This is a genomic window from Streptomyces sp. NPDC033180 (genome assembly GCF_055577645.1).
Genome location: NZ_JBVIPU010000014.1, coordinates 111,667 through 169,337, shown reverse-complemented (window position 1 = coordinate 169,337; position 57,671 = coordinate 111,667). Strand labels below are relative to the sequence as shown.

At 70.3% G+C, this 57,671-nt stretch carries 41 protein-coding genes and 1 tRNA gene (2 of these 42 only partly in view); 21 read left to right on the top strand and 21 right to left on the bottom strand.

Annotated features, from left to right (window positions below):
* Together ACZ5WE_RS30715 and ACZ5WE_RS30710 are read left to right on the top strand one after the other, a co-directional pair.
* On the top strand, positions 1–1,367 hold the 3' portion of the coding sequence (locus ACZ5WE_RS30715) for an MFS transporter (protein ID WP_467689580.1). Its footprint begins 31 nt before the window's first position; the window shows 1,367 of its 1,398 coding nt (coding positions 32–1,398); the start codon falls outside the window, past its left edge; its stop codon occupies positions 1,365–1,367.
* 47 nt (positions 1,368–1,414) lie between these two features.
* Positions 1,415–3,919 carry a GAF domain-containing protein gene (locus tag ACZ5WE_RS30710; RefSeq protein WP_467689582.1) on the top strand — a complete coding sequence of 835 codons (2,505 nt, stop codon included), beginning with the start codon at positions 1,415–1,417 and terminating at the stop codon, positions 3,917–3,919.
* Here the strand turns inward: ACZ5WE_RS30710 and ACZ5WE_RS30705 are convergent.
* Positions 3,892–5,550, bottom strand: a complete 1,659-nt coding sequence (locus ACZ5WE_RS30705; protein ID WP_467689584.1) for a DHA2 family efflux MFS transporter permease subunit — start codon at positions 5,548–5,550, stop codon at positions 3,892–3,894. The genes ACZ5WE_RS30710 and ACZ5WE_RS30705 overlap by 28 nt on opposite strands.
* A 255-nt stretch (positions 5,551–5,805) precedes the next feature.
* Between ACZ5WE_RS30705 and ACZ5WE_RS30700 the strand changes: the two genes are divergently transcribed.
* From ACZ5WE_RS30700 to ACZ5WE_RS30690, 3 genes are all read left to right on the top strand, one after another.
* Positions 5,806–6,246 (top strand): MarR family winged helix-turn-helix transcriptional regulator, encoded by a 441-nt coding sequence (locus tag ACZ5WE_RS30700; protein ID WP_467689819.1) that lies wholly within the window; start codon positions 5,806–5,808, stop codon positions 6,244–6,246.
* Between the two features lie 199 nt (positions 6,247–6,445).
* Positions 6,446–6,518 (top strand) — tRNA-Arg (locus ACZ5WE_RS30695).
* 540 nt (positions 6,519–7,058) lie between these two features.
* Complete coding sequence (locus ACZ5WE_RS30690) at positions 7,059–7,625, top strand: Uma2 family endonuclease (protein WP_467689586.1); 567 nt, start codon at positions 7,059–7,061, stop codon at positions 7,623–7,625.
* 303 nt (positions 7,626–7,928) lie between these two features.
* Here ACZ5WE_RS30690 and ACZ5WE_RS30685 read toward each other — a convergent pair whose 3' ends face one another.
* From ACZ5WE_RS30685 to ACZ5WE_RS30675, 3 genes are all read right to left on the bottom strand, one after another.
* Entirely contained in the window at positions 7,929–9,098 is a 1,170-nt protein-coding gene (locus tag ACZ5WE_RS30685) for a hypothetical protein (RefSeq protein ID WP_467689588.1), read from the bottom strand.
* 85 nt (positions 9,099–9,183) lie between these two features.
* The gene (locus ACZ5WE_RS30680; RefSeq protein WP_467689590.1) at positions 9,184–9,507 is read right to left on the bottom strand and encodes a hypothetical protein; all 324 of its coding nucleotides are present in this window, start codon (positions 9,505–9,507) and stop codon (positions 9,184–9,186) included.
* A complete protein-coding gene (locus ACZ5WE_RS30675; RefSeq protein ID WP_467689592.1) occupies positions 9,504–10,715 on the bottom strand; it encodes a Shedu anti-phage system protein SduA domain-containing protein in 1,212 nt (403 codons plus the stop codon). The genes ACZ5WE_RS30680 and ACZ5WE_RS30675 overlap by 4 nt, the downstream gene beginning before the upstream one ends.
* Positions 10,716–11,154: 439 nt before the next feature.
* Between ACZ5WE_RS30675 and ACZ5WE_RS30670 the strand changes: the two genes are divergently transcribed.
* From ACZ5WE_RS30670 to ACZ5WE_RS30660, 3 genes are all read left to right on the top strand, one after another.
* The gene (locus ACZ5WE_RS30670; RefSeq protein WP_467689594.1) at positions 11,155–13,149 is read left to right on the top strand and encodes a transglycosylase domain-containing protein; all 1,995 of its coding nucleotides are present in this window, start codon (positions 11,155–11,157) and stop codon (positions 13,147–13,149) included.
* Positions 13,150–13,206: 57 nt separating this feature from the next.
* Entirely contained in the window at positions 13,207–13,818 is a 612-nt protein-coding gene (locus ACZ5WE_RS30665) for a hypothetical protein (RefSeq protein ID WP_467689596.1), read from the top strand.
* A 69-nt stretch (positions 13,819–13,887) separates the two neighbouring features.
* Positions 13,888–14,790, top strand: a complete 903-nt coding sequence (locus tag ACZ5WE_RS30660) for a MerR family transcriptional regulator (RefSeq protein ID WP_467689598.1) — start codon at positions 13,888–13,890, stop codon at positions 14,788–14,790.
* 16 nt (positions 14,791–14,806) lie between these two features.
* Here ACZ5WE_RS30660 and ACZ5WE_RS30655 read toward each other — a convergent pair whose 3' ends face one another.
* Both ACZ5WE_RS30655 and ACZ5WE_RS30650 read right to left on the bottom strand, forming a co-directional pair.
* Complete coding sequence (locus ACZ5WE_RS30655) at positions 14,807–16,669, bottom strand: MFS transporter (RefSeq protein WP_467689600.1); 1,863 nt, start codon at positions 16,667–16,669, stop codon at positions 14,807–14,809.
* Positions 16,670–16,962: 293 nt separating this feature from the next.
* A complete protein-coding gene (locus ACZ5WE_RS30650) occupies positions 16,963–20,022 on the bottom strand; it encodes a D-alanyl-D-alanine carboxypeptidase (RefSeq protein ID WP_467689602.1) in 3,060 nt (1,019 codons plus the stop codon).
* 144 nt (positions 20,023–20,166) lie between these two features.
* On the opposite strand from ACZ5WE_RS30650, the gene ACZ5WE_RS30645 reads away from it, so the two are divergent.
* The 3 genes from ACZ5WE_RS30645 (at position 20,167) to ACZ5WE_RS30635 (ending at position 22,657) form a co-directional block, all read left to right on the top strand.
* Positions 20,167–20,949: a GOLPH3/VPS74 family protein gene (locus ACZ5WE_RS30645; RefSeq protein ID WP_467689604.1), complete on the top strand. Its 783-nt coding sequence runs from the start codon at positions 20,167–20,169 to the stop codon at positions 20,947–20,949.
* A 425-nt stretch (positions 20,950–21,374) separates the two neighbouring features.
* Positions 21,375–22,232 (top strand): helix-turn-helix domain-containing protein, encoded by an 858-nt coding sequence (locus tag ACZ5WE_RS30640; RefSeq protein ID WP_249589348.1) that lies wholly within the window; start codon positions 21,375–21,377, stop codon positions 22,230–22,232.
* A 227-nt stretch (positions 22,233–22,459) separates the two neighbouring features.
* Entirely contained in the window at positions 22,460–22,657 is a 198-nt protein-coding gene (locus ACZ5WE_RS30635) for a DUF397 domain-containing protein (RefSeq protein WP_467689605.1), read from the top strand.
* Positions 22,658–22,745: 88 nt separating this feature from the next.
* Here the strand turns inward: ACZ5WE_RS30635 and ACZ5WE_RS30630 are convergent, their stop codons facing one another.
* Positions 22,746–23,615: a hypothetical protein gene (locus tag ACZ5WE_RS30630; RefSeq protein ID WP_467689606.1), complete on the bottom strand. Its 870-nt coding sequence runs from the start codon at positions 23,613–23,615 to the stop codon at positions 22,746–22,748.
* Between the two features lie 90 nt (positions 23,616–23,705).
* Between ACZ5WE_RS30630 and ACZ5WE_RS30625 the strand changes: the two genes are divergently transcribed.
* On the top strand, positions 23,706–24,494 hold the full coding sequence (locus ACZ5WE_RS30625) for an SDR family oxidoreductase (protein ID WP_467689608.1): 789 nt from the start codon (positions 23,706–23,708) through the stop codon (positions 24,492–24,494).
* Positions 24,495–24,806: 312 nt separating this feature from the next.
* Positions 24,807–26,378 (top strand): sodium:solute symporter family protein, encoded by a 1,572-nt coding sequence (locus tag ACZ5WE_RS30620; protein ID WP_467689609.1) that lies wholly within the window; start codon positions 24,807–24,809, stop codon positions 26,376–26,378.
* A gap of 95 nt (positions 26,379–26,473) precedes the next feature.
* On the opposite strand, the gene ACZ5WE_RS30615 is transcribed toward ACZ5WE_RS30620, so the two are convergent.
* Both ACZ5WE_RS30615 and ACZ5WE_RS30610 read right to left on the bottom strand, forming a co-directional pair.
* A complete protein-coding gene (locus ACZ5WE_RS30615; RefSeq protein WP_467689610.1) occupies positions 26,474–27,592 on the bottom strand; it encodes an ADP-ribosylglycohydrolase family protein in 1,119 nt (372 codons plus the stop codon).
* A gap of 236 nt (positions 27,593–27,828) precedes the next feature.
* Positions 27,829–31,149 carry a tetratricopeptide repeat protein gene (locus tag ACZ5WE_RS30610; protein ID WP_469157305.1) on the bottom strand — a complete coding sequence of 1,107 codons (3,321 nt, stop codon included), beginning with the start codon at positions 31,147–31,149 and terminating at the stop codon, positions 27,829–27,831.
* Positions 31,150–31,389: 240 nt separating this feature from the next.
* On the opposite strand from ACZ5WE_RS30610, the gene ACZ5WE_RS30605 reads away from it, so the two are divergent.
* Positions 31,390–32,793 carry an FG-GAP-like repeat-containing protein gene (locus ACZ5WE_RS30605; RefSeq protein ID WP_467689612.1) on the top strand — a complete coding sequence of 468 codons (1,404 nt, stop codon included), beginning with the start codon at positions 31,390–31,392 and terminating at the stop codon, positions 32,791–32,793.
* An 18-nt stretch (positions 32,794–32,811) separates the two neighbouring features.
* On the opposite strand, the gene ACZ5WE_RS30600 is transcribed toward ACZ5WE_RS30605, so the two are convergent.
* From ACZ5WE_RS30600 to ACZ5WE_RS30590, 3 genes are all read right to left on the bottom strand, one after another.
* A complete protein-coding gene (locus tag ACZ5WE_RS30600; RefSeq protein ID WP_467689614.1) occupies positions 32,812–35,445 on the bottom strand; it encodes a bifunctional FO biosynthesis protein CofGH in 2,634 nt (877 codons plus the stop codon).
* A gap of 125 nt (positions 35,446–35,570) precedes the next feature.
* Complete coding sequence (locus ACZ5WE_RS30595) at positions 35,571–36,425, bottom strand: LLM class F420-dependent oxidoreductase (RefSeq protein ID WP_467689615.1); 855 nt, start codon at positions 36,423–36,425, stop codon at positions 35,571–35,573.
* Positions 36,426–36,694: 269 nt separating this feature from the next.
* A complete protein-coding gene (locus tag ACZ5WE_RS30590) occupies positions 36,695–37,234 on the bottom strand; it encodes a hypothetical protein (RefSeq protein WP_467689617.1) in 540 nt (179 codons plus the stop codon).
* A 131-nt stretch (positions 37,235–37,365) separates the two neighbouring features.
* On the opposite strand from ACZ5WE_RS30590, the gene ACZ5WE_RS30585 reads away from it, so the two are divergent.
* From ACZ5WE_RS30585 to ACZ5WE_RS30575, 3 genes are all read left to right on the top strand, one after another.
* Positions 37,366–37,782 (top strand): ankyrin repeat domain-containing protein, encoded by a 417-nt coding sequence (locus ACZ5WE_RS30585; RefSeq protein WP_467689619.1) that lies wholly within the window; start codon positions 37,366–37,368, stop codon positions 37,780–37,782.
* Between the two features lie 212 nt (positions 37,783–37,994).
* A complete protein-coding gene (locus tag ACZ5WE_RS30580; RefSeq protein ID WP_467689621.1) occupies positions 37,995–39,536 on the top strand; it encodes a CehA/McbA family metallohydrolase in 1,542 nt (513 codons plus the stop codon).
* A gap of 92 nt (positions 39,537–39,628) precedes the next feature.
* On the top strand, positions 39,629–40,480 hold the full coding sequence (locus ACZ5WE_RS30575) for an ATP-grasp domain-containing protein (RefSeq protein ID WP_467689623.1): 852 nt from the start codon (positions 39,629–39,631) through the stop codon (positions 40,478–40,480).
* 36 nt (positions 40,481–40,516) lie between these two features.
* On the opposite strand, the gene ACZ5WE_RS30570 is transcribed toward ACZ5WE_RS30575, so the two are convergent.
* From ACZ5WE_RS30570 to ACZ5WE_RS30540, 7 genes are all read right to left on the bottom strand, one after another.
* Positions 40,517–42,076: an APC family permease gene (locus ACZ5WE_RS30570; RefSeq protein ID WP_467689625.1), complete on the bottom strand. Its 1,560-nt coding sequence runs from the start codon at positions 42,074–42,076 to the stop codon at positions 40,517–40,519.
* 237 nt (positions 42,077–42,313) lie between these two features.
* Positions 42,314–43,816: an aldehyde dehydrogenase family protein gene (locus ACZ5WE_RS30565; protein ID WP_467689626.1), complete on the bottom strand. Its 1,503-nt coding sequence runs from the start codon at positions 43,814–43,816 to the stop codon at positions 42,314–42,316.
* Positions 43,813–45,552, bottom strand: a complete 1,740-nt coding sequence (locus tag ACZ5WE_RS30560; RefSeq protein ID WP_467689628.1) for an N-acyl-D-amino-acid deacylase family protein — start codon at positions 45,550–45,552, stop codon at positions 43,813–43,815. Before ACZ5WE_RS30560 ends, ACZ5WE_RS30565 begins: the two co-directional genes overlap by 4 nt.
* Before the next feature lie 104 nt (positions 45,553–45,656).
* The gene (locus ACZ5WE_RS30555; protein WP_467689630.1) at positions 45,657–46,784 is read right to left on the bottom strand and encodes an LLM class flavin-dependent oxidoreductase; all 1,128 of its coding nucleotides are present in this window, start codon (positions 46,782–46,784) and stop codon (positions 45,657–45,659) included.
* 139 nt (positions 46,785–46,923) lie between these two features.
* Complete coding sequence (locus tag ACZ5WE_RS30550) at positions 46,924–47,709, bottom strand: SDR family NAD(P)-dependent oxidoreductase (RefSeq protein WP_467689632.1); 786 nt, start codon at positions 47,707–47,709, stop codon at positions 46,924–46,926.
* A gap of 31 nt (positions 47,710–47,740) precedes the next feature.
* Complete coding sequence (locus ACZ5WE_RS30545; protein ID WP_467689634.1) at positions 47,741–48,700, bottom strand: LLM class F420-dependent oxidoreductase; 960 nt, start codon at positions 48,698–48,700, stop codon at positions 47,741–47,743.
* Between the two features lie 183 nt (positions 48,701–48,883).
* Positions 48,884–50,110 (bottom strand): amidohydrolase family protein, encoded by a 1,227-nt coding sequence (locus ACZ5WE_RS30540; RefSeq protein ID WP_467689821.1) that lies wholly within the window; start codon positions 50,108–50,110, stop codon positions 48,884–48,886.
* 319 nt (positions 50,111–50,429) lie between these two features.
* Here ACZ5WE_RS30540 and afsR point away from each other — a divergent pair, with 319 nt between their 5' ends.
* Both afsR and ACZ5WE_RS30530 read left to right on the top strand, forming a co-directional pair.
* Entirely contained in the window at positions 50,430–53,378 is a 2,949-nt protein-coding gene (afsR, locus tag ACZ5WE_RS30535) for an SARP-family global regulator AfsR (RefSeq protein ID WP_467689636.1), read from the top strand.
* Positions 53,379–53,580: 202 nt separating this feature from the next.
* Entirely contained in the window at positions 53,581–53,763 is a 183-nt protein-coding gene (locus tag ACZ5WE_RS30530) for a sigma-like protein (RefSeq protein WP_467689638.1), read from the top strand.
* 384 nt (positions 53,764–54,147) lie between these two features.
* Here the strand turns inward: ACZ5WE_RS30530 and ACZ5WE_RS30525 are convergent, their stop codons facing one another.
* Complete coding sequence (locus tag ACZ5WE_RS30525; RefSeq protein WP_467689640.1) at positions 54,148–55,119, bottom strand: hypothetical protein; 972 nt, start codon at positions 55,117–55,119, stop codon at positions 54,148–54,150.
* 433 nt (positions 55,120–55,552) lie between these two features.
* Here ACZ5WE_RS30525 and ACZ5WE_RS30520 point away from each other — a divergent pair, with 433 nt between their 5' ends.
* Together ACZ5WE_RS30520 and ACZ5WE_RS30515 are read left to right on the top strand one after the other, a co-directional pair.
* Positions 55,553–56,173, top strand: coding sequence for a DJ-1/PfpI family protein (locus tag ACZ5WE_RS30520; RefSeq protein ID WP_467689641.1), 621 nt, complete (start codon positions 55,553–55,555; stop codon positions 56,171–56,173).
* A 126-nt stretch (positions 56,174–56,299) separates the two neighbouring features.
* Complete coding sequence (locus ACZ5WE_RS30515; RefSeq protein ID WP_467689643.1) at positions 56,300–56,938, top strand: hypothetical protein; 639 nt, start codon at positions 56,300–56,302, stop codon at positions 56,936–56,938.
* Between the two features lie 100 nt (positions 56,939–57,038).
* Here ACZ5WE_RS30515 and ACZ5WE_RS30510 read toward each other — a convergent pair whose 3' ends face one another.
* Positions 57,039–57,671, bottom strand: the 3' portion of a protein-coding gene (locus tag ACZ5WE_RS30510) for an alpha/beta fold hydrolase (protein ID WP_467689645.1). It continues 438 nt past the right edge of the window; 633 of the gene's 1,071 nt are visible here — the last part of the coding sequence; the start codon falls outside the window, past its right edge; its stop codon occupies positions 57,039–57,041.

The window sequence follows — 57,671 nt, the reverse complement described above, 5'->3', positions numbered from 1 at the left end:
AGACCCCGGGCAAGCCAGGTATCGCCCGCATCATCAGCGCCAGCCTCATCGGCACCACCATCGAGTGGTACGACTTCTTCCTCTATGGTTCCGCCGCCGCGCTCGTCTTCAACACTCTCTTCTTCCCCGACAGCGACCCCTTGGTCGGCACCCTCCTCTCCTTCCTCACCTACGCGGTCGGCTTCGCGGCCCGGCCCCTCGGCGGCGTCGTCTTCGGCCACTACGGCGACAAGATCGGCCGTAAGAAGCTGCTCGTGCTGAGCCTGATGATGATGGGCGGCGCCACCTTCGCGATGGGCCTGCTGCCCACCCACGCCACCCTCGGCGTCGGCGCCCCGATCCTGCTCACGCTGCTGCGCCTGGTCCAGGGCTTCGCGCTCGGCGGCGAGTGGGGCGGCGCCGTCCTGATCGTCTCCGAGCACGGTGACGACAAGAACCGCGGCTTCTGGGCCTCCTGGCCGCAGGCCGGCGCTCCCGGCGGCAATCTCCTGGCCACCGGCGTCCTCGCGCTCCTCGCCGCCGTCCAGTCCGACGAGGCGTTCCTCGCCTGGGGCTGGCGCATCCCGTTCCTGCTCTCCGGGGTGCTCGTGATCATCGGCCTGTGGATACGGGTCTCGGTCTCGGAGTCCCCGCTCTTCCTGGAGGCGCAGGCCCGCGCGGAGGCCGAGGCGGCATCGGGAGAAGCCCCCGAGCAGGACGCGCCCGTCGTCGAGGTCTTCCGGCACAACTGGCGCGGCGTCCTCACGGCCATCGGCACCCGGCTCGGCGAGAACGTCTCGTACTACATCCTCACGGCCTTCGTCCTCGTCTACGTCACCGTGCACCTGGAACTGCCCAAGAGCACCGCCCTGAACGCCGTCCTCATCGGCTCCGCCGTGCACTTCGTGACGATCCCGCTGTGGGGCGCGCTCTCCGACCGCATCGGCCGCAGGCCCGTCACCCTGATCGGGTCGATCGGCATGGCCGCGTGGGCGTTCGCGTTCTTCGCGCTCGTCGACAGCGAGTCCTTCGCCGTGATCACCCTCGCGGTCACGGTCGGTCTGCTTCTGCACGGCGCGATGTACGGGCCGCAGGCCGCCTTCATCTCCGAGATGTTCGACACGAAGGTCCGCTACTCCGGGGCCTCGATGGGATCGCAGCTCGCGTCCATCATCGGCGGCGCGCTCGCGCCGATCATCGCGGTCGAGCTGCTCAAGGACTTCGGCTCGGCGACGCCGGTGGCCCTCTACGTCTGCGTGACGGTGGTGATCACGACGCTCACGGTGCTCGTGGCGAAGGAGACCCGTGGCCGCTCGCTCGCCCAGGAGCGGCGCTCCGCTCCCGGGGATTCCTCGGCCGCCACCGCCTCGGCGACAATCTCCACCTGAAGCGCACCACCAGCACGCGCATCCCGCTCCCGGAGGCGACCCGTCGTATGTCCAGCTCCCCAGACGCCGCCCACCGGAAGCAGGCGTGCGCCGCCCTGCGTGAACTGCTCGACCTGCTCGCGCAGGACGCCCCCGCCGAGCAGTTCGCCCGGCCGGCCGCGGCGGCCCGCGCGGCCGGAGCGAGCGGCGCCGAACTCACGGCGATCGACGAGGCCACCCAGACCGCGCTGCGCGTGCGCAGCACCCTGAACCAGCACCAGCGCAGGGAGGCCGAGCTCACCGCGCTGTTCGACACGGCGGGCGACCTCGCGGCTCTTCGCGACCTGGACGCGGTACTGCGCGCCATCGTGCACCGGGCCAAGCTGCTGCTGCGTACGGACGTCGCGTACCTCTCCCTCAACGACCCGGCGGCGGGCGACACCTACATGCGCGTGACGGACGGTTCGGTCTCCGCCGCGTTCCAGAACCTGCGCCTGGGCATGGGTGAGGGGCTCGGCGGCCTCGTCGCCCAGACCGCCCGTCCGTACGCCACCGGGGACTACGAGGTCGACCCCCGCTTCCAGCACACGAACCCCATCGACAGCGCCGTACTTGAGGAAGGCCTGCACGCCATCCTCGGCGTACCGCTGCGGCAGGGCACGCACGTCATCGGTGTCCTGTACGCCGCCGACCGCACCGCCCGCGCCTTCACCCCGGACGAGGGAGCGCTGCTGTCCTCGCTCGCCGACCACGCGGCGATAGCCATCGACAGCGCACGCAGGATGGAGGAGACGAGGACCGCGCTCGTCGACCTGAACGAGGCGTCGCAGACGATCCGCGCACACAGCGAGGCGCTGCGCCGGGCGGAGGACGCGCACGACCGCCTGACCGATCTCGTGCTGCGCGGCGGCGACTTCACCGAGGTCGCCACCGCGATCGGCGCTCTCCTGCGCGGCGGCACCCTCATCCACGACGCGGACGGCACGGAACTCGCCCGCGTCGGGGGCGGAGGCACCGCTGCCCGCACCGGGGACGGAGGCGCCGCTGCCCGCACCGGGGGCGGAGGCACCGCTGCCCGTGCCGGGGGCGGAGGCACCGCTGCCCGTGCCGGGGGCGGAGGCACCGCTGCCCGCACCGGGGGCGGAGGCACCGCTGCCCGCGCCGGGGGCGGAGGCACCGCTGCCAGCGTCGGGGGCGGAGGCGCCGCCGAACCCGCCCGGGCCGACGGCGGACTCGGAACGCGTCCGGCCAAGGGCGCCGCCGACCGGCCCGCGGCCGCCGCCGAGTGGGCCGGGGCCCGTCCATCTGCCGCCGAGGGGGCCGGGGCCCGCCCACACGCCGCCGAGGGAGCCTGGGCCCGTCAACCCTCTGCCGAGGAGGCCGGGGCCCGCCCACACGCCGCCGAGGGAGCCGGGACCCGCCCACACGCCGCCGAGGGAGCCTGGGCCCGTCAACCCGCCGCCGAGGGAGCCTGGGCCCGCCCACCCGACGCCCAGGGAGCCGGGACCCGCCCACCCGACGCCGAGGAGGCCGGGACCCGTCAACCCGCCGCCGGCGGCGGTGCCGAGCGCCGCATGCCCGTGGCCGAGGGCGCCGCCGAATCCCGCACGCCCCCGGCCAGGGCCATCGCCGCGTCGCGTGCCAGCGGCCGGGCCGTCCCCCTCGACGGCACCTGGGTGTGCGCTGTCCTCGCAGGCCCGGAGCTCCTCGGCAGCATCGCCCTCACCGACCGTGCCGACCTGGGCGAGGCCGACCGCCGTCTCTTCGAACGCGCCGGGGTCGTCACGGCGCTGCTCCTGCTCCTGCGCCGCTCGGCCGCCGAGGCCGAGGACCGCGTACGCGGCGAACTCCTCGGCGACCTGCTCTCCCTCTCCGGCACCCCGGGCCGCCTCACGGCCCGGGCCCGCCGCCTGGACGTAGATCTGACGCTCCCCCACTCGGTGTTTGTCGCGCACAGCGACGCAGCGCCCCGTCGGCTCCTGCTCTCCTCCGCGGCCCGAGCGGCCCGCGCCCGCCACGGCCTGTCCGGCCTGCACCACGACCACGTGGTCCTCGTCATCCCGGCCGACGACACCGGCGCCCGGGCCCGCGCGCTCGCCGCCGAGCTCACCCAGGCCGCCGGGGCCCCGGTCACGGTCGGCGCGGCGGGCCCGGCCACCGGCCCCGAGGCCCTCGCCCAAGCGCACGCCGAAGCCCTGCGCTGTCTGTCAGCCCTGCGTGCGCTCGGCCACACCGGCCGGGGCGCGGACCTGCCCGACCTCGGCTTCCTTGGCGTACTCCTCGGCGACGACACGAATCTCCACGCCTACGTACGCCGCACACTGGGCCCGGTCCTGGACTACGACACCAAGCGAGGCACGGAACTCATCCACACTCTGCGGGCCTATTTCGCCTGCGGGATGAGCCAGTCCAAGGCGAAGGACGCCCTGCACGTCCATGTGAACACCGTGGTCCAACGCCTGGACCGGATAGGCCACTTGCTCGGCGTCGACTGGCAGTCCCCGGAACGCGCCCTGGAAATCCAGCTCGCCCTGCGCCTGCACGCCTACACCTGGACGACCGCGTCACCGTGATCCTCGACAGCTTCCTCCCCTGTCGGGGCGGGGGCCGGGACGAGGAAGGTGGCGACGAGCCCGAGAACGACGAAGCCCGCGGCGACGTACCCGCCGAGTGCGACCCCGTCGGTCATCGCCGCGCGCGCCGCCTCCGCGACGGACGCGGTCTCCGGTCGGTCCGCGAGGGGCCCGATGTAGGCGCCCGCACTGTCGGTGACGGCGCCGGTGAGCCGGTCCGCCTGCCCGCCCGGCACTCCGGCATCGCTCAGCCGGTCGCGCAGGTTCGTGCTGAGAGTGGTGAAGAAGACGGTGGTCAGGGCGGCGATCCCGAGCGCGGAACCGAGCTGGCGAAAGGCGCTCTGGATGCCGGATCCCTGCCCCGCGCTCTCGTACGGCACCTCGGCGAGGACCACGTTGGTGACCTGGGCGGTGGCGAACCCGACGCCGATGCCGTACACGAAGAGCATCAGCGCGACGGCCCACCAGGAGCTGTCCGGGGCGGCGATGAACCCGACCCCCGCGAGCCCGACGACCTCCAAGGCCAGACCGATGCGCACCTGCCCGAGCGGCGGGACCTTGGCGGCCAGCGGGAAGGCAGCACCGGTCGCGACGAAGCTGCCGACGGCGATGGGCACGAGGGCGAGCCCCGCCTCCAGGGCGCTGTAGCCGAGGGTGAACTGCAGCCACAGCGGGAGCACCGCGACGATGCCGAACTCGCCGAGGCCGATGATCAGGGTCGCGATGTTGCCGTTGCGGAAGGAGGCGATCGAGAACAGCCGTACGTCCATCAGGACGCGCGAGGCCTGTGCGGAGTCAGCGTCCCGGGTGAGCGCGATCTGCCGCCGGACGAACGCGAAGAGCGTGACGGCGGAGAGCACGAGCGCGACCAGGACGGGCGACGGCCCACTCCCCCAGCCGAATCCGAGAATCTCCAGCGGCTCGGTGCTGACGATCCATCCATACGTCCGCCCTTCGACGAGCCCGAAGGCGAGCAGCCCGAGCCCGACCGCGGAGAGCACCGCACCGGCCGCGTCCACCCGCCCCTTGGCGCGCGGCGACGGAGCCATGCAGAGCAGCACGCCGACGGCGACGAGGACGGCGAGGGGCACGTTGATGCCGAACGCCCAGCGCCACGAGGCGTGTTCAGCGAGCCAGCCGCCGAGCAGCGGGCCGAGCGCGGCCGCGGCGCCGATGGTCGAGCCCCAGATGGCGAAGGCCTGGCCGCGCGCCCGGCCGGTGAAGTTCGCGTTCAGCAGCGAGAGCGAGGTCGGCAGGATCATCGCGGCGCCCGCGCCTTGCAGGAAACGGGCCAGGATCAGCAGCCCGCTGCCGGGCGCGAGCCCGGCGAGAACGCTGGTCGCGCCGAAGACCGCGACGCCGGCGACGAAGATGCGGCGGGCCCCGAAGATGTCCGCGAGGCGCCCGGTCAGCAGGAGCAGCGCCGCGAAGACGATCGCGTACGACTCCTGGATCCACTGCGCCCGTCCGGAGTCGGCGTCCAGGTCCTCGATGACCGAGGGGACGATCACGTTCACGATCGTGGTGTCGACGACGATCAGGGCGACGCCGAGGGCGATGGCAATGAGACCGAGCCAGCGGCGGGCGGACGAGGGGGGCGAGGGATCACGCATCTCGATCAATACCTCCATGGTGAAGTAATTCCATGGTGAAGGTAATTTGGGGCCGGGTAAGTTGTCAAAGCACGAGTACGGGCAGGAGTACGGGGACGGGCACGGGCACAGACGCGAGTACGGGCACGGGCGGTCAGCCGGCAGCGGAGGAGAGGGCGGGCGGCAGTGGCGAAGGAGGAGCAGGCACCGGGACCGGGACTGGCACCGGCACCGGCATCGGCATCGGCATCGGCATCGGCATCGGGCGAGGTGGCGGCGCGACGCGAGCGCCTGATGGACGGACTCAGGGGCTACGGTGAGCGCTACAACGAGCTCAGCCGCCGCTTCGCCGTCTGGCTCGGCCTGCACTCCACGGACGCGGACGCCCTCCTGGAGATCGTCACCGCCGAGGACCGCGGCACCCCGCTCTCCCCGGCCCGACTCAGCGAGCGCATCCTGCTCTCCTCGGGCGCCACCACCGCACTCCTGAACCGCCTCGAAGGCGCGGGCCACATCGCCCGCACCCGGGAGCACACCGACCGCCGCGTCATCACACTGCGCAGCCGCCCGGGCATCCGGGAACGCGCCGACGAGTTCTTCACGCCGCTCGCGGTCCGGATGGACGCGGCGATGGCGCAGTATCCGCCCGAACTGCTGGAGCGGTTCGAGGCGTTGCTCGCGGATCTGCGGACGACGATCGACGCGGACCTCGCGGACCGGGACCGATCAGCCTGACGCTACGACTCCGCCCCCTTCCACCTGAACCGCACCCGGCAGACCCAAGGCCCCAGAGAACCGAACCCAGACCCCCGCCCCAGAGAACCGGCCCCAGACCCCACCCCAGGCCACCAGCCCCCACCCCCGGCCAGGCACCACCGCCCCCACCCCCATCCGCTACCCTGTCTGAAACCGCCATCCGTGGCGGCACCAGTACGCCTTCGTAGCTCAGGGGATAGAGCACCGCTCTCCTAAAGCGGGTGTCGCAGGTTCGAATCCTGCCGGGGGCACAGCGCATTACACGTCTGAACTGGGGTTTCTCCCTCCAGGGAGGCGTTCCATTCGGCCTCGGACTCCTCATCCGGGGCCGTTTGCGCGAGCGGACGGGGAGTTGATCTCCCGAGCGTCTCCCAACGGATCAGCACCGTTCGGCACGGATTCCGTGTGGGGGTCCACCTCCGCGCCCGGCAGGCTCGGGCTCCGTTTCGGGAGCGGTGTTCTCGGAGGGACCGATACGGCGTCGAGCCGACGGCATCGGGAAGTGCTGCTGGGGCGAGATCGCACCGCCGCCGGCCCGGGCCAGCAGATCGTGTTCCTTCTTGTTGGATGTGGAGCGGTGATCCCTATTCAGGTCAGCGGCACCGCTGGTCTATTCCGGTCTCCTGGTGACGAGTCCACCGCGCCGGTTCATGACTGTCGGGGGCTCACTGGTCGGATGCCGACCGGTAGGAAGGAGAGAAGTGAACGAGATCAGCATGCCGGACGGACGGCAGACAGTACGCTGAATTCAGCGAGATCGAGCCCGCAGCAGAGTGTCCGGGAGGTGCCTCATGACGGCCGAGATGGTGGCCCCGGCGTGGATGCATGAGCAGATCACGGCGGAGGAGTACGAGTCCTGGTCCGAGGAGCAGTGCGCTGGCATCGAGATCGTGGACGGGATGGTCGTCGTGAGTCCGAGCGCGTCCAAGCGGCACAACCGGCTGGCCCGGATTCTGGCGAACGCCCTGGATGCCGCCTCGGACCCGGAGTGGAACGCGGACACTGACTTCGACGTCCGGCTTCAGGACGTCCCGCTCACCAATCGCCGCCCGGACGTCGTCGTGTACCGCGCAGACACGATCGACATCACCCCCACCCGCCCTGAGCACGTGCTGCTGGTCGCGGAGGTGGTGTCGCCAGGCTCGGAGACCACCGACCGGATCGTGAAGGTCGACCAGTACGCCAAGTCAGGCATCGGCTTTTACTGGCGGATCGAGCAGGCCGCGACGGGCGTTCCTATCGTGTACACCTCCGTCCTCGATCCCGCGACGAAGACCTACCGGGACGGAGACGTGTTCACCGGCGTCCTCAAAGTAGCGGCCCCCTTCCCGGTGGAGATCGACCTCGGCCAGATCTGACCCCACGCGCTGCTCAGCAGCGCGTGAGCGATGCGTGAGCGATGCGTGAGCGATGCGTGAGCGGACGGCCCGACACAGGGCGTCTGAGCCGGACCAAGTGGCTCGCCGCGCGGTTCTGCCCAGGGGAAACAGCACCGCGCGGCAGCGCCAGGCACCACCCGGCAAGGATCCGATCCCACTCCTAAAGCGGGTGTCGCAGGTTCGAATCCTGCCGGGGGCACCAGGTGGAAACAGCGATAGGCCCAGGCCCGGGAAACCCCGGGGCCTGGGCCTTTCGGCTGCTCTCGCAGCCGGTCGAACCGTTCAAAGAGCGGTGTCCTCGCCTGTGGCGCTGTTCGGTTCGTCCGCCGCGTACGGGTGGACGTAGCCGTCCTTGGTGAAGGGGGTGAACCAGGTCGTGAGCCCTGTTGGGGTGATGGCGAGGGACGTGGCCGGCTCGGTCTCTTCGGTGTCGGCCATCGCGTCGTCGTAGAGCAACTCGTGGTCCATGTCGTCGTAGACCCGATCAGCGAAGCACTCCAGTGCCGAAGAGACGCCCTCGTCGAGGAGGCCGAACGTTTCGAGTGTGGCCTCGGCCTCGCGCAGCAGCAGTCTGAGGGTCAACTCCTCGGCCACGCAGCTCAGCTCCTTGAAGCTTCCCTCGGTCAGCCGTGTGGTCAGGGAAATCGCCGTCACCAGGAACCGGCGGGCGAAACGCGCGTCGTACTGGAGGGCGTGACGCGGGGGCAGCTCGTCCAGGAGCCACAGGGGGCGGTCGCATTCGGCGACATTGGTTCCCTCCCGGTCCAGCGCGTGCGCGTCCTGGAACAGTTCGTCCAGGAGGACGTCGGTTCCCCAGATCAGGGCCCCGGCTGCCAGCTCGGCGTCCTCGGCCGAGATGCCGGGGGCTTCGGGAGCGTCACCTGGGGCGTACTGCGCCGTCGTCTCCTCGTCGGGCACCCCGAACATTCCCGAGCCGATGGCGGCGAGACGCGGGGCCAGGGTGCGGATCTTGGAACGGATGGCCTCGGTCTCGGTCGTCGTCATGATCGCGTCGGTGGACGCCGTTCCTCCCCCGGCCAGCCCCATCAGCCGCGCACGGCGGGACTCGAGGTCGTCCGGCGGGGCGTCCGGGCCGTCGGCCGCGTCCAGGCTCTCCTTCGCCAGGTCCGGATGCAGCTCCACCTGGCAGCGCTCGACAGTCCAGTCCGCGAGCAGCTCGGTGCGCTCGAGCAACTCCTCCACCAGTTCGCGTACGGCGTCCTCGGCGAGCTCGAGCGCCGGGGCGGCCACGAAGACCTTGAGCAGCGCCCCGCCGGGATACACGCCCACGAAGGTGTCGAGGAGCTTCACCTCCGTCCCGTCGGGCCCCTCGATCTCCTCGACGGACTCGAAGCCGCCATCGAGCAGAGCGCCGGCGCCGACCCGCTGCAGCTCATCCATCTCCGGGGTGCCGCCGGCGATCCGGGTGTCCACACTCACTGCGTACGTCACGCGACACAGCCTCGCAGGTGGGGCTGCCGGTCGCGCCCGCAATGCGGACTCCGCCCTACGCGGTGCCTGCTTTCGGGAGGGGGCGTCAGGCGCGTTCCTCGCGCAGGTGGCGGGACGCGGCCAGGCAGGACGACAGCCAGGTCGCTTCCGCGCGGTGGATGATCAGGCCCTCGACGGTGATCATGCCGTCCAGCGGGCCGTCGAGCCGTATCGAGTGGTCGCCCACGCGGTACATCTCCCAGTCCGTGTCGCTGTGCCAGAGCCTGGCGGTCTTCTCACCCCGGCGCTGGGCGAAAACGAGCTCCTCTCCGTATTCGTTCATGAAATAGCCGACGTAGTCCTTGTCGGTGATCTCTCCTCCGCACAGGCGGGCCAAGAGAGGTTCGACGGCGGGCGGAGTGTCGTTCATGCTGCGGGCTCCTCGTCCGCGCCGGAGTCCTCACGTGCCGACGAAAGGGCCAGCATCCGTGAGGCCGACTCCAGCAGGGTCTCGTAGGTGATCACTTCTATGCGCGCGGCATGCGTGTTGTAGGTCCGCAGCGTCTCCGCGATCTCCTGGGGCGTGACGTCCCCGGTCACATAGCGCGGGTGCCCGATCACGATCGTCGCCGAGGCCCGGCGGGTGTCGACACCGTGCTCGGCAAGGATGTTCGGGCGGTTCTCGTCCATGGCCCGCAGGTAGTTCTGCGCCTGGGAGACCGCGTGATGCGCCGGGGCGCCCAGCATGAGGTGGCCGTTGAGCCGGATGACCAGGTTCTTGATGGTGGCGCGCTTGAGTTCCACCACGTGCAGGGAACCGTCACCACGCAGCAGAGGGATGTCGAGGATGGTGTCCGGGGTGTACTGCCTGCGGGCCAACTCGGCCACGTAGGCACCTCCGAAAATCCACTCCTGGTTCTTCAGGCAGGCGTGCAGGGCGCTCTCGGAGCTGTTCGGATCCTCCACGGCGGCACGCAGGGCGGCCAGACCGCCCTGTCTGGTCCGCAGTTCGAGCAGTTGGGCGAGGAGTCCCGCGTCGACGTCGGAGAGCGCGTCGCCCATCATTCGCGCGGACTCGGCAGAGGCCGGCCGGGGCAAGTTCCGCAGGACCAGCTCCATGTGGCCGTACTGCTGCAGTCGCCGCGCCTCCCGGGTGGGCAGCCGGATACCGCCCTCACCGGTCCCCAGGCCCAGGTGGTCGGCGGACCGGGCTATCCCGCGAAAGAGGTCTCTGGCGTCCTCGGCCGTCGCGTCGGGCTTGTCACGGCACAGCACGTCCAGGGCGGCGACCGCTCGGTCGGCGCCCATGGCGATCATCCGCCGCATGCCCTCCTCGCTGCGCTGCCGTGCGTCCTCGTCGTAGTAGTTCTCCAGGATTTCGAGGAACAGATCACCTCTCGCGTATGCGGCGAAACGCTGGAAGCGCTGGGCGAACTCGAAGTCCCCCTGGAGGATGGCCTCTTGGGCCACGTCCTCCAGGGCGTCCACCAGGGGCCTCCCCTTGCCGTACGTCCCGCCGAGGCCGCCCATGATGCGCAGGACCGCGTCTATACGCTCCCGGGTGCGCGCGTGCTCGGTGAGTTCCTGCGCCGACGTGACCATGCGCCAGAGCGTGAAGCCAGAACGAAACGTTGCCATGCCGGCCACCCTAGAACCGGGCACTGACAACCAGTCCCGATGAGGCTTCCTGATGCAGCGTTCCCGATGAGGCGTTCCCGATGAGGCGTTCCCGATGAGGCGTTCCCGATGAGGCGTTCCCGATGCAGCGTCCTTGAGCCAATGCGCTTTCAACCTGTGTCGAGCGGCCCGACCTGGGAACGCGGGAAGTGAACAGTGGCGCGCGCCTCGTCGGCCCCCCGGCAGTGTCACCGTTCCAGTACTCCCATGGAGGCCGGCGCACTCCCGCGTCGTCGCCCCCCGTGGTCGAGGCGGGCCGGCCGTGGCCAAGGGGAGCCGCCGCGGCCGGGCCCTGCCACCCGCGCCGCCGGGCCCTGCCACCCGCGTCGCCGCGTCCTGTTACGTCCCCCTAATACGCTCCCGGCCAACCCCCGCCCCCACCACCACCCTCTCCTCCACCATGGGGACACACACTCAGGGGAAGCCGGCGTCGGGGCCCAAAAACCCGCGCGCCCGCAAGCCGAGCCGCCGACGTCGCCGTCTCGTCGACTATCCGCGCATCGGCAGACGCGGTCTCTGGCGGTGGATTCCCTCCTGGCGGCAGGGGCTCGGCTCCCTCGCCCTCGTTCTCCTCGGCCTCATCTGCCTCTTCGCCCTGGTGTACGCCTCCGTCGACATCCCCGACGAGAACGCGGCCGCCCAGCGCGAGGCCAACGTCTACTACTGGGCCGACGGCACCCAGATGGTGAGCACCGGTGAGGTGAACCGGCAGAACGTACGGCTCTCGGAGATTCCCGACGCTGTCGAGAACGCCGTCATCGCCGCTGAGAACGACACCTTCTACAGCGACTCCGGCGTCTCCCCGAAGGGCCTGGCCCGCGCCGCCGTCAACATGGTCCGTGGCCAGGAGACCCAGGGCGGCTCCACCATCACCCAGCAGTACGTGAAGAACACCTACCTCTCCCAGGACCAGACGGTGACGCGGAAGGCCAAGGAGTTCGTCCTCGCGCTGAAGGTGGATCGCAGGATGAGCAAGCGCGAGATCCTTCAGGGGTATCTCAACACCAGTTGGTTCGGGCGGGGTGCCTATGGGATCGAGGCCGCCGCTCATGCCTACTACGGCATCTCCGCCCGGCAGTTGGACCCCAGCCAGGGGGCCGCTCTGGCCGCGCTCCTGAAAGGAGCCGAGCAGTACGACCCCTCGGTCAGTGCCGTCAACCACCATCGTTCCGAGTCCCGTTGGGCGTGGATACTCGACCGGCAGGTCAAGGCCGGTCTCATGAAGCCCGAGGTACGCGGGAAGTTCACCACCTACCCCGAACCTCACAAGGAGTCCCGGGCCACCAGCCTCGGCGGGCAGACCGGCTATCTCGTCGACGTCGCCAACAAGTACATCAAGCAGCACACCTCCCTCACCGACAAGGACCTCGCGCGCGGCGGCTACAAGATCCACACCACGTTCGACAAGGACAAGGTGCGGCGGCTGAAGGGCGCGGTCGAGCGCGTCCTCGACCGCGGCATCGATCCGAAGAAGCGCGCCGCCGACAAGGGCGTGCAGGTGGGCGCCGCGTCCGTGCGTCCCGCCGACGGCGCCATCGTCGCGCTGTACGGAGGGGCCGACGCCACCGAGCACTTCACCAACAACGCCGACACCTCCGGCGTCCCCGTCGGGTCCGCCTTCAAGCCCTTCGTGCTCGCCTCGGCCCTCGAGCACGGCCTCCGTACCCCGGCCGGCCGCGGCACCCGGTGGCAGCCCGCTTCGGCCGGAAGCTTCTACGACGACGGCGGCCTCCTGCAGGAAGCGGCCGCCCCCACCATCGGCAGCCCTGCCGCCGGGTCCGACAGCACTCACCCCGCCCTTCGCCAGGCGCTGGCGAAGGGCGGCAACGCCACCTACGTACGTCTCGGCAAGGACGTCGGGTGGGAGCGGGTGCGGCGCACCGCCGTCGCCTCCGGGCTGCTCGAGGGCAGCATGGCCCGCCTGGAACGGACCTTTCCCATCGGTACGTCGACCCCCAGCGCGATCCGCATGGCCGGCGCCTACAGCACCTTCGTCAACCGCGGCCTGCGGCACGACCCGTACTCGGTGACCAAGGTCGTCAAGAACGACGAGACCGTCGGCGGGCTCACGCGCCCCGGCGCGCGGCGCGCGCTGGATCCGGATGTGGCTGACGAAGCCGCCGACGCGATGCGGGGTGTCGGCGCGTCATCCGTCGACCGCCCTGTCGTCGCCGGCCGCACCGGTGACCAGGACCGCCTCCGGTCGGCCTGGTTCACGGCCACCACCGAGGAGTTGTCGACCGCCGTGACGATGTTCCGGACCAGTCCGGGCGAGCCGCAGCTGCTGCCCATGTCGGGAGTGGGCGGGGCGAAATCGCAGCACGGGAACGTCTTTCCGGTGCGGATCTGGCGGGATTACGTGAAGTCCACTGCCGACGGGGGCGGCCGGCCGTAGTTCATCCCTGGAGGTGGCGCCCTTCCCCAACCCCCTGCGGGCTGTCATCGTTCCGATATGTATCCCTATGGGCCACCTCCCGGGCCCCCGCCCCGCATAGACGCGGGGCAACTGCGGCCCCAGCGGCGGTGGTTCGTCGTCGCCGTGGTGATCGCGGCGGTCTGCGTGGGCGTCGGCATCGCGAGCTTCGTGCTGACGCTGACCTCGACGGTGGACTCCGTGGACGACGGCGAGGCCTTCACCAGCGGGCAGTCCGTCACGCTGCGGATCGGGCCCGATGACGACGCCGCCATCTACGTACGCAGCCCCTTCGTCACCCGCGCGCACTGCGAGGTCGTCTCCGGACCCGCCGGCTCCGAGCCGCGCGTGACCACCCCCGAAAGCGCCTTCACCGTCACCAAGGGCAGTGGCGAGTGGGAGCGGGTGTTCGTGCTCAAGACGGACACGGAAGCGGACTACGGCGTGAAGTGCGACGACCCGCGCGGCGCCCTCACCTTCGCCCCCGGCGACGACGCCGACTTCGCGTCGTTCGTCGGCGGCATCGTCGTGACCGTCGTCGTGCCGCTCCTCGGTCTCCTCGCGGGCTCCGGCATCGCGATCATCGTCGGGGTTCGGCGCGGCAGGCACCGCCGGTGGCTGGAGGCACAGGCGTACTACGGCCGTCGTTGACCTTCCCCCTGGGGCAGAGCCCATCGTCTGCGTGCCGGGCCACGGGGCCCGGTGACGGAGGATGCCCCCATGGACGTACACGCACCGCACAACGGCCCACAGGACGACGCGGCAGGTGGCGAACCGCTGCTCAGCATCGGTGAGTTCGCGGCCCGCGCACGTCTCTCGCCCAAGGCGCTGCGCCTGTACGACCGCCTCGGGCTGCTGGCCCCCGCGTACGTCGACGAGTCCACCGGCTACCGCCACTACCGCGCGGCGCAGGTGGAGCACGCCCGCACCGTCGTCCTGCTGCGCCGCCTCGGCATGCCGCTCGCGGACATCACCGCGACGGTACGGCTCGACGGCGAACAGGCGGGGCGGGCGGTCGCCGCCTACTGGGCGGACGTCGAGGAGCGGCACGCCGAGCAGCGCACGCTCGTGGGGTACCTCCGTGGACGACTGTCCAGAAGAGGTTCTGAGATGTACGGGAAAGAGTTCGAGGTCAAGACCGTCGACGTGCCGGAGCAGTACGTCATCTCCGAGAGCAGGCACCTCCTGTCCGAGGAGCTGCCCGTCTGGATCGACGCCTCGACGCGTCGCCTGGAGGAGGCCGCCGGGAGGGAGTGCGGCGGGATGGCGGCCTCGCCGTTCGTCGTCTACCACGCCGATGTCACCCAGGACAGCGACGGCCCCGCGGAAGCGTGTGTCCCGGTCAGGGACGCGGCGGCGGCGCGGGCGTGGGCGGCGAAGGCGGGTGGGCAGCGGGACACGAAGTCCCGCGTGGAACCCGCACACCGGATCGCCTACACCCGCATCACCAAGGCCCAGGTCTCCTATCCGCAGATCCTCGGCGCGTTCGAGGCGGTGGAGGCATGGGTGGCTCGCGAGGGCCTGGAAGTGACGGGGCCGTGCCGCGAGATCTACTTCGTGGAGTGGGACACGGCCGGCCCCGAGGACCAGGTGTGCGACGTGGCGTTCCCCGTGAGCGGGTGAGGAGACGCGAGGCGCGCTAACGCACGCTCTCGCGCAGCTCCTCCGGGCAGGCCGTGCCACGCGGCAGCTGGTAGGGGGCGCCGAGGCGGTAGACGCCGGGGCCGGGGGCGAGGAGCTCGGTCCACTTGTCGCCCTCGGCGTCCTCCTCGGCCTCCATCAGGCAGCCGTTGACGTTGTCGAACTGCTTGGGGCGGTCCTCGTCGCTCTCGCGCTGCCGCTTGGACTCCTCGGTCTCCTTCGGCCGCTCGACACCCTTGCCTTCGGCGTCGACGAGGCTGAGCCACGGCGAGTACGGGACGCGGATCAGGACGCGGCCCGCCTCCTTCACCTCGATCGTCATCCCGCCCGCCTCGGCACGGTCGACGACCGCGGGCGGATCGGCGAGCGGGGTCGGGTCGGTGACCTCGTACAGCTGCCAGTTGGAGTCCACCCACACCTGCTTCAGATAGGGCAGGCCCCGCTCGACCAGCGCGGCCTCGCGCTTGCCGCCGTCACCGTCGGGCTCGCCCTTGGGCAGCACGACGTAATGCACGGACCAGCGCTGGAGCCACTCGTGGTAGTTCGCGGAGTTGAGGGTGTCGTCGTAGAAGAGGGGGTTGCGCTCCATGTCCGCCTGGCGGTTCCAGCCGCGGGCGAGGTTCACGTACGGCGCGAGGGCGGATGCCTCGCGGTGGCTGCGCGCGGGCACGACCTCGACGCGGCCCTTCTCGGCGCCGACCTCCTGCAGTTCGTTGACGAGCGGCGCCAGCTCACGCGTCCAGGAGGCCTGGGGCGTCGTGTGCACTATGTCGTCGACCGCCTTGAACCCGACCCAGCCGGTGAAGGCGACGAGCGCCAGGACGATCGTGTACCACTTGCGGGACTTCTTCACCGTGAACGGCAGCGCGGCAAGCAGCGCGACGCCCCCGAAGGACATCGCGAGGCGGGAGATGTTGGAGCCGATCTGCGAGCTGATCAGCCAGACGCCGAGCACGAAGGCCGCGTACACCGCGGTGGTGATCCGGACCGTCTTCCACTGCTTCGGTACGAGGAAGAAGACGAGGCCGGAGCAGATCAGGGGCAGCGACGCGGACCCGAAGGACATCGGCTGCGTGCCGGAGAACGGGAAGAGCCACGCGGACAGGCCCACGACGATGGCGGGCGCGACCCCGAGGGCGTACGCGCCGGGGTAGCGCTTGCTGAGGAACAGCGCGACGGCGATCAGACCCACGAAGAGGCCCGCCACCGGGCTGCCCATGGTCGCGAGCGCGGCGAACGGCGCGGCGACCAGTGCCTTCGCCCACCGCTTGTAGCGCCAGCGGTAGGGCCAGCAGAAGACGGCCGCGACGGCCATCAGCGCGAACATCTGGCCGAGTCCGTACGTCACACGGCCCGACACCGCGTTGCAGAACAGCGCGAAGACACCCGCGAACGCGGGCCACAGGGGCTGCTTCACCGCGCGGCTGCGGATCAGGATCATCGTGAGCAGCGCGGCGGAGACCGTCCCGGCGATCATCATCGTGGTCCGGACGCCGAGCACCGACATCAGATACGGCGACACGACGCTGTACGACACCGGGTGCATGCCGCCGTACCAGGCGAGGTTGTACGCGGAGTCGGGGTGCCGTCCGACGAACTCGGCCCAGGCGTCCTGAGCGGCGAGGTCACCGCCGCTGTTGGCGAAGGTGAAGAACCACAGGACGTGCAGGACGGCCGCGGTGAGGGTCGTGATGGTCACGGGGTGGCGCAGGAACCGCATCCACCGGGTGGGCCGTTCGGGTGCCGCGGGCTCGCCGCGGCGCTGGGCGGGCAGCTTTATTCGCGCGCCGGTGCGGGTGCCGCCACCGGTGCCGGGCTCAGGATCGGCGTCGTCGGCTCGCGTCGGCTCCGCTGTGGCCACTTGCGGCACTCCCCGTGTCGTTCTGTCCGTCCGGGGGCCGCGCCAGGGGGTCCGTCCCGGAACACCCCGTCGCTCAGCCCCGGCGTACTGCTCCCCGAACTTGTGACGCTAGCACGCACGACGCGCAGGGAGCCTGGGGCGGGGGCTCCCTGCGTACGGGTTCAGCCGGGCTCGGCCAAGGTGCGGGCATGGGCGGCGGCTTGCGCCTTCGCCCATGCCTGCGCGCGTACTTCTTGCGCTTCGTCCTGCGCGTGTTTCCTGCTCGTACTTCTGCGCGTTCTCCTGTCCGTGCCTCAGCCGACGCGCTGGAGCTTGGCGCCCAAGCCCGGCTCGGCGAGGTCCTTCTGGAGAGCGACGGGCACCTCGACGGCGCCGTCCTTGCCGTCGCCGACGCTCAGCACGCCCACTTGGGTGCCGGCCTTCGCGGTGTGCGGGACCGTGCTCCCCGCCTTGTCGCCGAGCTTCAGCTTCACGGTCAGGCCCGACCAGCCCGCGGCCTCGACGTCCTTGGTGGCGACGACCGGGGTCGTGCCGCCCAGACCGTCGTCGACCTCGCCGACGACGTCGCCCTTCTTCACGATCGTCTTGGCCGTGAGCGCGCCCTGACCGGCCTCGATGAGCTTGCGGGTGACGCCGGTGACCTCGTCGATGTTGGCCACGCCGTTGTCGCCGTACTGACCGAGGGCGGCGCCGATGATCGTGCGGGTCTGGCCGCCGATCTTCTTCTCCGCGGCGAAGAGGATGTTGCCGCCGGCCGCGGTGGTGGTGCCGGTCTTGATGCCGATGGCGACCGTCGGGACGAGCCCGAAGAAGTTGTTCTGCTTGTCGCCGTTGAGGTCCTTGTAGCTGGGCTGGCGGGAGATCTCGTTGAAGACCGGGTCCTCCATCGCGGCCCGGCCCAGCTTCACGAGGTCCTCGGCGGTGGACACGGTCGTCTTGTCCAGGCCGCTCGGGTCCGTGTAGTGGGTGTTCTTCATGCCGAGTTCCTTGGCGGTCTTGTTCATCTTCGCGACGAACTCGTCCTCGGAATCGCTCTTGGTGTCCCAGCGGGCGAGCAGCTTGGCGATGTTGTTCGCGGACGGCAGCATGACCGCCTGCAGCGCCTCGTACTCGGTGATCTGCTGGCCCTCGGTGACCTTGACGACGGACTCGTTGCCCGCCTTGCCCGTCTTGTAGTGCTTCGCCGCGGCGGCGTCGACCGGGATGTCCGGGCCGGGGTCGCCGCCCTTCTTCAGCGGGTGGTCGCGCAGGACGAGATAGACCGTCATGACCTTGGCGATGCTCGCGATCGGCACGGGCTTCTGGTCGCCGGACGTACCGAACGTCCCGATGCCGTTGACGTCCATCGCCGCCTGGCCCTCACTCGGCCACGGCACGGACGGCTTGTCCCCCTCGAAGGAGACGGTCTCCTTCGCGGTGAGCGTCAGGGTGGGCGTCGGCAGCGGACGAACGGCCTGTACGACTGCAAAGACGACCACCAGGAGCAGCACCAGCGGCGTCCAGATCTTGACCCTCCGCACGGCGGTGCGGACCGGGGTCTCCGGCGGCGGCGGAGTGTTGGTCAGCTCGGCGAGCAGGTCGAGCGGGGGCCTGGGGGGAAGAGGCTGCTGGGTGGTGCGCTCGGGCCCTACGGAGCTTTTCTCGGGCGTGGGCGCCTTGGCTGGCGTGGGCGCCTTCTCTGGCGTGGGCGCCTTGGCTGTGGGGGGTGTGGCGGCCGGGGGCTGCGCGCTGCTGGACGACGTGCCGTCGAGAGGCTTGAGCGCGACGAACTTACTGGTGCGCTCGGCGTCACCCTCCGGCTTTGCGGCAGGCTTTGCTGCGTCCTTTGCGTCGGCCTTGGCATCGGCCTTCTTGGCTCCGGGCTTGTGGTCGCCCAGCTTGAGCATGGTGGTCGGCTGGTCGACGGCCTTCGGAGGCAGCGCCTTGAAGACGGCGGTGGCTTGGTCGACGCCGCGGGAGGGAGCTTCGGGAGCCTTGTCGTCGGCGGTGTCGGATCCGGAACCGGCATCAGCCGCCGACGCCTTGGAGCCGCTGCCGGGGTTGGCGTTGGTCGAGGGCTTCGAGCCGCTGCCGGAGCCGGCGTCGGTCGAAGCCTTGGAGCCGCTGCCGGGGGCGGTGGCGGTCGTCGAGGGCTTGGGGCCGCTGCCGGGGGCGGTGCCGGTCGAGGGCTTGGAATCGCTGCCGGGGGCGGTGGCGGTCGAGGGCTTCGAGCCGCTGCCGGGGGCGGTGCCGGTCGAGGCCTTGGAACCGCTGCCGGGGGCGGTGCCGGTCGAGGCCTTGGAGCCGCTGCCGGGGGCGGTGCCGGTCGAGGGCTTGGAATCGCTGCCGGGGTCAGTGCCGGTCGAGGGCTTCGAGCCGCTGTCGGGGGCGGCGTCGGCGTCGGCCGCGGCCTTGGAGCCGCCGGATTCAGCGGCTGCCGTGTTCGTGGCCGTGGCGGTCGACGGGTTCGGGGCGCTCTTGGGGGCGGCGGACTCGGAGGTGCTGGAGCGCTCCGGGGTGTCCTGGCCACCGGACGGCTCGTCGGAGTCGGTGTCACGCGCGTCAGCGTCGGCCGCCTTGGGCTCGGCGTCGCTGTCGTCCGCACCGGCGTCACGCGCGCTCCCCGTGCCCGCCTCACCGGAGCCCGCACCCGCAGGCTTATCGGCCGCATCGGACTCGGCGGAGTTGGCCGTCCCACCGGAAACGCCCGCGTCATCGGAGTCCGTGGCCCCGCCAGAGCCGCCCGCCTCACCTGCGGAAGCCGGCTCGGCAGAGCTCGCGGCGCTGTCGCCCGCATCGGCGTTCGTACCGGCAGGCTCGTCGGCCCCGCCGGCGTCACGCGCACCCTCCGCGTCCGCAGCCTCATCAGCCGCCTCCGGCCCGTCAGAGCCAGAGGCACCAGCGCCCGAAGCCTCGGGGGCGTCGGAAGTCGCCTGCTCGCGGTCCGTGGCCGCCGTCTCCGAGGCCCCGGAGGGCTCCTCGTCCGACGTGGCCACCCACGCCGCCACAGCGGCCCGCAGCCGCGCGTCGCCGCTCTCCTCGGCCTTGGGCTCGCCCTCCGAGCTCTCCGAGCCCTCGGAGGCCGCCGCCTCCGCCACGGCCTTCGTCGAGAAGACCGCCGTCGCCTGGTCCTCGCGCGTCTCGTCCCGCGTCTCCTCCCGCGCCGCGGGGACCTCGCGGGCCACCGCGAGGCGCGGGTCTCGTTCCTCCGGCGCCGGTGCCGGCACAGACGGTTTTGCCCCAGTCGGGTTCCCCGACGACTTCCGCTGCTTCGACCTGTCGGGGGTCTCGCCCGCCACCGATGCCTCCTCGTACGCCATGCCGCTCGCGTTGCCGTTGCGCCAAAACACGGCCGGACCCGCTGTCCGAACCATGTACCAGTGTCCTGTGTGGGGGCTTAACCCCCGTGGTAGACGAGAACGACATACCTACTGGTTCCCGTACTTACCGGTCACGCACTCTCGACAGACCAATGTGAGAGGGGTCACCCTGTCATTCATCCACGCGGGGAGGCATGGATGGGCAGGAGCCGCAGAACAATTCCGGAGGAGCTTCTGCTGCTCGCTTTGGACCCGGCCACGGGTACCACAGCGCAGCCGCAGTCGCTCGACCTCGGTCTGGCCGGAGCACAGCTAGTGGAGCTGGCGCTGGCCGGACGGATAGCCCCAGACGGGGATCGTATCGCCGTGGTGATGCCACGGCCGACCGGAGATCCGACTCTGGACTCCGCACTGGAACTGCTGCGCAGGCGCGGCAGCCCGGTTCGGGCAGTCCACTGGATTGGCGGGCCCCGACTGGGGCTGCGCCAGATTTACCTCGCGCACCTGGAGCGGTGCGGCATGGTCCATGCCGTGTCGGGCCAGATGTGCGGAGTACTGCCGACGACTCGCTACCAAGCGACGGAGACGGCGATCAGCCGGGATATCAGGTCCCGGCTGGACAGTGCGATCCGCACCGGCGTACCACCGGACCCGCGGACCGCGGCGCTCGCCGCGCTCGCTCACGCAGTGGGACTCGGCAAGCATCTCTACCCCGGCAACGAGGGGCGTTCATCGCGCTCCCGTCTCCGGGACCTGATCCGGCACGACCCGATGGGCGGCCTCGTGGCGCACGCCGTGATGGACGTCCAGAACGGTGTGGCCGCTCAGCCACGCCGCAGCCCGGCCCCAGCGGGCCCGGGCGGACCAGGTGGACCAGGTGGACCGGGCGGTGGCCGACAGCCGACCAGGACCGCGCCGGAACCCGGCGGGGTTCCGATGCAGCCGCGCCGTGGATCCATGGCACGTGCCGTGGCCCACTGAGCCCGGGCGGAGTGATGGAACACCGCTGCACGGACTCACTGCTGCAAGGACTCACCGCTGCAAAGACCCGCCGCAGTAAAGACTCACCGCTGTAAGGACTCACCGCAGTATCGGCAACAGCAACGCCGCACCGCAGTCCCCCAGACCCGGTTCGGGAGCCGCTGGGCCGCGCGGGGCACTGGCACCGGAACGTCCGGACGACGACACCGGTACCTCCGCCCCGCGCGGCCGCACATCGTGGCGCCGCGCGGCCGGGCCGCACCCCTCACACCAGTCCTCATGTCCGTCTTCGCGTCGCATGCATTGCAATGCAATGCGGTTCGCACTTCACATCGGCTGTTTCCCAGCGGTGCGCGACGCGTTGGTGGCACTCTGCTGAACAGCAGATACGCAAAGTAGAGGCATGTAGTCGGAGGTGCACGTCCGTGGCGTCCAGTGTCAATCCCACCGTCAGGCGACGCCGGTTGGGCCAGGAGCTCCGCAGGCTCCGCGAGCTCAAGGGCATGACGGCCGAGGAGGTCGCCGAGCGCCTGCTGGTCTCGCAGTCGAAGATCAGCCGCCTCGAGAACGGCCGCCGTTCGATCAGTCAGCGCGATGTACGCGATCTCTGCGGGGTCTACGAGGTCGAGGACCACCGCATCGTCGACTCGCTCATGCAAATGGCCAAGGACTCGCGCCAGCAGGGCTGGTGGCATTCCTTCGGCGACATCCCGTACAGCGTCTACATCGGCCTGGAGACGGACGCCGCCTCGCTGCGCGTGTACGACCCGCAGGTCGTCCCCGGCCTGCTCCAGACCCGTCCGTATGCCGAGGCACTCATCACCGGCGCGCTGCCGGAGACCACGCCGACGGACATCGAGAAGCGCGTCCAGGTCCGCGTCCGCCGCCAGGAGCGCATCAGCGCGCCGGAGAATCCACTGCGCCTGTGGACCGTCCTCGACGAGTCCGCGTTGCGCCGCGTCGTCGGTTCCCGGCATCTGATGCGCGACCAGCTCGAGCACCTCGTGGAACAGTCCCAACTGCCGCATGTGACCGTCCAGGTGATTCCTTTCGAGATGGGCGCGCATCCCGGCCTCAATGGCCAGTACGCGATTCTCGAGTTCCCGGACGCCGCCGATTCCAGCGTGGTCTACATCGAGGGCGTCACGAGCGATCTCTACCTGGAGAAGGCGAACGACGTCCAGCAGTACAGCGTGATGTACGAGCATCTGCGGGCACAGGCCCTGAACGTGGATCAATCACGCCAACTCATCGCAGACATCGCGAAAGAGTACGCGCGCTGAGGCGTACCCCGCGTATGCGACCACCCTGAGCACAAGAGCGCCGCACGGTACACCTCCCCCTCGGTGAGGCGGAAGACCCCACTGGAATATGCCATCCGGTCGAGTGAACGCTCCCTTCACTCAGCGATGTTGGCGAGTAGCGTCATTCACGCCATCAAGCAACATCTGTTGGCGCAGCCGCTGTTGGCGGTGACCGCAACTCAACAACTGGGCAAACCGGAGTAACCATGGCAATTCATCAGGGCGCTACGAATACGTGGGTCAAGTCCTCGTATTCGACGGGAAACGGCGCGTGTGTCGAGGTCAAGTCCCCGCTTTCAACAGCGATTTCGGTCCGGGACTCGAAGGTCGTCGAGGGCCCCGTCCTCGCCTTTCCTTCCGACTCATGGCGTGCCTTCGTCTCCGAGGTCGGCCGGGAGAAGTAGCGAGAGATCGACAATTGCATAAGCAGAACCGATTGAGCCCTCTCGACTGGCCCGCCGTCCCGGCCGAGGGGGCTCGGCCTTTGCGCCGCTATCGAAGTTGATCGACGTACATGTCGGTGCCCGGCACCGTGGGAATGAACGGCGCCACCAGCTCCACCCTCCCCATCCCCGACTCCGCCACCGCGTCCGCCCGCCCGGCGAAGAGCTCCTGCCAGCACTCCCGCGGGTCGGCCTGCAGGAACCAGAGCAGCGTCAGCCGCGTGTCGACTCCCTCGACCTGCTTCACATACGTCATCCGGTCCCCCGGCAGCGGAGTCGGCCGGAAGATCGTCACCATCGCGGCCGCCGACCCGGCGAGGGCACGCGGCAGCTGCTTGGCCCTGAGCCACTCCAGCAACTGCGCCCGCCGCTCGCCCGATTCGGCGTCGATGACTTCGAGCACGAGGCCTTGGTAGGGGTGGTCGAGCGCATGGAAGTCGCGGGGCCCGGCCGCCCCGTCCCGGTAGACGGTGGCCTCATGGTCCTGGAAGGCCGTGAAGACGTGCGTGCGGTCCTGGTAGACGCGGCCGTCGCGGTTGAGGCGTTTGTTGATGCCGACCGTCCACTTCATGTGCTCGTCGTAGCGGCCCTCGGTGACCCAGTAGGTGGAGAGGTAGCAGCCGGCGGTCACGGGCTGGGCGACCCCCGACTTCTCGGGATGGCGCAGGAGTTGGAGCTCACGGGTCGCCACCCAGCGGCGGCCCGCGTACATCCAGGGCATCGCCATCGCGCCGGCGTAGTAGTGGTCGTCCTCGTACCAGCGGTTGTACGCGTACTCGTGGCCCGGGTGCGGCTCGACCATGGTGATCAGCGCGTGGCCCGGGTGCACGCCGTACGGTCCGACGGCGGCCAGCTCGCCATAGACCTCACTGCGGGTGTCGTCGCATGCGTTCTCGGTCTCGCGGGTGTCGTCGCTCACGCCTCTCCCCCTCCTCCCTCTTCCTTCCTCCGGTGGACGCCCATACTCTGACGCCCCGTCAGCAAAACTGCCAGAGCCGGGAGGCGCCCCATGCGCTCGCTCCTCGAAGGAAAGACCGTCGTCGTCTCGGGGGTCGGCGCAGGCCTCGGCCACCAGGTGGCAGCCGCCGTCGTACGGGACGGGGGCCACGCGGTGCTCGGGGCGCGTACGGAGGCGAACCTCGCCAAGTCGGCCGGGGAGATCGACCCCGAGGGCACACGCACGGCGTACCGCCCGACCGACATCACCGACGAGGCCCAGTGCGAGGCGCTGGCGAGCCTGGCGCGCGAGCGCTTCGGGGGGATCGACGCGGTGGTCCATGTGGCCGCCTGGGACAGCTACTTCGGCGGCGTACAGGACGCGGACTTCGCCACCTGGCAGCAGGTCATCGACGTCAATCTGCTCGGCACGCTGCGGATGACGCGGGCCTGCCTGCCCGCCCTCAAGGAGCGGGGCGGCTCGGTGGTGTTCATCGGCACGCAGTCGGCCGTGGCGGCGCCCTCGCAGGTGCGGCAGGCCGCGTACGCGGCGTCGAAGGGGGCACTGACGTCGGCGATGTACTCCCTCGCGCACGAGGTGGGCCCTGACCGGATCCGGGTGAACACGGTGCTGCCCGGCTGGATGTGGGGGCCGCCGGTCGAGGCGTACGTGCAGTTCACCGCGCACACCGAGGGGGTGCCGGAGGAAGAGGTACGGGACCGCCTAGCGGCGCGGATGGCGCTGCCGGAGCTCGCGACGGACGGGGACGTGGCGGACGCGGCGGTGTTCCTGGCCTCGGACATGGCGCGGGCGATCACGGGGCAGTCGCTCCTGGTGAACGCGGGAGAACTGATGCGGTAGGCGCTGCTCGGGACAACAGACGACGGCTGTACGGGACTTGGCTTCCGTACAGCCGTTCTTGTGTGCCCCCGCGGCCTTTCGGCACCACACCGGAGCCCACCCAGGACCCTTGATCAGGATCAAGGATGTGAACACAGGTCAGTAAACAGAACGATTTTACTCGCTCTTGACCTCACGGGCGGTTGTCGGCAGCGCGCGCCCGAACCCACGATGAGCGGGCACTTCAAGGCCGCCCACGTCCGTATGTCACGAAACTGGCGAAGTGCACGGCATTTCAGCGCAGTTCACAAGGCGGACCCCTGGAGGGGGCACATGAACAGTCTCGACTGGGCCGTGCTCATCGGCTACTTCGGCATCATGGTCGCGATCGGCGTCTGGTCCCACAAGCGCGTGGACAACGTCAGCGACTTCTTCACCGCGGGCGGCAAGATGCCCTGGTGGCTGTCCGGCATCTCGCACCACATGTCCGGCTACAGCGCGGTGATGTTCACCGGGTACGCGGGCATCGCGTACACCTACGGCGTCACGTCCTTCATCACCTGGTCCTTCCCGATCGCGCTCGGCATCGCCATCGGCTCGAAGCTCTTCGCGCCCCGCATCAACCGGCTGCGCTCGCGGCTGCACGTGGCCTCGCCGCTCGAATACCTCAAGAACCGCTACAACCTGAAGACACAGCAGGCTCTCGCCTGGTCCGGGATGCTCCTGAAGATCGTGGACGTGGCCGCCAAGTGGGCCGCCATCGCCACGCTGCTCTCCGTCTTCACCGGCATCTCGATCAACCAGGGCATCCTGATCACCGGCGTGATCACCGCCGTCTACTGCACCATCGGCGGCCTGTGGGCCGACGCGCTCACCGAGCTCGGCCAGTTCATCATCCAGCTCCTGGCCGGTGTCGCGATGTTCGTGGCCGTGGTGTCGAAGCTGGGCCCGCACGGCGGGTTCTTCGGCGTCTGGGACGAGCCCGAACTCGCGGGCCACGGAAAGCCGTTGGTCGGCCCGTACGGAACGGTCTTCCTGCTCGCGTTCCTCTTCATCAAGCTCTTCGAGTACAACGGCGGCATGCTCAACCAGGCCCAGCGCTACATGGCCACGTCGAGCCCCCGCGAGGCCGCGCGCTCGGCACGGCTCTCGGCGATCCTGTGGCTGGTGTGGCCGGTCATCCTCTTCTTCCCCATGTGGATGTCCCCGCTCCTGGTGGACGCGAAGAAGCCCGACGGCTCGGACTCCTACGCCCTGATGACCGAACAGCTCCTGCCGCACGGCCTGTTGGGTCTTGTCATCGTCGGCTTCTTCTCGCACACGATGGCCATGTGCTCCTCGGATGCCAACGCGATCGCGGCGGTGTTCACGCGGGACGTGGCGCCGGTGATCTCCCGGCAGGCCAGGCGCTGGAACGAACGCTCGGGTCTGCTCGCCGCACGCCTGACCACCGTCGTCTTCCTCGGCCTGTCCATGGCGGTGGCCACGCAGGTCAACTCCCCCGCGTTCAAGGACATCATCACAGTCGTCATCAAGTGGGTGGCGGGCCTGATGGGGCCGATCGCGATCCCGATGATGCTGGGCCTGCTGCGCACGTTCCGCAAGTCGGGGCCGACCGCGGCGCTGACCAGCTGGTCGATGGGGCTGCTCGCCTTCTGGCTGGTCAACTACCCGATCAACTGGAGCGTCGAGGGCGGGGTGCCCCTGGAGTACCAGGTCTCGATCCCGCTGGCGGTCTCGCTGATCCTCTACATCCTGGTCGGCTGTCTGAAGCCCGAGGACACACCGGAGCGGGACGCGATCATCGAGAAGATCAATACAGATGGCTCCGCCGGTTCAGCAGTGATTCCTCCCCCCGCGGAGGAGGCTGATGAAGCGGTGACCCCCCAGGGGCGGTTGCCGTAGATCACCGGCTTCGCCGAGTTCGTCCTCAACGCCGGACGGGCTGGAAGACCTCCCGGGCAGGGTGTCTTCCAGCCCGTCCTCCGTTGGGGAAACCCTCAAGCCCGCGGATACCGCGCGAGCCACCCCGGCGACGAAACCGCGGGCCCGTGCAGCGCGGGCCCCTGGGTCATCTCCATCGCGAAATCATCCGCCAGCTCCAGAATCGTGGCCCGCCCCTCCAGCTCGGTGAGCCAGCCCGGAGGCAGCGCGGTCTCGCCGTGCAACGCTCCGAGCAGAGCCCCGCACAGCGCGCCCGCGGCAGCCGACGCGCCCCCGTGATTGACGGCGAGCCGCAGCCCATGCCGGATGTCCTCGCCCACGAGAGCGCAGTAGACGGCGGCGGCCAGCGCACCCTCGGCTCCCCCGTCCCCCGTCAGCTCCTCCACCCGGGAGGACGTGGGCATCCCCTGCCGTACGGCTCCCAGGGCGTGCTGCAGCGCATCGGTGACGGGCTGGTGGCCGGGCCGGGCGGCCAGGAGCGCGAGCGCCCGCTGGATGGCCCCGTCCAGGGACTCTCCGCGGGCGAGACCGTGCACGAGGATGGTGTGCGCGCCGGCGGCGAGGTACGCGGTGGGGTGCCCGTGCGTCTGTACGGCGCACTCCACGGCGAGCTGCAGCACCAGCTGGGGCTCCCAGCCGACGAGGAGCCCGAAGGGAGCGGACCGGGTGACGGCCTCGGCTCCCTGCTCCTCCGGGTTCTTGGGGGCTTCGAGCGTCCCCATGTTCTCGTCCCCGAGCCCGACCAGGCAGGCTCGGGCGGGCGAGCGGCGCGAGTAGAGCCACTCCTCGCGGGCCAGCCAGCCGTCTTCCTTGCGCCGCTCGTCGGGCCCCCAGTCGCTCTGGGTGGCCGCCCAGCGGCGGTAGGCGCGGTGCAGATCGGTGGGCGGATGCCACGCGCCGGTGTCGCGCCGCACCTGGGCGCGTATGAGTCCGTCGACGGTGAAGAGGGTGAGCTGCGTGGCGGCGGTGACCGCGCCGCGCCTGCCGTGCGCGGGGGCGGGCTCGGTGAGCCCCTCGGCGCCGTGGGCCTCCCGTATCGCGTCCAGGCTCAGCGAGTCGACGGGCGCACCCAGGGCGTCCCCGACGGCGGCTCCGAGCAGCGTGCCGCGGACCCGGCTGCGAAAGTCCTGCTGCTCGGCGCGGCCCCAGACTCCGGTGGCTGCTGCGGTGCTCACGGCACCTCCTCTCGTGGCTCGCCCCCCGCACTTCTGCGCATCTTCTGCGCAGCACTGTAATCGACCGGGAACGGTCGGTTCGGGGTCGATGCGATAACTAAGGAGACGCCCTTGAGATCACTTTTGACCGGCCTTCACCAGGGCTTTCATGGATCTCCGCAGGACCACGCCGGAGGCGCGCGAGGACGCGCGAGGACGCGTGAGGACGCGTGAGGACGCACGCGGAGCTTCCTCGCCTACGCGACAGGCTCCGCCCATCGCGCCTGAAACTCGTCCCGCGCCGCCACGACCCTGGCCAGGCGTGGAGCCAGGCGGGTGCGGTCGGCGCCGGGGGCGCGGGAGAGTTCGGCGAGGAGATCGGCCAGCTCTGCCAGGTTGTCCCACTCGCGGGTGACCGCGAGGACCCGCGCGAGCCCGGAGTCGAGCGCAGCCCAGTCCTCAAGGCCCGCCGCGACCAGCGCTTCCAGGAAGTCGCGCACCCGTGGCTTCAGGTCCTCGCCCGCCACCAGACGCCCGGTCTCCCGCCACAGCGGACCGGCGGGACGCACCCCGTCGGAGCCGCTCGCGGCCAGAGCGAGGTCACAGGTACCGATCAGCTCGTCCTGCGCACGGACTCTCCAGGCGGTCTCGCGGGCGAGATGCCACTCCCGCGCTCTGCGGTAGGCCTTGCCCAGCTCCTCCAGGAAGTGGCGTTCCGCTCGTCCGCCCGTGTCCACGGCACTCAGGGCAGCCCTTGCCTCCTCGTTCCGGCCGAACCAGTGGTGGATCTCTGCCGTCTGACGGTGGGCCCACTCCGGCGTGGATCCGATCTCGGTGTAGCGGCAGAAATCAGCCAGGGCCCGCTCGACCCGTCCGACGGCCAACGAGGTGATCCCCCGTCTGCTCAGGGCCCAGGCGTGCCCTCCATCGAGTCGGAGCGCGGCTTCGGCGTCGTCCAAGGAGGGGTGGTACAGCCGTAGTTTGTGCAGGAGTTCACTTCTGGAAGCAAGCGCCCAGGGGCTTTGAGGATCCAGATCCACGAATCGGTCCAGGTCGGTGCGCGCCTCGTCGAACCGCCCCAGAAGGTGCAACGCGTCCCCCCGGCACCTCAGGAACCAGCCGGTACCAGGTGACAGAGTGTGGGCACGATCCGCATCGGTGAATGCGTCTTCGTGGGCTCCCAGGCCGACGTGCACCATGCTGCGTTGGGCCAGCGCCCAGGCGTAGTCAGGGACCAGCTCCACTGCCCTGTCGAGGTCCGCGAGTGCCTCGTCGTATCGCCGCAGAAGGCGTTGGGCCGCCCCGCGGCTCGCATACGCCGACGCATAGGCGTCGTTGATTCCGATCGCTCGGTCGAACTCCGCGACCGCCTCATCGTGCCTGCCCGACACGCGCAGGGCATCGCCCCGTTCACACGCCACGAACGCGGATTCCGGCGCGAGTTCGACAGCGCGGTCGAGGTCCGCCGTCTGATGCGCGTGCTCCCCACGGGCTCCTCGTACGCGACCCCGCCGCGCCAACGCCCATACGTATTCAGGGTCGAGTTCCAACGCCCGGTCCAAATCCGCGAGGGCCTCATCGATCTGTTCCACGCTGTACAGGGCGGCACCCCGGGACGCCCAGGCGTACGCGTCCGTCGGCTGAATCTCGATCGCCCGGCCCAGATCCCTGATCGCCTCGCCCCAGTTGCCGAGAACCCGGTGGCACTCGCCCCGCAGCCGCAGAGCCCTTTGGTAGTCCGGAGTGATGGCGACGGCCCGGTCCAGCACTTTGATCGCGGCGGCGAAATCCCCCTGCTGGGCGCGGGTCGATCCCTTGCCGAAGTAGGCCCGCGCCAGCTCCGGGTCGAGGGCGAGGGCACGGTCGTACTCGGCCAGCGCCTGCTCGTACGCCCCGCTCTTGCGCAGATCGCGTCCCCGCAGCATCCGTACGACCGCCTGCCCCCGTACGTCCAACCCGGCACGGTCGACCAACAGCCCCAGCGCCTCGACGCACGCGCCGTCGGTCAGCGCGGCCAGCAGATCCCTCCCCCACTTCCCCGCAGCCGCCGCGTCCGCGTCCTGCCCCGCGTCCACCAGGACCCGCGCCCAGCGCCGGGCCACGACCTCGCCCACGTCACAGGCGTCGACGGCATCCCGCAGGACAGTGGGCATCGCTCCCCGCTCCCCCGCGCACAACAAGTGGTACGACTCCGCGAGCCGCAGCTCACGCCATGGTTCGTCGTCCCAGAACCTGGCGTCCCCCAGCTCGCCTTCGAGCTCCGCCCGCCACCCGCCGAACGTCCCCGCGAGGCGACCGTGCGCCTGTGCCCACCCCCGCGGCGACCCCTTGCGCTGCGACCGCAGTATCGGTGCCCGCACCACGTCGTGGTACTGCACCCGATCACCCCGGTCGCTCACGAACGGCAGCCTCCGCAGCCATCCGAAGAGCCCCGGCACCTCCGCCTCCGCGCAGACCCCCTCCACCGCCGCCCGGAACACATCCGCGTCCAGACGCCTCGGCAGCGCGCACGCCAACGCCACCGCCCTGCGTACGGGATCCCGCTCCCACTTCAGGAAGCGCTCCACAGCGGTGGCGCTCGGGTCGCCGACGTCGTCCGGGGCCGCGGGCCTGCCCTCGGCGAGGGTGGAGACCAGGACGGGCAGGCCGCCGGAGAGCCGCAGTACCTCCTCCACCACCGGCTCCGCCACCACTCCCTTTCCGGCGAGCAGCCCCCGCGCCTCCAGCTCCGTGAAGGGACCGAGCGGCACATCCATGACGAAGTCGCCGTAGCCACCCCACCTGGCCGTGTCGAAGGGCTGCTGCCCCGCCGTCACCACGATCACGTTGGCGGGCAGCGCTCCATGCCGGTCGGTGAGCATCACGTCGTGCAGCCAGCCGTCCAGGAACGGCGCCGTCCTCTCGTACGTGTCGAAGAAGAGGACGATCCAGGGCGCCCCCTTCCCCGCCTCCGCGAGTTCGTTCAGGAGGACCGGCGTGAGGACCCGCTCCGGGGACAGGACCAGCTGGACATCGTCCTGGTTGCCGAGGCGTGCGCTCAGGCCGGCGCGCAACCGATCCGCGCCTTGGGCGAGTTGAGCGGGGTCCACCGCCCCCGCGAAGGCTCCTACGCCCGGCAGGAGACCGAGGCCAACCAGGCTCGCCCGGGCAGCGGTCATGCTGCCGGTGGAGGGAGCGGGCAAGGCATCGGGGCCGGGCTCCTGGACCGCGTCGAACATCGCTGCCGCGGAGACTGACTCAGCTGCGTGGCGACGCTCGCGGTGGGCCGCCAGAAGACGGTTGAGCTCCTTGCAGCGGCGGCCCTGCAGGGCGAACTGGGCGGCGATCGCCGCCATCGCCTCCGGCACGCTGCCCAGAGCTTCGTCGCCGTAGGCGGTCAAGGCACCACGCTCCCGCGCAAGTTGCTCCCACTCCCGCACCAGTGACGTCTTTCCGACGCCGCCGATCCCGTGGACGTGGAAAAGGAAGCGGTGCCGGTCGTCATCCGGAGGTACGTCGAAGTTGGCGCGGAACGCGTCGAGTTCGCCCCGGCGACCGACGAACCCCGCCCGCCTCCGGCGACGTATCAACTCCTGCATGGACGGCTGCTGATCCCCCGCCGACGCCACCACAGGCTCCACCCTCCCCGCGAATCCGACTGCCCTGCGCACAGTGTTCCACCGGCCCTGGGGGCGGCGGGCCAGAACCGTGTGGCGGGAAACGGCGGGCAACGTAACAGGAATGTCCGGGCGACGTAACAAGAAACCTGGGGGGTACAACCACCTCTCACAGGTGACGGTCTCCTCTTCTGTCACAGCAGTTTCCCCCCAGGAGGACAAGTGCGTCGCTCACTCATAGCCGCCCTCGCGGTCACCGCGCTCGCGACCCCGTTCGCCGTCGTGGCCGCGGCCGGCTCCGCCGCCGCGGCGCCCGCCGCGGCGAGCAAGCCCGTGACCGACTTCAACCGTGACGGGTATGCCGACCTCGCCGTCTCCGCGCCCCGCGGCGCCGTGGACGGCACAGCCGGCGCGGGCTACGTATCGATCGTGTACGGCTCGGCGTCGGGCGCCGACACCGCGCACGCCAAGCAGGTCGACCGCACCACCGCGGGCGTGCCCGGCGACCCCGAGGAGAACGGCGGCTTCGGTGCGGGCACCGAAGCCGGTGACTTCGACGGCGACGGATACACCGACCTCACCGTCAGCAACGGCAGGACCGACGCCGTGATCTGGGGTTCCGCGAACGGCCTGACCGAAGGCACCGAGCTGCCGGGCGAGTACGTGAACGAGCTGAAGGCCGGTGACTTCAACGGTGACGGCAAGACGGACCTCGTCGCCAACTCGCAGAGCACCCTGAAGGTGAACTACGGCCCCTTCACCCGCGACGGGAAGCCCGCCTCCACCTCGTCCGTCCAGAACGGCGACGACGGCCCCCAGGACCTCATGGTCGGCGACGTCACCGGTGACGGCGCCGACGACCTCGTGACCGGCCACGCCATGGAGGAGATGCAGCACTCCTCGGAGCTGTGGAAGGGCAGCAAGGACGGCCTCGCCAAGACGTCCACGCCGACCAAGAAGTTCACGACGAACGGCGTCATCGCCGACGTGAACAAGGACGGTTACGGCGACCTCGTCGCCCACGAGGTGGACGAGGTCTCCGAGACCCAGGTCTACGACGCGGGCGCGGTCCGCGTCGTCTACGGCTCCGCGTCCGGCTTCTCCACCCGCACCGCGAAGATCGACCAGGACACCGCGGGCGTCCCCGGCGCCGGCGAGGCCGCGGAGATCAACGGACCGGAGAGGGGCGACCAGTTCGGCCACTCCCTGTCCGCGGGTGACGTCACCGGTGACGGCTACCAGGACATCGTTGTCGGCGTGCCCGGCGAGAACCTGGGCAACGTCCAGGACACCGGCGCGGTCGTCCTGCTCAAGGGCGGCGCGAACGGCCTGACCGGCACCGGCGCCCAGGCGTTCAACCAGTCCACGGCGAACGTCCCCGGCGTCTCGGAGAAGGGTGACAACTTCGGTGAGGCGGTCCAGCTCACCGACGTGAACAAGGACGGCCTCGCCGACCTGACCGTGGGCACGCCCCAGGAAGACGGCACGACCAAGGACTCGGGCGCCGCCTGGCTGTTCCGCGGCGCGAAGACCGGCCTGACGACGACCGGCATCACGTCGTTCAGCCCGTCCTCGCTCGGCACCCCGGAGGCAGGGGCCTTCTTCGGCGCCGACCTCACCGGCTGACCCCTCCTCCGGTAGGGGTTACTCCAGCACCGGCAGCAACTCCGGGAGGTGGCCGTCCGAAGCGGCGGCCGCCTCCTGGCGCTCCACCGGCACCTCTCCGTACAGCGTCGTCCGCGGCTTCGCCGGACGCCCGGCCTCCTCCGCGATCGCGATGAGGTCCTTCACCGAGCGGTACGAGCCGTAACTGGAGCCCGCCATCCGGGAGATGGTCTCCTCCATCAGCGTGCCGCCCAGGTCGTTCGCCCCCGAGCGCAGCATCTCCGCAGCGCCCTCCGTACCGAGCTTCACCCAGCTGGTCTGGATGTTGGGGATGTGCGGGTGCAGAAGCAGCCGCGCCATCGCCACCACCGCGCGGTTGTCGCGGGTGGTCGGTCCCGGCCGGGCGATGCCCGCCAGATAGACCGGCGCGTTCGTGTGGATGAAGGGCAGCGTCACGAACTCCGTGAAGCCCTCGACTCCCTTGGCCCGCGCCTCCTCCTGGATCGCGGCCAGCGTGCGGAAGTGCCCGAGCCAGTGCCTGGGCTGGTCCACGTGCCCGTACATCATCGTGGACGAGGACCGGATGCCCAGCTCGTGGGCCGTCCTGACCACCTCGATCCACGTCGCCGTCGGCAGCTTGCCCTTCGTCAGGACCCAGCGCACCTCGTCGTCGAGGATCTCCGCGGCCGTACCGGGGATCGAGTCGAGGCCCGCGTCCTTCGCCGCGCCGAGCCAGTCCCGTATCGAAAGGCCGGTCCTGGTCGCGCCGTTCACGACCTCCATCGGCGAGAAGGCGTGCACGTGCATGCCCGGCACGCGCTCCTTCACGGCCCGCGCGATGTCGAAGTACGCGGAGCCGGGCAGGTCCGGGTGGATACCGCCCTGCATGCACACCTCGGTGGCGCCGACCTCCCACGCCTGCTGGGCCCGGTCCGCGACCTGGTCCAGGGAGAGCGTGTACGCGTCGGCGTCCGTGCGGCGCTGGGCGAAGGCGCAGAAGCGGCAGCCGGTGTAGCAGACGTTCGTGAAGTTGATGTTCCGCGTGACGATGTACGTGACGTCGTCGCCGACCACGGACTTGCGCAGATCGTCCGCGACGGAGCACAGCGCGTCGAGCGCGGGCCCGTCCGCGTGCAGCAGCGCGAGGGCCTGCTCGTCCGTCAGGCGCGTCGGGTCGTCGGCGGCCGTCTTCAGAGCCGTTCGTACGTCGCCGTCGATGCGCGAGGGGACCATGCCGGGCGCGGCCTGCTCGCGCAGGGCCTCCCAGTCGCCGTACACCTCGTCGAAGTCGTCGCGCCGGTCGGACGTGCGGCCGGTCGTGTCGATCGTGCGGTGCAGGTCCGTGCGGCCGGAGGCGGCGACGTAACCCTCGTCGGGCTCCTGCCACGGGTGGCCCTCCACGACCGCGTCGGGGCGTGCGAGACCCGTCTGCGGGTCGGCGAGCGCCCGCACGTGCGGGAGGAGCCGCGGGTCGAGCCACGGCTCACCGCGTTGCACGAACTCCGGGTAGACACACAGCCGTTCCTCCAGGCGGAAGCCCGCGTCGGCCGACTGCTCGGCCAGCTCGTCGAGCTGCGGCCAGGGCTTCTCGGGGTTCACATGGTCGATCGTGACCGGCGATACGCCGCCCCAGTCGTCGATGCCCGCGCCGATGAGGCGCTTGTACTCGCCGTCGACGAGATTGGGCGGCGCCTGGAGACAGCCCGAGGGGCCCATGATGTGCCGGGCCACGGCGACCGTCGCGACCAGGTCGTCGAGCTCGGCGTCCGGCATGCCGCGCATCGCCGTGTCCGGCTTGGCGCGGAAGTTCTGGATGATCAGCTCCTGGATGCCGTGGTACGAGCGCGACACGCGACGCAGCGCGAACAGCGACTGCGCGCGCTCCTCGTACGTCTCCCCGATCCCGATGAGCAGGCCGCTCGTGAAGGGCACGGACGAGCGCCCCGCGTCCTCCAACACCCGCAGCCGGACGGCCGGTTCCTTGTCGGGCGAGCCGTAATGTGGCTGCCCGGGTTCGGACCACAGCCGCTCGGCCGTGGTCTCCAGCATCATCCCCATGCTGGGCGCGACCGGCTTGAGCCGTTGGAAGTCCGTCCAGGTCATGACGCCGGGGTTGAGGTGCGGCAGCAGACCCGTCTCCTCCAGGATGCGGATCGAGATGGCACGGACGTACGCGATCGTGTCGTCGTACCCCTCCGCCTCGAGCCACTCCCGCGCTTCCGGCCAGCGGTCCTCGGGCTTGTCCCCGAGGGTGATCAGGGCCTCCTTGCAGCCCAGCTCGGCCCCGCGCCGCGCGATGTCCAGGACCTCGTCCGGGGACATGAACATCCCGTGGCCCTCGCGCCGCAGCTTGCCGGGGACGGTCGCGAACGTGCAGTAGTGGCACTTGTCCCGGCACAGCCGGGTGAGCGGGATGAAGACACTCTTCGAGTACGTGATGACGCCGGGCCGCCCCGCCGCCGCGAGGCCCGCGTCGCGCACCCGCGCGGCGGACGCGGCGAGGTCCTTCAGGTCGTCACCACGCGCCTGCAGCAGCACGGCGGCTTCGGCCGCGTCGAGCGCGACGCCGTCCCTGGCGCGTTTGAGCGCGCGACGCATGGCGTTCGCGGTGGGTCGTGCGGGCGCTTGGGCCGACCCCTGGGGTGCTTTGTCCTGCGGCGCGCTGTTGGTCATGCGTCCGAGCATACGAGCGACCGCTCAGAGAAACAGCTACAGGTCAGTGCCGGTCGCCGGAGGCGGGTGTGAGGTGCACGTATCGCCGGTACGCAGCGCCAGTACGCAGCGCCTGCACGTATCTCCTACACGTACTGCTGGAACCCGTCGAGCGCGCGCAGCACCTCCGCCTCCCCGCGTGCCGGAAGCTGCACGATGACCTCGTCCACGCCGAGTTCCGCGTAGTGGGCGAGCTTGCCCTCGGTCGGCTCCACGGCGGAGAGCGCCACGTACAGCTCGGCGGGGTCCCGGCCCGCCTGTGCCCAGGCGGTGCGCAGGGCGGGGAGGGCCTCGCGCAGGCCGCCGCCGCCGATGGGCAGCCAGCCGTCGGCGTACCCCGCGATCTGCGCGAAAAGCCTGGGTCCTGCGGCTCCACCGATGAGGGTGCGGGGACCGTGCAGCACACCGTCCTTGCGGCTGCGCGGCGCTCGCACCGGCTTCGGATGGACCTCACTGGCCCGCACGCTCGCGAACTCGCCGTCGTACGCGGTCGGTTCCGCCGACCACAGCGCCCGCATGACCGCCATCCGGTCCCGCACGAGCGCCCGCCGCGTGCGCCACTCGACGCCGTGGTCGGCGGCCTCCTCCTTGTTCCAGCCGTAGCCGATGCCGAGGGTGAGACGGCCGCCGGAGAGGTGGTCCAGGGTCGCGATCTGCTTGGCCAGGTCGATCGGGTCGTGCTGCCCGACGAGCGTGATGTTCGTGCCGAGCCCGAGCCGCTCCGTGACGGCGGCGGCCTGCGCGAGAGCGACGAAGGGGTTGAGCATGCGGGCGCACTCGGGCGGGAGTTCCCCGCCGGGGTACGGGGTCTCGCGGGAGACGGGGATGTGGGAGTGCTCGGGCAGATAGACCCCCGCGAAGCCTCGCAGCTCCAGCTCCTGGGCCAGGCGGATCGGGGTGATGGTCTCGTCGGTGAGGTAGAGAGTGGCGGCAACTCGCATGTGGCGGCCTCCGATTGCGACGGCGTATTCCCGTTCCCGTGAGTGCCCCCGTACGGGAGCGGGGCGTTCGGGAGCGAGGCTCACTTACTAACCGTCAGCGCCGCAGGAGTCCATGCCATGCCCGCACCTCGCGTCCGCTGCTAGCAGACGCAACAGTGGCCGCGCCCCCCCTGCGGCAGCCTCCAGCCCCTGTGGCAGCCTCCAGTTGCGCCGGCATACCGCTCCCGTGGGTGTCCTTCGTGCAGGAGCAGGGCGTTCGGGAGCGGGGCTCACTTACTAACCGTCAGCGCCGCAGGAGTCCATGCCATGCCCGCGCCTCGCGTCCGCCGCTTGTAGTACGCGACGGTGACCGCGACGAGCAGCGGAGCCCACAGGAGCAGCGGCGCGTAGCAGATCACGAAGAGCGCCTGCTGGATGGCGCCGTCCGTGACGCCGGGGCCCAGATCCGCGTACGCGGCGTAGACGAACCAGGTCGTGATCAAGAAGAGTCCGGCGGCTCCGACGAGCGCCGGAACCACCGCGGCGAGCGGCCGCACCTTCCGCCCGCCGATCAGCGGTATCCACCCCGGCACGACCTCGCCCCACCCCCGCACCAGGCCGAGCGTCAGCAGGGCGAGGGACTCGGACACGACGCTCAGCCCCAGGATGTACAGCACCATCCCCCAGCCCTCGAAGGGCTCGTCGGCCACCGGAAGCCCGGCGACGAGGGCGATGCGCCACAGCGCGGAGGGCAACGTGGCCAGCGGGACGGCGTGGGCGGCGATCACGGCCCACCGGGGGACGTCGGGCAGAGCGCTCATCTTCATCATGGGAGTCATGCTGGCCGCGGGCGCCGGGCCGCCACATCGGCGTGCGGGCTGATCAGGGGCGCCGCGCCTCCGCCGCATGGGGGAGCGAATAGTCCGACCACCTCACACGCCCGCCGAATTACTCTCTCCCCATGAGCAGAAGGCGCCGCAAGAAGATGTCGAGCAAACTGGTCCTGGCGGCCAAGTCGGGCCTCACCACCGAGGTGAAAGCGCTGCTGCGCGCGGGCGCGGACCCGAAGGCCCCCGACCCCGACGGCACGACACCGCTGTACGGCGCTTCCGTTCACGGCACGACGCCCGCTGTCCGGGCACTCCTGGCGGCAGGAGCGGACCCCGACTCCGAGAGCGGCCACGGCGACCAGGGGACACCCCTGTGCGGGGCCGCGTGCTGGGGCCACACCGACGCGGTCCGCGAACTCCTCGCGCACGGTGCGGACCCGAACCGCCGCGAGGACCACGGCACGGGCAACACCCCGCTGTACTGGGCGACCCACGGCTCACACGAGGAGACGGCCGCGGTGCTCCGAGCGGCGGGCGCGAACGTCTAGGCGCGGGGCTGCGCCGCCCCTACGGCGCGTACGCGGCCCCGCTCGTCCTGTGCCGCACCCGCAGGGCCCGCCGCGGCGACTGACAGCGGCGGTCCGCCGCCCTCGCCCGACACTCCGCATAAGTCTGTCAATTGCCTTCCCTTGCCGCCGAGTTCACGGCTGAATACCAGGGTTGCCCTGCAGTCCCTTCCGACACCCCGGGGAGCCGACACATGTGCGAGGACGAACACCACAGGACCAGACCCGCCAACACACCCCTGAACCGACGCGGTCTGCTCGTGACGGGAGCCGCCGCCGCGCTTACGTTGAACAGCGTGAGCTTCGCGAGCGCCGCAGGGCGTGACTCCAGGAGTGGCGACGAGACCAAGGTGGTGCGCGGGACACTGCCCACCGGGTCGCCCGACTTCGTGTACCTGCCGGTCGAAGTCCCCGACGGCGTACGGGAGATCCACGTCTCGTACACCTACGAGAAGGTCACCGTCCCGGCGGGCACGCAGGGCAACGCCCTCGACATCGGCATCTTCGACCAGCGCGGCACGGCCCTCGGCGGCAAGGGATTCCGGGGCTGGTCGGGCGGCGCGCGCACGGAGTTCTTCATCCGCGCCGACGACGCGACCCCCGGCTACATCCCGGGCCCGGTCAAGGCGGGCACCTGGAACATCGCGCTCGGCCCCTACACCGTCGCGCCGCGGGGCCTGCCCTACGAGGTCACGATCACCCTCAAGTACGGGGCGCCCGGCAAGACGCCCAGGCCCGCCTACCCGCCGGAGCGGGCGAAGGGCCGGGGCCGCGCCTGGTACCGCGGCGACTGCCACCTGCACTCCTGGCACTCCGACGGCAGGCGCACCCCGGCCGAGATCGCGGCCCTCGCGCGCGCGGCCGGCCTCGACTTCATCAACTCCTCCGAGCACAACACGCACTCCGCGCACGCCCATTGGGCCGACGCGGCGGGGGACGACCTCCTGGTGATGCTGGGCGAGGAGGTCACCACGCGCAACGGCCACGTGGTCGCCCTCGGCACGGATCCCGGCACGTTCATCGACTGGCGCTACCGCGCCCGCGACAACCGCTTCGGCAAGTACGCCCGCGAGGTCCGCGACGCGGGCGGCCTCGTCGTCCCCGCCCATCCGCACGCCACCTGCATCGGCTGCAACTGGAAGTTCGGCTTCGGCGAAGCGGACGCGGTGGAGGTGTGGAACGGCGCGTACACCCCGGACGACGAGATCTCCCTGGCCGACTGGGACAGCACCCTGGTCGCCGCCGTCCGCGGCCGCAAGCCCTGGATCCCGGCCATGGGCAACAGCGACGCCCACCGCGACCCCGACCCCGTCGGCACCCCGCAGACGGTGGTCCTCGCGGACGACCTGACCCGCGAGGCGATCCAGGCGGGCATCCGGGCAGGCCACAGCTACGTCGCCGAGACCAAGGACGTCGCGCTCGAGTTCACCGCCACCGGCGGCAGGGGCAGACAAGCGGGCATCGGCGAGCGCCTCTACGTCGAGCAGGACGCCCCCGTGACGGTCCGTCTGGACGTCACGGGCGCCCCCGGCTGCACGATCCGTTTCGTCACGGACCAGGGCGTGCTCTTCACCGGCCCGGCGATTCCCGCCTCCGGGTCCGGCACGGCTCAGTGGCGAACGACACCTTCGTACGCCGCCTACGTACGGGCCGAGGTCCGCCACGCGCCGGTGACGCCGGGGCTCCCGGGCCCGCTGAGGGCGTTCACGAACCCGGTGTTCCTGGGCCGGAGCTAGGTTCCTCCGGGGGCGGCGCGGCGCGGCCGCATCGACTTCCATAAGGTCGAAGATCCGAAGCCGCCGCCCCCACCGCCCCAGGAGAGCCCCCCGTGCCGCCTGCCCAGCCGACCCCGAGGCCCCGGTCCCGCGTCCTGCTCGTCACCGATCTCGCCTACGAGGCGCGGGGCCGCCGGTACTGCGACGAGGACATCGCGCTCGCCTCCCGCCTCCGCGAGGACTTCGACACGGCGCTGTGCCACCCGCTGGACGCTGCGGCGCTGATGGACTCCTTCGACGCGGTGCTGATCCGCAACAGCGGCCCGGTCCTGAACTACCAGGCGGCGTTCGACGCCTTCCGCGCCCAGGCGCTCGCCTCGGGCACCCGCGTCCACAACCAGCTGACCGGCAGCGCGGACATCGCGGGCAAGCAGTACCTCGTCGACCTCACGACGCAGGGCCACCCGGTGATCCCGACGGTCGACCGCCTCGCGGACATCGCAAAGCTCCCGGACACGTCCGAGTACGTGATCAAGCCCAAGCGGGGCGCGGACTCGATAGGCCTGGAGTTCCTCACGCGGGCCGACCTGGAGACCCACGCCGCCCCCGACGGCACGATCCTCATCCAGCCCCGCGTCGACTTCACGTACGAGGTGTCGTTCTACTTCGTCGACGACACGTTCCAGTACGCACTCCACGCACCGCACCCGGACAAGCGCTGGGCCCTGGAGCCCTACACCCCGACCCCCGCCGACCTGGCCTTCGCCCAGCGCTTCATCGACTGGAACACCATCGACCACGGCATCCAGCGCGTCGACGCCTGCCGCACGCGCTCAGGGGACCTGCTCCTGGTCGAACTGGAAGACCTCAACCCGTACCTGTCCCTGGACCTCATCCCCCAGAACCACCGCGACGCCTTCATCACCAGCTTGAAGGCGTCGCTGCGGGGGCTGTTGGCGGGCTGAGGTCAGTCCGCCAGGGGTGGTCTGTCCACCAGGGGGTCAGTCTGCGACGACCAGCGCCGGAGTGTCCCGCTTCAGGACCTCGCCCCGGAAGAACGCCGGGCTCTTGCGGCCCATCACCAGCATGATCACCACGCCGAGCAGCAGCAGGCCCACGCCGATCACGAAGACGGAGCCGACACCGAAGACGGAGGAGCCGCTGCCGTAGGCGGGGTTCCACATGTCCACGAGCGTCTTGACGAAGACCGCGGTCAGCAGGATGCCGCCGAACACCGGGAAGAAGCCCTTGAAGGCGAAGTCGCGCGGGGACGAGAACAGTGTGCGGCGGAAGTACCACGCGCAGGCGAAGGCCGTCAGCGCGTAGTAGAAGCAGATCATGAGGCCGAGCGCGTAGATCGTGTCGACCAGGACGTGCTCGGAGACCAGCGTCATGACCGTGTAGAAGACGCCGGTCGCGACGCCCGCGACGACCGTCGCGCGGCCGGGGGTCTTGAATCGGGGGTGCACGCGCGCGTAGGAGGCGGGAAGCGCCTCGTACGTCGACATGGCGAGGACCGTGCGGGCCACCGGGATGAACGTGGTCTGCAGGCTCGCGGCGGCCGATGCGAGGACCGCGACGAAGAGCAGGATGCCCAGGCCGTTGCCCATGATGGGCCCGGCGAGCGCGGCGAAGACGTTGTCGGAGGTGTCCGGGTTGGCGAGACCCAGGCCCTTGTCGCCGGAGCCGACGGCCATCTGGGCCGCGATGCCGGTGGCGAGGTAGGAGCCGATCAGGACGACCATCGAGATGAGCGCCGCGCGGCCCGGGGTCTTCTCGCTGCCGGTGGTCTCCTCGTTGGCGGTCAGACACGCGTCCCATCCCCAGAACATGAAGATCGACAGGGAGAGACCGGCCGTGAAGGCGCCGAAGGACTGGACGGAGAACGGGTTCAGCCAGGACCAGGAGAAGTCCATCGAACCGGCGATGTCACCGCTGCGGGCCTTGCCGAGAGCCATCACGACAAAGAGCGCGAGCACCACGAGCTGCAGGCCGACCAGGAGGTACTGGACCCCCTTCGTGGCCGTCATCCCCCGATAGCTGATGGCCGTCGCCGCGGCGATCAGGGCCAGGCACGTGAGGATGTGGACGGCCTTGTTGTCGTCGAGGGCCGCAACCGAGTCACTGCTCGTGATCTCGCCGGCCAGGAGCCAGAAGTACGAGGTCGCCACCCCTGCGAGGTTCGACAGGACGATGATCGTGGCGATGACCAGGCCCCAGCCGCACATCCAGCCGAGCCGCGGGCCGAAGGCCTTGACCGTCCAGGTGAAGGACGTGCCGCAGTCCGGCATGGCCTTGTTGAGCTCGCGGTAGGCGAAGGCCACCAGGAGCATCGGCAGGAAGCCCGCGAGGAAGACCGCGGGCATGGCGAGGCCGACCTCGCCGGCCGTGGAGCCGAGGGTCGACGTCAGGCAGTAGACGGGGGCGACGGTCGAGATGCCGATGACGGCGCTGCCCATGAGGCCGACGGAGTTACCGCCGAGCCCTTTGGCGCGTACGCCCCCGTCGGGGGCGCCGTTTACCGTGTCTCCGGCCTGGGGCCGTTCGTCCAACTGGGTCATGAACAGGACGTTAAGGGCTGCGGTTTCCACATACGGAGGGTCTAGATCCGCATCTTGCGTCTTGTAATCGATGGGCGAATCGGGACAGCTGCCATTGATTGCTTGATCGCTCAACCGGAACGGTTGCTCATTGCCAGGCAAAAGCCAGACCGTCCGGTATGCGGGAACCGCAGCACTGTCCGTTTTGCCCGTTTCAAAATTTTCCCGAGCGTCTTCCCGCGTTCCACATAACGGACATCACCCCGGCCAGACGATCGACTGCAGCTCGCTGTACGCGTGCAGCGCGTACGAGCCCACGTCCCGGCCCACCCCGCTCCTCTTGAACCCGCCGAACGGCGCCTCCATGTTCCGGCCGATCGTGTTCACGCCGACCCCGCCCGCGCGCAGCCGCCGCGCGACACGGAAGGCGCGGGCCACGTCGCCCGACCAGACGTAGTCGAGGAGGCCGTAGTCGCTGTCGTTGGCGAGCGCGATGCCCTCCTCCTCGTCCTCGAAGGGGACCACCACCACGACCGGGCCGAAGATCTCCTCCCGGACCACCCGCATGTCGTTCGTGCAGTCCGCGAGCAGCGTCGGGGCGACGTAGAAGCCCTTCTCGAACGAGGCCGGGCGCTCGCCGCCCGCGACGACCCGCGCGCCCTCCTTCCGCCCCAGTTCGACGTACGACTCGATGCGGTCCCGATGTGCCGCCGAGATCACCGGGCCGACGATCGTTCCCCTCTCCCGTGGGTCCCCGACCTTCATGAAGCCGATGTAGCCCCGCAGCTTCTCGATCAGGGCGTCGTAGACCGCTCGGTGCGCGATGACCCTCGTCGGAGCCGTGCAGATCTGGCCGCTGTAGAAGGAGAACGTCGTCCCGATGCCCGCCACCGCCGAGTCCAGGTCCGCGTCCTCGAAGACGAGCGCCGCGCCCTTGCCGCCCAGCTCCATCAGCTGGCGTTTCATGTCCCGGCCGCACACCTCGGCGATCCGCTGCCCCACCGACGTCGAGCCGGTGAAGCTCACCATGTCGACGTCCCGGGAGTCGACGGCCGCCTCACCCACCCCGGGGCGCGCGCCGCTCACCACGTTCACCACTCCCGGCGGCGCCCCGGCCTCCTCGAGCGCCGCCGCCATCCGGTACACCGACAGCGGGTCCTGCGGAGCGGGCTTCACCAGGACCGTGTTGCCCATGGCCAGGGCGGGTGCCACCTTGCCCGCGGGGTTGGCCCACGGGTTGTTGTACGAGGTGACGCAGGTGACGACGCCCACCGGCTGGCGGACGGTGAGCGCCCCCACGACGCCCGCCTTCCCCGCCCCCACTGCCTGAAGGGCGTGGGAGGTGCCCCCACCCGCCTCGTTGATCTGCGGGGGCAGGCCGGCCTCCACCGGTTCCAGGGCGCCCTTCGCGTACCGCTTGAAGCGCGCCACCGACACCGCGACCTGCATGCCCCGCGCCGTACCGGTCGTCGCGCCGCTCTCGGCCTGGGCGAGTTCCGCGTACGAGGTGAAGTCGCGCTGCATGATCGACGCGGCGCGGTCCAGGACCGCGGCCCGTTCCTCGGGGGTGGTGCGCGACCAGGTGGCGAAGGCCTCGCGGGCGGCTCCGGCCGCCGCGTGCACCTGCTCGCGGCTCGCCTCGGGGGCGAGGCCGACCACGTCCTCCGTGGCGGGGTCGACCACCTCGTAGTGGCCGCCGTCGGGCTCGACCCACTCGCCGCCGATGAACAGCCGTTGCTCCTGGGGGAGTTGACCGCTCACCTGGTGCTCACCGTCCTGGTGTCCCGGCCCGACCGGAGCACCGTGCCGGGCGTCGCACCCGTCACGCGGTCCTCGCGGATGGCCTCGACTCCGTTGACCCACACGGCGTTGATGCCGATGGCCTTGGAGTCGAGGCGCGGGCTGTCGCCGGGCAGGTCGTGCACCAGCGTGGCCTTGCCAGCGTCGATGCGCTCGGGGTCGAAGAGGACGAGGTCGGCGTGGAAGCCCTCCTCGATACGGCCCCGCTCCCGCAGCCCGAAGAGCTGCGCGGGATCATCGGTGAGCATCTTCACCGCCTGCTCCAGGCCGACCAGCTTGCGGCCCCGCAGACAGTCCCCGATGAACCGGGTCGTGTACGGGGCGCCGCACATCCGGTCCAGATGCGCGCCCGCGTCGGAGCCGCCCAGCATGACGTCCTCGTGCTGCCAGGTCTCCTGGCGCAGGGCCCACGAGTCGGGGTCGTTGTCGGAGGGCATCGGCCAGAGCACCGTACGCAGATCGTCGTTGGCGCAGATCTCGACGAGGCACTGGAAGGCCTCCTGGCCGCGCTCGGCGGCGATGTCGCCGACGACGCGGCCGGTGAGGCCTTCGTTCTCCTTGGAGTACGTGTCCCCGATGACGTACCGGTCGAAGTGCGTGAGCCGCCGGAAGACCCCGGCCTCCTTGCTGTCGGCACGCCGCAGCATCTCGCCCCTGACGTCCGGGTCACGCAGCTTGGCGACGCGCTCGGGGACGGGCAGGCCCAGCACGTCGCCCCACCCCGGAATCAGGTTCAGTGCGCAGAAGGTGCCGAGCGACATGTTCATGGGAGTGAGGATCGGCATCGTCAGTGCCACGATCCGGCCACCGGCCTTGCGGGCGCGCTCGCTGGGGATCAGCTGGCGCGGGACGCGCTCGGGCACGGCGGCGTCGATGGTGAGGACGTTCCAGTTGAGGGGCCGTCCGGCGGCGGCGCTCATCTCGACGAACAGATCGATCTCGTCGTCGCTGAACTGGTCGAGACAGCCCGCGACGATGGCCTCCAGCTGAGTGCCCTCGTGCTCGGCAACGGCCCGGCTGAGCGCGAGCAGCTCGTCGGGCTTCGCGTGCCGGGATGCCACCGGCTGCCCGTCGCCGTCCGAGTGCGTGGACGACTGCGTGGTGGAGAGTCCCCAGGCGCCGGCATCCATGGCGTCGTGGAAGAGCCGCAGCATCTCGTCCATCTGCTCGGGCGACGGCTGACCGCCCACCGCGTCCGCGCCCATGACGTACCGCCGCAGTGCGCAATGCCCCACCATGAAGCCCGCGTTGACGGCGACACGCTCGTCCAGGGCGTCCAGATACTCGCCGAACGAACTCCACGACCAGGGTGCGCCCTCTTCGAGGGCCACGAGCGACATGCCCTCGACCTTGGACATCATCCGCCGCGTGTAGTCGGCGTCCTCCGGACGCGCGGGGTTCAACGGGGCAAGAGTGAAACCGCAGTTGCCGCCGGCGACGGTGGTGACGCCGTGGTTCAGGGACGGGGTCGCGTACGGGTCCCAGAAGAGCTGGGCGTCGTAGTGGGTGTGCGGATCGACGAAACCGGGGGCGAGGACCCGCCCTTGGGCGTCCTCACTGGTCGTGGCGGGCTCCGTGACGGCTCCGGGTTCGGCGACGACGGCTATGCGCCCGCCCCGGATGCCGACGTCGGCGGTGTACGCGGGGGCGCCTGTTCCGTCGACTACGGTCGCGCCTTTGATGAGGTGGTCGAGCATGACGAGGTCGTCCCCCTTGACGGTGGATGTGGGTGCGGAGTTGGCCCGAAGGGCGCCCCGGCCTCCGTCCGGGAGGGGAAGCCGGGGCGGTCGATGGTGGCGGCTCAGCCGCCGGAGGCACCCCGCATACGCGAGGTCCGGTGAACGGGATCCGTATCGATCTTCGGGATCACATGCTCACCGATCAACTTGATCGTGTTCTTCGTGTCCTCGGGTGAGATCCCGATCGGAAGCCCGAAGCTGAGCTGATCCGCACCCGCCTGCTCCCACCGCTTGCACTGCGTGAGCACCTCGTCCGGGTCGCCGCAGATCATCAGCTCCTCGGCGATGAGCAGCTCGATGATCTCCTCGCTGTACTCGGGGAGGAGCTCGGGCCACTCGGGGATTCCCTCGGGGCGCGGGAAGGTGTCGTGATAGCGGAACAGCAACGACTGCAGATAGTTGAGCCCGCCGCTGACGGCGATCTCCACGGCCTTCTTGTGCGTCGGTGCGCAGATCGCCGTCGAGGTCACCATGACGTTGTCGTTGACGAAGTCACCGACCGGCTCGGCTTCCTTCACGGCCGTCTTGTACGACTCCAGGACCCACTCCATGTCGGAGACCTTCTGCACGCTGAAACCGAGGACCCCGAGTCCCTTCTTGCCTGCCATCGCATACGAAGGGGGGGACCCGGCGGCGTACCACATGGCCGGGTGCGACTTCCCGTACGGCTTGGGCAGGACCTTGCGGGGCGGCAGCGACCAGTGTTTGCCCTGGAAGCCGACGTACTCGTCCTGCAGCCACATCTTGGGGAACTCGGCGATGGTCTCTTCCCAGAGTTCCTTGGTGTGGTTCATGTCGGTGATGCCCGGCATGAAGCCCAGTATCTCGTGCGAGCCGGCGCCGCGCCCCGACCCGAACTCGAAGCGCCCTTCGGAGAGATGGTCGAGCATGGCGACCTTCTCGGCGACCTTGACCGGGTGGTTCACCGGGGCGAGCGGGTTGAAGATTCCGGAGCCCAGGTGGATGCGGTCGGTGGCGTGGGCGAGATAGCCGAGGAAGACGTCGTTGGCGGAGAGGTGCGAGTACTCCTCCAGGAAGTGGTGCTCAGAGGCCCAGGCGTACTTGAAGCCGGACTTGTCCGCCTGGATGACGTACTCGGTCTCCTCGATGAGCGCCTTGTGCTCTGCTTCGGGGTCGACCTTGGCCCGCTTGGCGGGCACGTATCCCTGTACAAAGAGACCGAATTCCAAGGAGGTTCACCATCCTCGTGAGTATCTGCGAGTTTCTGACGAACCGTCAGATTGTGATGCGTCGACTGTTCCACCGGCCGCGATGACCGTCAATACCCGCGGGCGGCCCGACTGACGTGGCGTCAGGCATGGTCCTCGGTCAGACGATGCTGACCCCCGCGAGCCACCCCCCGTCGATGACGAACGGCTGCCCGGTGATGTACGCCGAGTCGCCCCCGGTCAGGAACAGCGCGAGCGCGGCGACCTCCTCGGGCCCGCCGATCCGTCCGAGCGGCACGAGATTCTTGTAGAGCTCGGCGACTGCTTCCCGTGCCTCGGCGGGGTCGGCGGTCGGGTCGAGCTGCGCCGGGTTGGTCATCGGGGTGTCGACGGCCCCCGGGCAGACGGCGTTGACCCGGATGTTCTTGGCGGCGAGCTCCAGCGCGGCGACACGGGTGAGCCCGAGGATGGCGTGCTTGGTCGCGGCGTACGCGCCGACGTACGCCATGCCCGTCATCGCCGTGTACGAGGCGGTGTTCACGATGGTCCCGCCGCCGGCCGCCTCGATCTCGGGGGCGACGTTGCGGATGCCGAGGAAACAGCCGATCTGGTTGACCCGGATGATCTGCTCGAACTCTTCGAGCGGGGTGCTGACGAGTTCGTTGAAGCGCAGGATCCCGGCGTTGTTGACGAGGCCGTCGATCTTCCCGAAGGCGTCCTTGGTGGCGCCGACCGCCGCGCCCCAGTCGGCCTCCCTGCCCACGTCGAGGTGCACGTACTTGGCCACGTCGCCACCGAGCTCCTTGGCGAGGGCCTCGCCCTGGTCGTCGAGGACGTCGGCGATGACGACCCGCGCCCCCTCGGCGGCGAAGAGCCGCGCCTCCTGCTCACCCTGCCCGCGCGCCGCACCGGTGACGATGATGACGCGGCCGTCCAGCTTGCCCATACCTGTCTCCTTGAATGAGCTCGGTGAGCTCTCAGTTGAGGTGCGGAGCGACGTCGGCGGCGAACGCCGCCATCTGATCGGTGAGTTCGGTGCGACTGCGCGAGCGGAACCTGACCTGAATCTGCTGGACGCCCATCGCGGCGTACGCGCGCAGCGACTCGGCGAGGGCGTCCGGCTTCCCGCTGAGCGTGCGCCGCCCCACGGACCAGCCGGGCTCCCCCACGTACAAGGGCTCGGCGATCGCCCCCACGACGACCGGCTCCGCGACCCCGGCCTCCTGCCTCAGCCGCTTGAGCCCGGCGATCTGCGCGGGCAGTTTGTCGCGGGGGTCGCCCTGCGGCAGCCAGCCGTCACCGCGCACGGCGGCCCTGCGGACGGCGGCGGGCGAGGAGCCGCCCACCCAGAGGGGCACGCGGGACTGCGCGGGACGCGGCTGCTGGCCGAGACCACCGAAGTCGTAGTGCTCGCCGTGGTGTTCGGGATACTCCTCGGGCCCGAGAGAGGCCTTCAGCGCGTCGATGGTCTCGTCGAGCACGGACCCACGCCGCTCGAAGTCGGCCCCTACGGCGTCGAACTCCTCCTGTACGTGCCCGGCCCCGACGCCCAGGATCAGCCGCCCGCCGCTGAGCCGGTCCAGGGTGGCGTACTGCTTGGCGGTGACGAGCGGATGCCGGAGTCCGACGACGGCGACATGGCTCATCAGCCGTACGTTCTCGGTGATCCCGGCGAGGAAGGAGAGGGTGGCCACCGGGTCGTACCAGACGGTGCTCATGGTGTCGGCGAGCCGCCGGGGTATGGCCACGTGGTCGCAGCTCGCGATGTACGCGAAGCCGCTCCGGTCGGCGGTGCGGGCGATCTCCGCGAGGTCGTCGGCGGTGGCCTCCGCCTCCCACGCCTCGGCGTAGATGACGCTCTGGGACTGGATCGGGAGCTGCATCCCGTAGACCAGTCGCCCCTGCGGGAAGATGTGCGCCAGCGCGTTGGCAGCCATGGGGACCCGACCCTTCACCTTGAACTGACGATGTGTCACATACGGCGACGGGACTCATCGTCGTAGCTGACGCATCGTCAGGCAAGAGGCGCGGAGCGACTCCTCCGAAGCAGGGCGGGCACCCGCCGGGCATGCCGGGAACGGGGAGTCCGCGACCCCGCGGACTCCCCGTTCCCCCTCTCCCTATGCCCCGGGCCCCGCCCACAGCCCGTCACCCGTGAGCCCCAGCAGATCGATCGCGTTGCCCCGCACGATCCGTTCGACCACGTCCGGCGCGAGGTGCCCCATCTGCGACTCGCCCACCTCCCTCGACTTGGGCCAGGTCGAGTCGGAGTGCGGGTAGTCGGTCTCGTACAGGACGTTCCCGACGCCGATCGCGTCGAGGTTCTGCAGCCCGAAGGCATCGTCGAAGAAGCACCCGTAGACGTGCTCGGTGAAGAGCTCGGACGGTGGCCGGTGCACCTTGTCGGCGACCCCGCCCCAACCGCGGTTCTCCTCCCACACGACGTCCGCGCGCTCAAGGATGTACGGAATCCACCCGATCTGCCCCTCCGCGTACATGATCCTGAGGTTCGGGAAGCGTTCGAACTTGCCGCTCATCAGCCAGTCCACCATCGAGAAGCAGCAGTTGGCGAAGGTGATCGTGGAACCCACGGCGGGCGGCGCGTCCGCGGACGTGCTCGGCATCTTGCTGCTCGACCCGATGTGCATGGCGATGACGGTGCCGGTCTCGTCACAGGCCCGCAGGAAGGGGTCCCACTCGTCCGTGTGGATGGAGGGGAGGCCCAGGTGCGGCGGTATCTCGGAGAAGGCGACGGCGCGCACCCCGCGGGCGGCGTTGCGGCGGACCTCGGCGGCGGCCAGTTCGGCATCCCAGAGCGGAATGAGAGTGAGGGGGATGAGACGGCCGTGCGCCTGGGGCCCGCACCACTCCTCCACCATCCAGTCGTTGTACGCGCGCACCCCGAGCAGACCCAGCTCACGGTCCTTGGCCTCGGTGAACGTCTGCCCGCAGAAGCGGGGGAAGGTGGGGAAGCAGAGGGCGGACTGGACGTGGTTGATGTCCATGTCGGCGAGCCGGTCCGGCACACTGAACGACCCCGGCCGCATCTGCTCGTACGTGATGACTTCGAGCTTGATCTCGTCCCTGTCGTACCCGACGGAGGTGTCGAGGCGGGTGAGCGGCCGGTGCAGGTCCTCGTAGATCCACCAGTCGCCGATCGGCCCTTCTTCCCCCTTCTGCCCCATCACCGGGGCGAACTTCCCGCCCAAGAAGGTCATTTCCTTCAAGGGGGCCCGGACGATGCGCGGCCCGCGGTCCTGGTACTTCGCCGGCAGCCGGTCCCGCCAGACATGGGCGGGCTCAACGGTGTGGTCGTCCACCGAGATGATCCTCGGGAACGTCGGCAGGGTCTCAGTGGTCTCCATGTGCTCCACGGTAGCGCTCATCTGACGACCCGTCAGCTCCCCGTCGGCTACTTGTCGGCCATCCATCCGCCGTCCACCGACCGTTCGTACGCCGATCATTACCGGCCGCCGGAGTGCGTGGACCCTGTGAGAGCCGTCTCGCACAGCTGACGCATCCGCCATGAACAAGGCAAACTGGCGGGGAGCAGGAGCCAAGTGGAGAACGGAACCAGGCAAAGAGCGACAATCGCGGGCAGGGCAGGCCCGCGGCGCACGACCAGGCACGGTGACGGCCGGGTACGGAAGGGCAGCAGGGGGAGCGATGGACGGTGTACCGCGAGTACCGGACCAACGGCGTCCGGCCCCGGGGAACGCCCCCGAGGAACCGAGACCGCGCTTCTGCGTGCTCGGCCCCGTACGCGCATGGCACGGCGCCGAGCAGCTGTCCATGGGCTCTCCGCAGCAGCGCGCCCTGCTCGCGGCGCTCCTGCTGCGTGACGGACGCACGGCCACGGCACATGAGCTGATCGACGCGCTCTGGGGCGACGAACCGCCCTCGCAGGCACTGGCCGCGGTCCGTACGTACGCGTCACGGCTGCGCAAGGTGCTGCCCGCCGGGGTCCTGGTCAGCGAGTCGGGCGGGTACGCGATCGCGGTGGCCGACGGTGCGCTCGACCTGGCGCTCGCGGAAGACCTGTCGACGGAGGCGGAGAAGGCCCGCTCAGTGGCCGACCTCTGCCGGGCCCGCTCCCTGTTGAACAAGGCGCTGAGCCTCTGGGACGGCGAACCCCTGGCGAACGTCCCCGGCCCTTACGCGGACACGGAACGCACACGCCTTGAGGAGTGGCGCCTGCAGCTCCTTGAATCCCGCCTGGACATGGACCTGGAGGTCGGCTGCCACGCCGAGGCCGTCTCGGAACTCACGGCCCTCACGGCGGCACACCCCCTGCGCGAACGCCTGCGCGAACTGCTGATGCTGGCGCTGTACCGCAGCGGACGCCAGGCCGAGGCCCTCGCGGTGTACGCGGACACGCGCCGCCTGCTGGCCGACGAACTGGGGGTGGACCCGCGCCCGGGCCTGAAGGAACTCCAGCAGCGCATACTCAAGGCGGACCCGGCCCTCGCGGAACCTTCGGCGGCGGCTCCGGAACCCGCGGCGACGGTGGTGCGCCCGGCCCAACTCCCTGCGACTGTCCCGGACTTCACGGGCCGAGCCGCTTTCGTGTCCGAACTGAGTGCGATCCTCTCTGCGGCAGAGGGCCGGGTGATGGCGGTCTCGGCGCTTGCGGGCATCGGGGGCGTGGGCAAGACGACGCTCGCCGTCCACGTGGCGCACGTGGCGCGGGCGTACTTCCCTGACGGGCAGCTGTACGTGGACCTGCAGGGGGCGGGAGCCAGGGCGGCGGAGCCGGAGACGGTCCTCGGCGCATTCCTGCGAGCCCTCGGAACATCGGACTCCGCGATCCCGGACTCGCTGGAGGAGAGGTCGGCGCTGTACAGGTCGGTCCTCGACGGCCGCAGGGTCCTGGTGGTCCTGGACAACGCACGCGACGCCGCCCAGGTACGCCCCCTGCTCCCGGGCATGGAGGGCTGCGCGGCGCTGGTGACGAGCCGGATCCGGATGGTGGACCTCGCCGGAGCCCACCTGGTGGACCTGGACGTGATGTCTCCCGAGGAAGCGCTGCACTTGTTCACGCGGATCGTGAGCGAGGAGAGGGTCACGTCGGAGCGGAAGGCCGCACTGGACGTGGTGGCGGCGTGCGGCTTCCTGCCGCTGGCGATCCGTATCGCGGCCTCCCGCCTGGCGGCCCGCCGCACGTGGACGGTCTCGACGCTGGCCGCGAAGCTGGCGGACGAGCGGCGCCGCCTGGACGAGCTGCAGGCGGGCGACCTCGCCGTAAAGGCAACATTCGAACTGGGCTACGGCCAACTGGAGCCGGCGCAGGCGCGGGCGTTCAGGCTCCTCGGCCTGGCAGACGGCCCGGACCTCTCCTTGGCAGCGGCGGCTGCGGTCCTGGACCTGCCGACGGAGGCGACGGAGGACCTCCTGGAGTCCTTGGTCGACACGTCCCTGGTGGAGTCGGCGGCACCGGGCCGATACCGCTACCACGACCTGGTCCGGCTCTACGCGCGTGCGTGCGCGGAGCGGGAGCTGGCGCCGAGTGAGCGGGAATCGGCGATGTCGCGGTTGCTGGATTTCTACTTGGCCTCGGCGGCGCGGGTGTACGCGATAGAGCGGCCCGGCGACCGGACAGTGGACCACCTCGAAGTGACCGAGCACGTGGGCCAGGACTTCAGTGACGACGCGAAGGCACTGGACTGGCTGCACTCGGAGGCGGCTTGCATTCTGGCCTGCGTCCAGCAGTCACTGGGGCCGAGCACGCTGCGACGGGCGGTCGATCTGCTGCTGGCTTCCAAGGACTTGGCGGAGTCGGGTGCGAGCGCACGCCGCTATGAGCTGGCCACGTCGGCTGCGCGGGATGCCGCGGCGGCGGTGGGGGACGCTCATGCGGAGGGGCGGGCTCGGGTCACACTTGCGCAGGTACTGAGCAAGGTCGGGCACTTCGACACGGCGTCCGCGGAGTTGGAGCGGGCCTCGGAACTCGGTGAGATCTCCAAGGACCCCTGGACCTGCGGAAACGGCACCAACGAGCGGGGTATCACCGCCTACTGCGTCAATGAGCACACTGCTAGCGAGACTTACTTCGTCAAGGCGATCGAGGAATTCCGCGCTGACGCCAACCGTGCAGGCGAGGCGAGCGCTCTTTGCAATCTGTCCCGCGCTCTGGACGCGATGGGGCGCACGTCCAAGGCAATAGAGCTCGCCCAGCAAGGGATGGCGATCTACGACGATCTCGGCCTGACGTTCCGTCTCGCCAACGCGAAGAGTGCTCTTGGCATCGCTCTCGGCCATGCCGGACGTCACACAGAAGCTCTCGACCAACTTATCGACGCTCTGCAGGTATTCGTGGAGAACAGGCAGCGCTTGTGGGAGGGAACAACTCACTTCCGCATCGCCCAGGTTCACCTGTCGGCCAACCAATCAGCCCAAGCCGCGCAACATGCCGAGCAGGCACTCAGCACCGGCTGCGTCGGCGGTGACTGGATGCGTGCCAACGTTCTGACCCTCCTGGGCAGGTCCCTCCACAGCATCGGGCAGGTCGACCGTGCTCGTGCCTGCTGGCGCGAAGCCCTGGCCATTCATGAAAGCTCCGGCGCCCCGGAGGCCGACGAAGTACGCGGACTCATCTCTCCGGTCCCGGCCGCCTGACCGGCCCTTCCGAGGCGTTCATCGAACGTTTATGGGCTGCTGCCACTCTCTAGGCATCGACCCGTCGCGTCGGGGGGCAGACGGATCGCATGGGCCCCACCGCTAAAGTGATCGGCCCTGAAGCGCCCGTTCGGCGACCCTCGGGGGAGTTGCCGAACGGGCGCTTCTACTCAGCGCACCGCCCGACCCAAAGGAGTTCTCTATGAGCGACGCCAAGAAGAACCAGAACATAACGACCATGGGCGACGGTCACGTTCCCGCCCCGCCGAAGGACGGCCAGTTCACCACGCAGGGCGACGGCCACGTGCCCGCCCCGCCGAAGGACGGTACGGCCACCACCCAGGGCGACGGCCACGTGCCCGCCCCGCCGGCGAAGGACGCCTGAAGACTCACATCCTGACGGGGGGTCGACCGCGGTGGCGCGGAGGGGAAGCCACCGCGGTCGACGCATGTCCGGCTACGCCAGGGACGCGAAACGCAAGAAATTCCCACCCCCACCACCCCGCCCCTCCCAGCACCCGAAACTTTCCTGCACCAGGTCCCTCACCCCCTCCAAAGCCGAGCCGATCGTCCGGCAGCCCCGTCCAGGCGTGACGCCGCCCCCGGAAAAACCAGCCCGCACCCGGTAGGAGACCAAGGAGTCCCTAGAGCCTCCCCTACGCCCCCTTCCTGGGCCGCCCGGTCAACAAGAGCTCCTGCGGTGGAGGTGGGGCGGTCAAGGGTGGAGCGCAGCGGAATCGGCGCAGCCGACGCGACATAGGAGCGCCCTTTACCGGGCCGCCGGAACCGCCACACTTCGGAGCACCGGGCGGCCCCGGCCACCACCCCACGCAGGGAGAGCGGAGCCCCCGGCCCCGCCCCGCCCCACCGCCGCCCGCACCCTTTCCACGAACGCCTCCGGTGCGTTGAAGACCTCCTCGGCTCCGAAGCGCAGTACCACCCGCACCTCGGGGCACAGCGCGAGGTCGTTGTAACGGGCCAGGTCGCGGCGGTGGGCCTCGCGGGTGCCGTGGTAGGCGAAGCCCTCGATCTCGACGACCACGCCCTCCCCGCGGAAGAGGAAGTCCGGGCGCAGGAGGCGGCCGGACGGGGTCAAGATCACCGCCTGGGACTCCGGTCGCAGCCCCGCGTCCCGCATCCGCAGTCGGGCGACCGTCTCCGCCGGTGAGCCCGCCCCCGGGTCAGCCAGGGCCAGCCACTGGCGTGCCCTCGCCGCCCCCGCCGCCGGCGGGGAATCCAAGGCCGCGGCCACGGAGTCGAGGCCGCCGATCAGGGGGCCCCGCCGGCAGCCCCCGCCGTACCGGCGGCTGCTCAGCGCCGAGTCGAGCGCCACCAGGGCGTCCTCCCTGGGCCCGCCGCACAGCAGATCCGCCAGCGTACGCGCGACCGTCGTCACCCGGAGGTCCCCCACCACGGTGATCTCCGCGGGCGGCAGGGGGGACCGGTGGACGCGGGCGCCGGTCCTGCGACGGCCGCCCAGCGGGTCGGTGAACTCCAGCTCCTCCCCCAGTACTTCGATGCGCCACAGCGCCGCCGCCGACCGGTGGCTCGCGACCAGGCCCGGCATCGTCAACTGCCCCGCCCAGAGCCGCACCGCCAGATCCACCGCGCGTCCGGGCTCCGCCCAGCCCCCGCCCGGAATGCGCGTCCACCCCTCGGCGGCCAGGCTTCTGGAGAGCGTGCTCGCCGACCAGCCCGCATCCCTGGCCCAGCACGTGAGCAGCACCCCCTCTACGGCCAACTCCCTCAGCCCACCCCGCTTCCCCGCGCCCCGCGGCCCCCTTGAACCCCCCATCACCCCAGGTTGCCGCACTTCGCCCTTGCCCGGATCAGGCTGTGGATATCTGCCTCCCTGTGGATAACCACGGGTGCGCCACTCACCACCGGCCGCCGCCGGTCGCCGCCGGTCGCCGCCGGTCGCCGCCGGTCGCCGCCGGTCGCCGGCGCCATCGTCGTCGCCATCGCGCCGTCGTCGCCGACGCGTGGCAGGAAAGGTGGGCTGCTCGTCATTGCGGACACCGGGGCGCGTCACAAGACTTGACCCGCGGGCAAGACGCCGGCCCGCACCCACCGCCTCCGGTACCACTTCCGGTACCACTTCCAGTACCGCCTCCGGTACGACCCCCGTACCACCTACGTACCACCTCCGTACCACCTCCGGGAAGGGACCCCCCATGCAGATCGCGATCCTCCTCTACGACAAGTTCACCGCCCTCGACGCGATAGGCCCCTTCCAGACCCTCGCCGGGCTTCCCGGCGCCGAAGTCGTCTTCGTCGCCGAGGAGACCGGTCCCGTACTCGATGACACCCGGGCCCTCTCCCTCGTCGCCACGAAGTCCCTCGCCGAGGTGAGCAGCCCGGACATCGTCGTCGTACCGGGAAGCCCGGAGCCCGATCTCGCGAACGAGGCCGTCCTCGACTGGCTGCGCACCGTCGACGCAACCACCACCTGGACCACCTCTGTCTGCACCGGATCGCTCATCCTCGCGGCCGCCGGCCTCCTCAAGGGCCGTCGCGCCACGTCCCATTGGCTCGCCCTTGAGCAGATCAAGCAGTTCGGGGTCGATTCGACCGGGCAACGCGTCGTCCTCGACGGGAAGTACGTCACCGGCGCGGGCGTCTCCGCCGGCATCGACATGGGCCTCACTCTCGCCGGGAAGATCGCGGGCGACGAGCACGCGCAGACCGTACAGCTGCTCATCGAGTACGACCCCCAGCCGCCGTACGACGCCGGCTCCCCGGAGAAGGCTCCCGCCGCCCTGGTGGAGAAGTTCCGGGCACAGACCATGTCCTAGCCGACCCCGCCCCATCGGACCCCGCCTCAGCAGACCCCGCCCCGTCAGACCGTGGCCGGTGAACCGTGTCCCAGCCGTGTCCCGAGCTCGCCGTGCGTCTCGAACGTTCGTGGCAGAGTCACCCACATGGTCCGCACGATCCGCACGACCCGCCTGGTAGGCACGGCCCGTCTGGTCACCTCAACTCGGCGGCGGCGCCACGGCGTCGCCGCATCCGCACTCCTCGCGGGCGCCGCCCTCGTAACCGGCTGCGGCGAGCAGAGCCCCGGTGACACCACAGCCACCACCTCCACCGCAACCTCCTCAGCGGCCCCCTCACCCTCCCCGTACGTGGAACCCGGCGTCGTCGACGGCGCACCCCACAACGGTGACAACAACGCCTACCGCCACCCCGGCGACATGTCTCCGGCGGACGAGGAGGCCGCCGAGGCCGAGGCGGCCCGCATGGAGCCCGCCCTCAAGCGGCTCCACACGGAGAAGGACTGGGACCCGAAGAGTGTGAAGGCCGCGCTCACCGGCGAGCTCGGTTACGAGATCCGCAGGACGACCGGCGGCGGCAAGCTGCTCGGCGGCGAGCTCGAAGTGCAGGAGATGCGCTCGCGCTACGAGAACGACGCGTACATCACGCCCGAAGGCGCGTCGATCGGTCTCTACGTCGGCGACCACGCCTGCGTCACCGCCTTCGTGCAGCCGACCAACTACGGCGTGAAGACCAACGGGCGCTTCCCGGAGACCGGCTGCATGGAACCACCCACCGGCCACTGAGGTCAGCCCCGATCAGCCCGGGCAGCCCGGGCAGACCCAGGGAGTCCCAGGGAGCCCCGATCAGCCCCGGTCAGTCCCAGGGAGCCCCAGTCACCCCCGGTCAGCCCCGGGTATGAATTGACCTCAGCCAGTCCACCAGAATGCGGTTCACCTCGAACGCCCGCTCCTGCTGCACCCAGTGGCCGCAGCCCTCCAGGATGTGCGAGGACACCAGGCCGGGCAGCGTCTCCGGGTACGCCTTGATCGCGTCCGCCAGCCATGTCGTCGACGCGTCCTGGTCACCGCCGATGAAGAGCGAAGGCTGGGCGATCGGGGCTCCGTCCCACGCGGCCAGGTCCTCCCAGTCGCGGTCGACGTTGCGGTAGCGGTTGAGTGCGCCGGTCAGGCCGGTGCGCTCGAACTCGGCAGCGTAGACGTCCAGATCGGCCTCCGTAAGCCAGGAGGGAAGTCGCAGCGCCCCTCCCGCGCCTGACGGGAAGCGGTCGGACATCCTTCCGCCCCGGCGGACGAAGTGCAGGCTCCCGTCATCGGTTGACGGCATCGTGTCGGCCGAAAGGCCCGCGTAGAACCCCGCGAGCCAACCCCGCACATCCGGCTCGATCTCCGCCTCCGCCCTCCCCTGCTCCTGGAAGTAGCTGACGTAGAACTCCTCGTCGTCACCGCCGATCCGAGCGAAGGCGTCCGTCGGCCGGATGCCGCTCCTCGGCGCGTACGGAACACTCAGGAGGCCCAC

What these genes read in the sequence shown, in the direction of transcription:
- ACZ5WE_RS30710 (WP_467689582.1), top strand. Translation starts at nt 1,415, where the DNA reads ATGTCCAGCTCCCCAGACGCCGCCCACCGGAAGCAGGCGTGCGCCGCC.
- ACZ5WE_RS30705 (WP_467689584.1), bottom strand. Translation starts at nt 5,550, where the DNA reads ATGGAGGTATTGATCGAGATGCGTGATCCCTCGCCCCCCTCGTCCGCC.
- ACZ5WE_RS30700 (WP_467689819.1), top strand. Translation starts at nt 5,806, where the DNA reads ATGGACGGACTCAGGGGCTACGGTGAGCGCTACAACGAGCTCAGCCGC.
- ACZ5WE_RS30690 (WP_467689586.1), top strand. Translation starts at nt 7,059, where the DNA reads ATGACGGCCGAGATGGTGGCCCCGGCGTGGATGCATGAGCAGATCACG.
- ACZ5WE_RS30680 (WP_467689590.1), bottom strand. Translation starts at nt 9,507, where the DNA reads ATGAACGACACTCCGCCCGCCGTCGAACCTCTCTTGGCCCGCCTGTGC.
- ACZ5WE_RS30675 (WP_467689592.1), bottom strand. Translation starts at nt 10,715, where the DNA reads ATGGCAACGTTTCGTTCTGGCTTCACGCTCTGGCGCATGGTCACGTCG.
- ACZ5WE_RS30670 (WP_467689594.1), top strand. Translation starts at nt 11,155, where the DNA reads ATGGGGACACACACTCAGGGGAAGCCGGCGTCGGGGCCCAAAAACCCG.
- ACZ5WE_RS30665 (WP_467689596.1), top strand. Translation starts at nt 13,207, where the DNA reads ATGTATCCCTATGGGCCACCTCCCGGGCCCCCGCCCCGCATAGACGCG.
- ACZ5WE_RS30660 (WP_467689598.1), top strand. Translation starts at nt 13,888, where the DNA reads ATGGACGTACACGCACCGCACAACGGCCCACAGGACGACGCGGCAGGT.
- ACZ5WE_RS30650 (WP_467689602.1), bottom strand. Translation starts at nt 20,022, where the DNA reads ATGGTTCGGACAGCGGGTCCGGCCGTGTTTTGGCGCAACGGCAACGCG.
- ACZ5WE_RS30645 (WP_467689604.1), top strand. Translation starts at nt 20,167, where the DNA reads ATGGGCAGGAGCCGCAGAACAATTCCGGAGGAGCTTCTGCTGCTCGCT.
- ACZ5WE_RS30635 (WP_467689605.1), top strand. Translation starts at nt 22,460, where the DNA reads ATGGCAATTCATCAGGGCGCTACGAATACGTGGGTCAAGTCCTCGTAT.
- ACZ5WE_RS30625 (WP_467689608.1), top strand. Translation starts at nt 23,706, where the DNA reads ATGCGCTCGCTCCTCGAAGGAAAGACCGTCGTCGTCTCGGGGGTCGGC.
- ACZ5WE_RS30620 (WP_467689609.1), top strand. Translation starts at nt 24,807, where the DNA reads ATGAACAGTCTCGACTGGGCCGTGCTCATCGGCTACTTCGGCATCATG.
- ACZ5WE_RS30610 (WP_469157305.1), bottom strand. Translation starts at nt 31,149, where the DNA reads ATGCAGGAGTTGATACGTCGCCGGAGGCGGGCGGGGTTCGTCGGTCGC.
- ACZ5WE_RS30600 (WP_467689614.1), bottom strand. Translation starts at nt 35,445, where the DNA reads ATGACCAACAGCGCGCCGCAGGACAAAGCACCCCAGGGGTCGGCCCAA.
- ACZ5WE_RS30595 (WP_467689615.1), bottom strand. Translation starts at nt 36,425, where the DNA reads ATGCGAGTTGCCGCCACTCTCTACCTCACCGACGAGACCATCACCCCG.
- ACZ5WE_RS30590 (WP_467689617.1), bottom strand. Translation starts at nt 37,234, where the DNA reads ATGATGAAGATGAGCGCTCTGCCCGACGTCCCCCGGTGGGCCGTGATC.
- ACZ5WE_RS30585 (WP_467689619.1), top strand. Translation starts at nt 37,366, where the DNA reads ATGAGCAGAAGGCGCCGCAAGAAGATGTCGAGCAAACTGGTCCTGGCG.
- ACZ5WE_RS30580 (WP_467689621.1), top strand. Translation starts at nt 37,995, where the DNA reads ATGTGCGAGGACGAACACCACAGGACCAGACCCGCCAACACACCCCTG.
- ACZ5WE_RS30570 (WP_467689625.1), bottom strand. Translation starts at nt 42,076, where the DNA reads ATGACCCAGTTGGACGAACGGCCCCAGGCCGGAGACACGGTAAACGGC.
- ACZ5WE_RS30560 (WP_467689628.1), bottom strand. Translation starts at nt 45,552, where the DNA reads ATGCTCGACCACCTCATCAAAGGCGCGACCGTAGTCGACGGAACAGGC.
- ACZ5WE_RS30550 (WP_467689632.1), bottom strand. Translation starts at nt 47,709, where the DNA reads ATGGGCAAGCTGGACGGCCGCGTCATCATCGTCACCGGTGCGGCGCGC.
- ACZ5WE_RS30545 (WP_467689634.1), bottom strand. Translation starts at nt 48,700, where the DNA reads ATGGCTGCCAACGCGCTGGCGCACATCTTCCCGCAGGGGCGACTGGTC.
- afsR (WP_467689636.1), top strand. Translation starts at nt 50,430, where the DNA reads ATGGACGGTGTACCGCGAGTACCGGACCAACGGCGTCCGGCCCCGGGG.
- ACZ5WE_RS30530 (WP_467689638.1), top strand. Translation starts at nt 53,581, where the DNA reads ATGAGCGACGCCAAGAAGAACCAGAACATAACGACCATGGGCGACGGT.
- ACZ5WE_RS30520 (WP_467689641.1), top strand. Translation starts at nt 55,553, where the DNA reads ATGCAGATCGCGATCCTCCTCTACGACAAGTTCACCGCCCTCGACGCG.
- ACZ5WE_RS30515 (WP_467689643.1), top strand. Translation starts at nt 56,300, where the DNA reads ATGGTCCGCACGATCCGCACGACCCGCCTGGTAGGCACGGCCCGTCTG.